48 protein-coding genes and 1 pseudogene are annotated in these 57,671 nt (G+C 46.0%); 29 read left to right on the forward strand and 20 right to left on the reverse strand.

The features are described 5' to 3' along the window. Both QT994_RS14770 and QT994_RS14775 read left to right on the forward strand, forming a co-directional pair. Positions 1 to 414: pseudogene (locus tag QT994_RS14770) on the forward strand (photosystem II q(b) protein); the annotation flags it as partial. Positions 415 to 852: 438 nt separating this feature from the next. Further along, entirely contained in the window at positions 853 to 1,623 is a 771-nt protein-coding gene (locus QT994_RS14775; protein WP_333048443.1) for a GerMN domain-containing protein, read from the forward strand. Between the two features lie 115 nt (positions 1,624 to 1,738). Here the strand turns inward: QT994_RS14775 and QT994_RS14780 are convergent, their stop codons facing one another. The 3 genes from QT994_RS14780 to efp all read right to left on the reverse strand — a co-directional run bounded on the left by QT994_RS14780 (position 1,739) and on the right by efp (position 3,476). Then, positions 1,739 to 2,131, reverse strand: coding sequence for an ArsR/SmtB family transcription factor (locus tag QT994_RS14780; protein ID WP_242718113.1), 393 nt, complete (start codon positions 2,129 to 2,131; stop codon positions 1,739 to 1,741). Positions 2,132 to 2,161: 30 nt separating this feature from the next. Next, a complete protein-coding gene (accB, locus tag QT994_RS14785; protein WP_333048444.1) occupies positions 2,162 to 2,719 on the reverse strand; it encodes an acetyl-CoA carboxylase biotin carboxyl carrier protein in 558 nt (185 codons plus the stop codon). A 199-nt stretch (positions 2,720 to 2,918) separates the two neighbouring features. After that, positions 2,919 to 3,476, reverse strand: a complete 558-nt coding sequence (gene efp / locus QT994_RS14790) for an elongation factor P (RefSeq protein WP_333048445.1) — start codon at positions 3,474 to 3,476, stop codon at positions 2,919 to 2,921. Between the two features lie 433 nt (positions 3,477 to 3,909). Here efp and QT994_RS14795 point away from each other — a divergent pair, with 433 nt between their 5' ends. The 3 genes from QT994_RS14795 to thiL all read left to right on the forward strand — a co-directional run bounded on the left by QT994_RS14795 (position 3,910) and on the right by thiL (position 6,615). Then, entirely contained in the window at positions 3,910 to 5,034 is a 1,125-nt protein-coding gene (locus tag QT994_RS14795; protein ID WP_333175731.1) for a peptidylprolyl isomerase, read from the forward strand. 238 nt (positions 5,035 to 5,272) lie between these two features. Next, positions 5,273 to 5,587, forward strand: a complete 315-nt coding sequence (locus QT994_RS14800) for a hypothetical protein (protein ID WP_333175733.1) — start codon at positions 5,273 to 5,275, stop codon at positions 5,585 to 5,587. A 32-nt stretch (positions 5,588 to 5,619) separates the two neighbouring features. Continuing rightward, positions 5,620 to 6,615 carry a thiamine-phosphate kinase gene (gene thiL / locus QT994_RS14805; RefSeq protein WP_333175735.1) on the forward strand — a complete coding sequence of 332 codons (996 nt, stop codon included), beginning with the start codon at positions 5,620 to 5,622 and terminating at the stop codon, positions 6,613 to 6,615. Between the two features lie 382 nt (positions 6,616 to 6,997). Here the strand turns inward: thiL and QT994_RS14810 are convergent, their stop codons facing one another. From QT994_RS14810 to QT994_RS14820, 3 genes are all read right to left on the reverse strand, one after another. Next, complete coding sequence (locus tag QT994_RS14810) at positions 6,998 to 8,020, reverse strand: tetratricopeptide repeat protein (protein WP_333175737.1); 1,023 nt, start codon at positions 8,018 to 8,020, stop codon at positions 6,998 to 7,000. A gap of 174 nt (positions 8,021 to 8,194) precedes the next feature. Further along, on the reverse strand, positions 8,195 to 9,367 hold the full coding sequence (locus tag QT994_RS14815; protein WP_333048450.1) for a cysteine desulfurase family protein: 1,173 nt from the start codon (positions 9,365 to 9,367) through the stop codon (positions 8,195 to 8,197). 106 nt (positions 9,368 to 9,473) lie between these two features. Next, the gene (locus QT994_RS14820; protein WP_006631653.1) at positions 9,474 to 9,875 is read right to left on the reverse strand and encodes a DUF7682 family zinc-binding protein; all 402 of its coding nucleotides are present in this window, start codon (positions 9,873 to 9,875) and stop codon (positions 9,474 to 9,476) included. A gap of 191 nt (positions 9,876 to 10,066) precedes the next feature. On the opposite strand from QT994_RS14820, the gene QT994_RS14825 reads away from it, so the two are divergent. Continuing rightward, a complete protein-coding gene (locus QT994_RS14825) occupies positions 10,067 to 11,731 on the forward strand; it encodes a DUF655 domain-containing protein (protein ID WP_333175739.1) in 1,665 nt (554 codons plus the stop codon). A 200-nt stretch (positions 11,732 to 11,931) separates the two neighbouring features. Next, entirely contained in the window at positions 11,932 to 12,582 is a 651-nt protein-coding gene (locus tag QT994_RS14830; protein ID WP_333175741.1) for a hypothetical protein, read from the forward strand. Between the two features lie 133 nt (positions 12,583 to 12,715). Here the strand turns inward: QT994_RS14830 and cax are convergent, their stop codons facing one another. Next, complete coding sequence (cax, locus tag QT994_RS14835; protein WP_333048479.1) at positions 12,716 to 13,816, reverse strand: calcium/proton exchanger; 1,101 nt, start codon at positions 13,814 to 13,816, stop codon at positions 12,716 to 12,718. Positions 13,817 to 14,010: 194 nt separating this feature from the next. Between cax and QT994_RS14840 the strand changes: the two genes are divergently transcribed. Then, positions 14,011 to 14,760: a Uma2 family endonuclease gene (locus QT994_RS14840; protein WP_333175743.1), complete on the forward strand. Its 750-nt coding sequence runs from the start codon at positions 14,011 to 14,013 to the stop codon at positions 14,758 to 14,760. A gap of 225 nt (positions 14,761 to 14,985) precedes the next feature. Here the strand turns inward: QT994_RS14840 and QT994_RS14845 are convergent, their stop codons facing one another. From QT994_RS14845 to QT994_RS14860, 4 genes are all read right to left on the reverse strand, one after another. Further along, the gene (locus QT994_RS14845; RefSeq protein ID WP_333175745.1) at positions 14,986 to 15,606 is read right to left on the reverse strand and encodes a DUF6391 domain-containing protein; all 621 of its coding nucleotides are present in this window, start codon (positions 15,604 to 15,606) and stop codon (positions 14,986 to 14,988) included. A 177-nt stretch (positions 15,607 to 15,783) separates the two neighbouring features. Further along, positions 15,784 to 16,497: an MORN motif-containing protein gene (locus tag QT994_RS14850; protein WP_333175747.1), complete on the reverse strand. Its 714-nt coding sequence runs from the start codon at positions 16,495 to 16,497 to the stop codon at positions 15,784 to 15,786. Positions 16,498 to 16,602: 105 nt separating this feature from the next. Continuing rightward, entirely contained in the window at positions 16,603 to 17,367 is a 765-nt protein-coding gene (locus tag QT994_RS14855) for an MORN motif-containing protein (RefSeq protein WP_333175749.1), read from the reverse strand. 183 nt (positions 17,368 to 17,550) lie between these two features. Beyond that, the gene (locus QT994_RS14860; RefSeq protein WP_333175751.1) at positions 17,551 to 18,993 is read right to left on the reverse strand and encodes a hypothetical protein; all 1,443 of its coding nucleotides are present in this window, start codon (positions 18,991 to 18,993) and stop codon (positions 17,551 to 17,553) included. Between the two features lie 164 nt (positions 18,994 to 19,157). On the opposite strand from QT994_RS14860, the gene QT994_RS14865 reads away from it, so the two are divergent. From QT994_RS14865 to QT994_RS14890, 6 genes are all read left to right on the forward strand, one after another. Then, positions 19,158 to 20,348 carry a transposase gene (locus QT994_RS14865; protein ID WP_333175753.1) on the forward strand — a complete coding sequence of 397 codons (1,191 nt, stop codon included), beginning with the start codon at positions 19,158 to 19,160 and terminating at the stop codon, positions 20,346 to 20,348. Between the two features lie 211 nt (positions 20,349 to 20,559). Next, entirely contained in the window at positions 20,560 to 21,231 is a 672-nt protein-coding gene (locus QT994_RS14870; protein WP_333175755.1) for a retropepsin-like aspartic protease, read from the forward strand. 429 nt (positions 21,232 to 21,660) lie between these two features. Then, a complete protein-coding gene (gene gpmI, locus QT994_RS14875) occupies positions 21,661 to 23,262 on the forward strand; it encodes a 2,3-bisphosphoglycerate-independent phosphoglycerate mutase (RefSeq protein WP_333175757.1) in 1,602 nt (533 codons plus the stop codon). 465 nt (positions 23,263 to 23,727) lie between these two features. Continuing rightward, positions 23,728 to 23,967, forward strand: coding sequence for a preprotein translocase subunit SecG (gene secG / locus QT994_RS14880; RefSeq protein WP_006631642.1), 240 nt, complete (start codon positions 23,728 to 23,730; stop codon positions 23,965 to 23,967). A 91-nt stretch (positions 23,968 to 24,058) separates the two neighbouring features. Then, a complete protein-coding gene (locus QT994_RS14885) occupies positions 24,059 to 24,790 on the forward strand; it encodes a peptidase (protein ID WP_333175759.1) in 732 nt (243 codons plus the stop codon). 89 nt (positions 24,791 to 24,879) lie between these two features. Next, positions 24,880 to 25,341, forward strand: coding sequence for an NUDIX domain-containing protein (locus QT994_RS14890; protein ID WP_333175761.1), 462 nt, complete (start codon positions 24,880 to 24,882; stop codon positions 25,339 to 25,341). A gap of 415 nt (positions 25,342 to 25,756) precedes the next feature. Here QT994_RS14890 and QT994_RS14895 read toward each other — a convergent pair whose 3' ends face one another. Continuing rightward, a complete protein-coding gene (locus tag QT994_RS14895) occupies positions 25,757 to 26,269 on the reverse strand; it encodes a rhodanese-like domain-containing protein (protein ID WP_333175763.1) in 513 nt (170 codons plus the stop codon). A gap of 378 nt (positions 26,270 to 26,647) precedes the next feature. Between QT994_RS14895 and QT994_RS14900 the strand changes: the two genes are divergently transcribed. From QT994_RS14900 to QT994_RS14910, 3 genes are read left to right on the forward strand one after another with little or no spacing between them, the layout of a single operon-like run. Further along, positions 26,648 to 27,367 carry a hypothetical protein gene (locus QT994_RS14900; RefSeq protein WP_333175765.1) on the forward strand — a complete coding sequence of 240 codons (720 nt, stop codon included), beginning with the start codon at positions 26,648 to 26,650 and terminating at the stop codon, positions 27,365 to 27,367. Between the two features lie 54 nt (positions 27,368 to 27,421). Continuing rightward, positions 27,422 to 29,329, forward strand: a complete 1,908-nt coding sequence (locus QT994_RS14905; protein WP_333175767.1) for a hypothetical protein — start codon at positions 27,422 to 27,424, stop codon at positions 29,327 to 29,329. 4 nt (positions 29,330 to 29,333) lie between these two features. Next, complete coding sequence (locus QT994_RS14910) at positions 29,334 to 30,794, forward strand: DUF1802 family protein (RefSeq protein ID WP_333175769.1); 1,461 nt, start codon at positions 29,334 to 29,336, stop codon at positions 30,792 to 30,794. A 59-nt stretch (positions 30,795 to 30,853) separates the two neighbouring features. On the opposite strand, the gene QT994_RS14915 is transcribed toward QT994_RS14910, so the two are convergent. The 3 genes from QT994_RS14915 to QT994_RS14925 all read right to left on the reverse strand — a co-directional run bounded on the left by QT994_RS14915 (position 30,854) and on the right by QT994_RS14925 (position 35,833). After that, positions 30,854 to 31,591 (reverse strand): Uma2 family endonuclease, encoded by a 738-nt coding sequence (locus tag QT994_RS14915; RefSeq protein ID WP_333175771.1) that lies wholly within the window; start codon positions 31,589 to 31,591, stop codon positions 30,854 to 30,856. Positions 31,592 to 31,724: 133 nt separating this feature from the next. After that, positions 31,725 to 34,736, reverse strand: a complete 3,012-nt coding sequence (locus QT994_RS14920; RefSeq protein WP_333175773.1) for an EAL domain-containing protein — start codon at positions 34,734 to 34,736, stop codon at positions 31,725 to 31,727. Positions 34,737 to 35,005: 269 nt separating this feature from the next. After that, positions 35,006 to 35,833 (reverse strand): prohibitin family protein, encoded by an 828-nt coding sequence (locus tag QT994_RS14925; RefSeq protein WP_333175775.1) that lies wholly within the window; start codon positions 35,831 to 35,833, stop codon positions 35,006 to 35,008. A gap of 660 nt (positions 35,834 to 36,493) precedes the next feature. Here QT994_RS14925 and nfi point away from each other — a divergent pair. The 12 genes from nfi (at position 36,494) to QT994_RS14985 (ending at position 51,057) form a co-directional block, all read left to right on the forward strand. Further along, positions 36,494 to 37,147 carry a deoxyribonuclease V gene (nfi, locus tag QT994_RS14930; protein ID WP_333175778.1) on the forward strand — a complete coding sequence of 218 codons (654 nt, stop codon included), beginning with the start codon at positions 36,494 to 36,496 and terminating at the stop codon, positions 37,145 to 37,147. 455 nt (positions 37,148 to 37,602) lie between these two features. After that, positions 37,603 to 37,833 carry a KGG domain-containing protein gene (locus QT994_RS14935; protein ID WP_006631632.1) on the forward strand — a complete coding sequence of 77 codons (231 nt, stop codon included), beginning with the start codon at positions 37,603 to 37,605 and terminating at the stop codon, positions 37,831 to 37,833. Between the two features lie 762 nt (positions 37,834 to 38,595). Continuing rightward, complete coding sequence (locus QT994_RS14940; protein ID WP_333175780.1) at positions 38,596 to 39,126, forward strand: FHA domain-containing protein; 531 nt, start codon at positions 38,596 to 38,598, stop codon at positions 39,124 to 39,126. A 106-nt stretch (positions 39,127 to 39,232) separates the two neighbouring features. Next, positions 39,233 to 41,236, forward strand: coding sequence for an FHA domain-containing protein (locus tag QT994_RS14945; RefSeq protein WP_333175782.1), 2,004 nt, complete (start codon positions 39,233 to 39,235; stop codon positions 41,234 to 41,236). Between the two features lie 275 nt (positions 41,237 to 41,511). Beyond that, complete coding sequence (locus QT994_RS14950; protein ID WP_333175784.1) at positions 41,512 to 41,940, forward strand: hypothetical protein; 429 nt, start codon at positions 41,512 to 41,514, stop codon at positions 41,938 to 41,940. Between the two features lie 187 nt (positions 41,941 to 42,127). Continuing rightward, entirely contained in the window at positions 42,128 to 43,267 is a 1,140-nt protein-coding gene (locus QT994_RS14955; protein WP_333175786.1) for a DNA cytosine methyltransferase, read from the forward strand. Positions 43,268 to 43,462: 195 nt separating this feature from the next. Beyond that, entirely contained in the window at positions 43,463 to 44,803 is a 1,341-nt protein-coding gene (miaB, locus tag QT994_RS14960) for a tRNA (N6-isopentenyl adenosine(37)-C2)-methylthiotransferase MiaB (protein WP_333175788.1), read from the forward strand. Between the two features lie 193 nt (positions 44,804 to 44,996). After that, on the forward strand, positions 44,997 to 46,067 hold the full coding sequence (locus QT994_RS14965) for a D-alanine--D-alanine ligase family protein (RefSeq protein WP_333175790.1): 1,071 nt from the start codon (positions 44,997 to 44,999) through the stop codon (positions 46,065 to 46,067). Positions 46,068 to 46,328: 261 nt separating this feature from the next. After that, positions 46,329 to 47,411, forward strand: coding sequence for an AI-2E family transporter (locus QT994_RS14970; protein ID WP_333048477.1), 1,083 nt, complete (start codon positions 46,329 to 46,331; stop codon positions 47,409 to 47,411). 578 nt (positions 47,412 to 47,989) lie between these two features. Next, a complete protein-coding gene (locus tag QT994_RS14975; RefSeq protein ID WP_333175791.1) occupies positions 47,990 to 49,231 on the forward strand; it encodes an HhoA/HhoB/HtrA family serine endopeptidase in 1,242 nt (413 codons plus the stop codon). Between the two features lie 361 nt (positions 49,232 to 49,592). Beyond that, a complete protein-coding gene (locus QT994_RS14980; protein ID WP_333050828.1) occupies positions 49,593 to 50,126 on the forward strand; it encodes a DUF1003 domain-containing protein in 534 nt (177 codons plus the stop codon). A 58-nt stretch (positions 50,127 to 50,184) separates the two neighbouring features. Next, entirely contained in the window at positions 50,185 to 51,057 is an 873-nt protein-coding gene (locus QT994_RS14985) for an MBL fold metallo-hydrolase (protein WP_333175793.1), read from the forward strand. 16 nt (positions 51,058 to 51,073) lie between these two features. Here the strand turns inward: QT994_RS14985 and QT994_RS14990 are convergent, their stop codons facing one another. The 5 genes from QT994_RS14990 to gcvH form a co-directional block, all read right to left on the reverse strand. After that, positions 51,074 to 51,454 (reverse strand): hypothetical protein, encoded by a 381-nt coding sequence (locus QT994_RS14990; protein ID WP_333175795.1) that lies wholly within the window; start codon positions 51,452 to 51,454, stop codon positions 51,074 to 51,076. 89 nt (positions 51,455 to 51,543) lie between these two features. Beyond that, positions 51,544 to 52,155, reverse strand: a complete 612-nt coding sequence (locus QT994_RS14995; protein WP_333175797.1) for an RloB family protein — start codon at positions 52,153 to 52,155, stop codon at positions 51,544 to 51,546. 5 nt (positions 52,156 to 52,160) lie between these two features. Beyond that, on the reverse strand, positions 52,161 to 53,558 hold the full coding sequence (locus QT994_RS15000; protein WP_333175799.1) for an ATP/GTP-binding protein: 1,398 nt from the start codon (positions 53,556 to 53,558) through the stop codon (positions 52,161 to 52,163). 192 nt (positions 53,559 to 53,750) lie between these two features. Further along, a complete protein-coding gene (gene gcvP / locus QT994_RS15005; protein WP_333175801.1) occupies positions 53,751 to 56,696 on the reverse strand; it encodes an aminomethyl-transferring glycine dehydrogenase in 2,946 nt (981 codons plus the stop codon). A gap of 406 nt (positions 56,697 to 57,102) precedes the next feature. Beyond that, positions 57,103 to 57,492 carry a glycine cleavage system protein GcvH gene (gene gcvH / locus QT994_RS15010; protein WP_333049603.1) on the reverse strand — a complete coding sequence of 130 codons (390 nt, stop codon included), beginning with the start codon at positions 57,490 to 57,492 and terminating at the stop codon, positions 57,103 to 57,105. Positions 57,493 to 57,671: the final 179 nt, after the last annotated feature.

The following is a 57,671-nucleotide window of genomic DNA, read 5'->3' on the forward strand; positions in this document are numbered from 1 at the left end:
GTTCGTGAAACAACCGAAACCGAATCGCAAAACTACGGTTACAAATTCGGTCAAGAAGAAGAAACCTACAACATCGTCGCAGCCCACGGCTACTTCGGTCGTTTGATTTTCCAATACGCTTCATTCAACAACAGCCGTTCCTTGCACTTCTTGTTAGGTGCATGGCCAGTAGTCGGCATCTGGTTTACCGCTTTGGGTATCTCCACGATGGCTTTCAACTTGAACGGTTTCAACTTCAACCAATCGATTATCGACTCTCAAGGTCGCGTGATCAATACTTGGGCTGATGTCATCAACCGCGCTAACTTGGGTATGGAAGTAATGCACGAGCGCAATGCTCACAACTTCCCGCTTGATTTGGCTGCAAGTGAAGTCACCCCAGTGGCAATGGTTGCTCCTTCTATCAATGGCTAAGTTTTAGTCTTTGATTGACAAAAAGCGCTCCTAGTAATAGGGGCGCTTTTTGTTTGGGGCAAAATATTTTTAGAGACCTGCTTCTATCCGCTAAATCCCTTAAATCCGTTACCCCCCTTACGGCCGTTACATCCATTCGTTGCTTTCCTTCTTCCTTTTTACTTATTTTTTCTTCCTTTATTCTTTAATTTTTTATGATTACTATAGAATATAGCCACTAGGCCGATCGAGATACTGTGACATACTCCAAGGGCGAAATCTTATATTATGGTCTAGGATTCCAATAGTCGGATTCAGAATATGTTGGGCTTGCTATAAAGTGTTCGCTAGCAGCAATGCAATTGTGTCAATTCCAGAATCTAACCATAGACAAATGTAGCTGATCAGGAGTCGCTCCTCACCGTCCCAAGCGCTCTATCTGTAAGGAGAATTTGTATTATGAAAGATGGACCAGAAGTACGCCGCGTCTCCACCGCAGTAATTGCCGGTGTTTGCGGGTTAGCTTTAGTGGCGGGAGGGGGCATTGCCTGGTGGACGGCGAATCATTCGCCAACTCCCGCAGAAACACAGTCTTCCGCTCCGACTAACGCTCCGGCGCTGTCCCCAAGTCCTGCGGAATCCCCTGTTGTAATTATCCCGGTGCCCCCTCCAACTCCTTTCCCTGCCCCTACTGCTCAGACGCCTAACGCTCAGACGCCTAACGCTCAGACGCCTAACGCTCAGACGCCTAACGCTCTGGTGCCAAAGTCGCCACAGCCAAAGCCTTTGCAGCAAACAGATGTCCAGACAGTGCAAGTTTACTGGGTTAAAGATGCCAGCGGCAAATTTGAGGGAGTTCCTACGAAAGTAGCTGTCAAACAAGCTGACAAGCCTGATGCAGCTTTACAAGCTGCTTTTAACAGTTTGTTGGCTGGGCCCAAGGATGGAACTGTTTCTAGCGAAATTCCTAATGGGACAAAACTCAGGGGTTTGAGTGTTAAGAATGACGGAGTTTATGTCGATTTGTCGGCCGAATTTACTTCGGGGGGAGGCAGCAATTCGATGACTGGTAGGTTAGGACAAGTTATCTATACGGCTACGAGTTTACAACCGAATACCAAGGTTTGGATTTCGGTGGAAGGGAAGCCTTTAGAACTTTTAGGCGGCGAAGGTTTGGAGGTGGCTCAGCCGAGTACCCGCCAAAGTTTTGACAAAAATTTTCCCCTTTAGTAATTATGAGTCATTAGTTACAAGTCATTAGCCATCGGTCTGAAGGCCGAGAATAGGAATTGATAACTGATGACTCATGACTGAGGATGGAGGATTGAGGACGGGCAACTAATTTTCAGTGCTTCGTAGTTAGGCTAAATGCCCGAAAGTGTAGGGCTTGCTGTTCGATCCTGCTGGCAAGCCGATCGCACACCATATTACACAGCTCAAAAATTAACTCGTCTTGCACCCTATAATAAGCTGAAGTCCCTTCACTCCGGCGAGTGAGGATACCAGCTTGGAGCATGAGTTTTAGGTGCTTAGAAACATTGGCTTGACTCGTTTGAGTAGCTTCCACCAATTCTTGCACGCATTTTTCGCCGTCGCGAAGCAAGTTCAAAATTCGTAAACGCATGGGTTCGCTCAAAATACTGAAATACTCAGCAACTTGTTGCACAACCTCTTGCGGGACAGGCTGGGATGACTTCATCAAACTCACCGGAGAGAAGTGATCGGGAAATATTAGCATTTATTCTGTCCATAACAATAAAGTAATCCTTCAATCCGGATTAATTCGCATCAACACTTGACCGTATTCGACAGGTTCGCCATTTTGAACTAAAATTTCCATCACTTGACCGGACACTTCATCAGCATCGATCTCGTTCATCAGCTTCATCGCTTCGATAATACAGACTGTCTGGCTGACCTTGATGCGATCGCCCACATTGACAAAAGGCGGCTCGTCAGGAGCAGCAGCGCGATAAAAGGTTCCTACCATCGGCGAGATAATTGGCACCCATTTCGTATCGACAGAAGCAGCTACGGCAGCAGGTACGGCGACAGGGGCGACGGGTACAGGGGCAGCCATATCCGCTGCTAAATTTTGGTCAACAGCCGGAGGTGACGCTAAGGTGGGGCTACTAACAGCGCCTAACGCGATCGGAGCCACAGTCGCCACGGCAGCAGGGATCGCAGCAGAGGTGCCTGGTGAACTTGCCAGACTGCCTTTGCGTACTGTCAGTTCAATATCCCCACTTTTTAACGTCAGTTCCGAAATGCCAGTTTTGTCTAATACAGTTAGCAGGTCACAAAGCTGGTTTAAGTCTAGTTGCACAGCAGATTCAAGGGTAATTGAGAATTGAAAATTGAAAATTGAAAATTGAAAATTCAGAATCAGGCGAAGCTAGGAGCATCAACGACTTTGAAGGCAAAAGGGATAGTTTTTAAGCTGTGAGCAATGAGTATTGAATTTGGAATTCTTTAACTCATAACTCAGAACTAAAAACTAAAAACTCCCTTTTTCTTCCTCGTTTCTACTCTCGGCCGAGGTACTTGTCTTCACGAGTATCAATCCGAATCCGTTCTCCAATGGAAATAAATAGAGGCACCATAACCTGAGCTCCGGTGGAGACGATCGCGGGTTTGCTGCCACCAGTGGCAGTATCTCCTTTGACTCCGGGATCGGTTTGCAACACTTCCAAGACGACAGAGTTGGGCAGTTCCACTTCCAGGATTTGGTCGTTCCAGCGAAGGATGTTGACTTCCATTCCTTCACTCAGGTACTTGACACGATCGCCTATTTGCTTAGCACTGAGGCGACCTTCCTCGTAAGTTTCCATATCCATAAAGACGAACTCGTCGCCTTCTTTATAGGTATGCTGCATCACACTCTTTTCCAGGTTGGCTTGAGGCATAGTCTCGCCTGCCCGGAAGGTTTGTTCTACTACGTTTCCGGTTTGGACGTTTTTTAATTTTGTCCGCACGAAAGCCGAGCCTTTTCCTGGCTTGACGTGGAGGAATTCGATAACCCGCCACACGCCGTTATTCCATTCAATTGAAACACCTGGTCGAAAGTCGTTACTAGAGATCATATAAATTTTTGCGGGCAATCCCGTCGCCTTGCGGGCACGGGGGAACTACAGTCAGTCGATTTTAGATTTTAGATTTTAGATTTTAGATTTACTCCACAGATGAATTTGGGAGATTGAACCTTGGTCTAAAATTTTGATCTCTCCACGACAGGAGTCTGGGGATTGTATCCGTTTTTGAGCGGGTCAGGTTAAAGTCGCAGTCTAGCTGACGGCATCAAAAAGCAATTGGCATTTTATTTTACCGTTCAAAGGGAGCAAGTGCTTTACTGAAATGTTAATGGCAGTGGGCCGTGGGCTGTTGTCAGTTGACTGTTGAGTGTTGTTAGTTGGCAACTGCCTCCCGGGCCGAACGAACAGCCACTTTAGATGGGTAGCAGCACAGGCGGGCGGGCAGCGCTGTGGGAAGATAAGAGAGGCAATAAAAGTTAAAGTTATGTTGCATTGGCCTAATTTCTCGATCGATACGTGCAAGCGCTGGGTCAAAACCGTCGCTTTAGCGCTCTTGCTGTTCACTCTCTCCTTGAGTTTCAGTGCAGTCTCCCATGCCAAACGCCCCAGCAGCAGTATGCCTGCGGGGAATGCGATTACGGACGGCCGGGCGCTGTTGCGCTTCGCTTTACCTATTGACAATCAGAGTGTGCGAGAGTTGCAAATTAGTCTCGAAGACATTGGCAACCACATACGCTCTAAACGTTGGGGGCCGATTAGCAGCGATGTCAGCAAGGCTTCCAGGATTCTCAACCTTCGGGAATCTGACCTTTTAGAGAGTATTCCCGACACCAAAAAGCCGGAAGCTGAAACTCTAGTGGCAGCAGTCAAGGACGGAATCGCTCAACTGGAAAAGGCTGTTGAGGCTAAAGACAGGGACAAAGTGATTGACTTGAAAGCCACAATCCTAGGTTCGGTAGGCGAAATCGAAGAGTTGATGGTGACAAAGTTTCCGTTTGAAGTGCCTGCCAAGTATGCTAATCTGCCTCAACTGAAAGGGCGCGCTACTGTGGCTGTACAAACTGAAAAAGGGGAAATTACTGTTGTGGTTGACGGCTACAGCGCCCCGGTTACGGCTGGTAATTTTGTGGATTTGGTCGATCGAGGTTTTTATGACGGTTTGCCGTTTATTCGATCGGAAGAATCCTACGTTTTGCAAACAGGAGACCCCGAAGGCAAGGAAGTCGGTTTTATTGACCCAGGTACTGGCAAATACCGGAATGTGCCACTAGAAGTGCTCGTCAGGGACGAAAAAGAACCTATTTACGGGATTACTCTAGAAGATGCGGGGCGTTATCGCGACGAACCTGTTTTGCCTTTTTCTGCTTTCGGTACTGTGGCCATGGCCCGTACAGAAACTGAGCCTGATAGCGCTTCTTCTCAGTTTTTCTTTTTCTTGTTTGAGCCTGAACTCACGCCCGCCGGTCTGAATTTGTTGGACGGCAGATATGCTGTTTTTGGTTACATGATTGAAGGAAAAGAAGTGTTGGAGCAACTGAAGCAGGGAGACAAGATTCTATCTGCTAAGGTAGTTAAAGGAATCGAAAATTTGGTGCGACCTCAAGTTTAATTAATGACGGCGATTGAAATCGCTGCTTGTCAAAAGTGACGGCGATTGAAATCGGTTTTACACAAACAAAGCCCGCCTGTGCGGGCTGAAAAAATCAAGAGTGACTGCGATTGAAATCGCTTCGAGATGATGAAGGAGATTGAAATCGCTTCTGCACAGACAAAGCCCGCCGGATCAGGCTGGAAGAATAGATAATTTTTATAGTTTCGTTATTGACATCAGGAATTTAATCGAAAATATGGCAATTTTAGAATTTTTATTGGTAATAGGTTTGGGCGGGTTCGCCGGGTTGTTGATTGTAAAAAATGTGAATGAAAGCAAGCAAAAGCAGCGGTTGGATGAGGCTTTTTATGAGTTGTTGGAAGCTCAAAACAGTCAAATTTCGTTGATTCAACTGGCGGCTAATGCTAGGGTTGAGGCTGAAGTGGCTCAGCAGTATTTAACTCGGCAAGTGAAGATTTTTTCGGCGATTTTAGAGGTAGATGATGAAGGGGATACTTTTTATAGGTTTCCTAGGTTGCGCTTGCCGCCGAGTTCGGGTAAGGAATGGTGAAGTGAGAAAGTGCGATCGACTAATTCAAAATTATGAAAGTTAAAGATATCGGTGAACAAGGTCTTTTAAGAATACTACAAAAATTCTGCCCCGCAGAGATAGTGGGTGATGATTGCGCTGTCATGGCTACAAATCCCCACAAATCTCTCGCTATCACTACAGATATGTTGGTGGAGGGAGTGCATTTTAGCGATCGCACTACGGGGCCCTATTACGCAGGATGGCGCGCCGCAGCAGCGAATTTGTCGGATCTCGCGGCTATGGGAGCAAAGCCTCTGGCGGTGACTGTAGCCCTCGCTGTGACGGCGGATACGGCTGTGGAGTGGGTTGAAGAGTTTTATCGGGGGATGACGGCTTGCTTGCAAGAATATCAGACGCCGATCGTCGGTGGCGATGTTGTGCGATCGCCCGTGGTGACTGTGGCGATTACTGCTTTTGGGGAGGTTGAGTGCGATCGTACCATTAGTCGGTCAAATGCGCGATCGGATTGGGCGATTGTGGCTACTGGGGTTCACGGAGCCTCCCGCGCGGGATTAGAATTGCTGTTAAATCCAGAATTCGGGCAAAATCTGGAAAAGGTCGATCGGGCTTCTTTAATTCTCGCTCACCAGCGCCCTAAACCGAGGCTGGATGTTTTGCCGATTGTTTGGGAAATTTTAGATTCTGCGGGTGAGTTTTCCATCGCAGGAATGGACAGCAGCGACGGTTTAGCAGATGCGATTATTCAAATTTGTCGGGCTAGCGGTATTGGCGCAAAGGTTGATCGCCCCAAAATACCAATTCCCGATATTTTCAGCGAAATAGTATCAACCGAAAAAGCTTTAGATTGGGCATTATACGGTGGGGAAGACTTCGAGTTAGTGCTGTTTTTGCCGATGGCGAATGCTCAGTTATTAGTGGAAAAAATAGGAAACGGAGCCGCAATCCTGGGAATGGCTACGGATAGCACCGATATCTGGTTGACTGATAGCAGCGGTATTTATCCTGATATTGTATTAAAGCTCGATCGAGGATTTCAACATTTTTGAATTATCTCTTAGTCCGGCTATGCGGACTTGGTTTGTGTAGACGCGGTTTCCACCGCCGGGTTTTTGCCCGTTACATATTTTCCGCCAGCGAACCCTTGACTCTGTTATTGTAGGCCGTTCTGAATAACACCGGATTTTATTTTATCATGGTTGGGTTGGGTTTGATGGGGGCGAGAAACCGGGTTTTTGCGAAGATATTTAATCGGAGGCTAAGATATCGGAAAAAACCCGGTTTCTGAGATGGTGCGTGGTGAGGAGAAACCGGGTTTTTGCGAAGATATTTAATCGGAGGCTAAGATAGCGGAAAAAACCCGGTTTCTGAGATGGTGCGCGAAGATGTCGGAAAAAACCCGGTTTCTTAGATTTTTAAAGCTGCATCACTTTAAGCATTAGCTAGCTTCTTTTGAATCATTGCCCAATATTCAGGGAAATCCTCACGGGTATATACTGTTAATGCTGCTTGATAAAAGGATCTCGCCTTTTCGAGATTTTCATCCCGCGAACCGTTGATTCTGTCATTATAGGCATTACCTAGATTATATTGAATCATGGCCCAATCTTCAGGAAAGTGTTCAGGGGTACGAACAGTTAAAGCAGCCTCAAAAAATGCGATCGCGCGATCAATATTTTCCGCCCGCGAACCGTTGATTCTGTTGGCGTAAGCAGCAGCTAGGTTATTTTGAGCCATTGCCCAATCTTCCGGGAAAGCCTCCAGGGTATATACTGTTAAAGCCGCGCCATAAAGGGCGATCGCCATTTCCACATTTTCGGCCCGCGAACCCTTTATTCTGGTAATGTAGGCAGCAGCTAAGTTGTTTTGAGTTTGAGCAAACTTCTCGCTTCCGGGTTGCCGATTATTTAAAACAAGTTGATAAGCGGCAATGGCAATTTCAATATTATCGGCTCTATTCCCACCGGAAAAATTACTAATATTAATGCTCAAGTCTTCAACGAGACTGACAAGTGAATCAATAGTTTGTGCATTTTCGCCACCAATTAATCTCTGCATTATTTGCTCTAAAATGTCCGAAAAGCGAGCATTTAGGAGATTTTGTCGTTCAGCTAGCATCTGGTAAATTACTGCTGTATTACTATTGCTACCATCTTCGGCTTGCAATAATTCTAGAATAAAGTTTGCATACTCTTGGGGATTTTCCTCGGCGGAGATATCACCATCGTTGATATCGATTAATTGTGCTAGCTGGCCGATCAGCTTCCGCAGGAAATTAGCGCCGTTTTGTCCTCCTTGCTGTGCCATTTTTTCTGCTACTAACTCGCAAGTTTCCAGAAATTCGACATCCAACAATTCTGAGTTATCTTGTAATATCTGCGGTTCTTCGCCGTTGGGGCAATTCAGCAGGGTGTGAATTAGTTCTAGGTAGGCTTGGGCGTGGCTTTCTTCCATTGTTGGGGAGTTGTGAATAATATCGGGTTTATTGTAGCATGGTTGTGGGTTTTGGGACTTGTTGTACGAGATGCAGACGGCGGTTGAAACCGCCTCTACAGAAACGATGTCCGCGGAGGCGGAATGAAGACAAGACGCGGTTTCCAACCGCCCAATCTTCAACCGCCCGGTTTTCTAATTCCGACACAATGCTACTTTGGGAATTAATCTATCTAAAATTTGCTCGATCGCAATTACTGTCCAATCAATATCAGCTTCTGTGGTTTCTCGTCCCAGACTCAAGCGAATTCCGCCAACTGCCATAGTTTTGCTATATCCCATTGCCAATAAAATCGGACTGGGAGTTATTTTGCCGCTGTTACAAGCAGAACCAGAACTAATCCCTATTCCTGCTAAATTGAGCTGTCGTACTAAAGTTTTGCCTGTCACTTTCCCTGTGTCACCGTCGGGAGAAACAATGCAGAAACTGACGTGGTGGGGGAGTCGAAAATAGCGATCGCCTGTTGGTACTAAACTGGGTACGTGGGATAATCGGTCAAAAAGTCGATCGCGCAATTCAATTAATCTCGCCGTTTCCCCATCTATTTCTTGCAAGGCCAATTCCGCCGCCACGCCAAAACCGACAATTATCGGTACTGCGGGCGTCCCAGAACGCAGTTTCAATTCTTGACCACCACCGGTCAATATTGGCGCTAATTCAATGCCCTGACGCACGTAAAGCGCCCCCGCACCTTGTGGCCCGTAAAGTTTGTGACTGGAAAGAGAAAGCAAGTCTACGGGCAGTTTCTGTATGTCTATCGGCAGTCTGCCGGCAACTTGAACTGCATCGGTATGAAACAGGATATTGCGATCGCGCGCAATCTTTCCCAAGGCCTCAATTGGTTGCAGTGTCCCAACTTCGCTTTGTCCGTAAATGATTGAAATTAAAACTGTATTCGATCGCAGCGACTCTTGCAAATCCAAAGGGTGAACGCGCCCAAATTTATCCACTGGTAGGCGCGTCACTTCCCATCCCCATTGTTCAAGTTGTCGCACGGTTTCTGCTACGGCAGAGTGCTCTACGCTGGAGATAATAATATGCTGCGGTTTTGTATAAAGACGGGCAATTCCGATTATGGCCAAATTATCCGCTTCAGTGCCGCCACTGGTAAAAATCATCGATTCCGGTAGCGCGTTAATCAAGCTAGCAACCTGCATTCTTGCTAATTCTAAAGCTGTCGCCGCCCTTTGTCCCCACTCGTGCAAGCTGGAAGGATTGCCCCACTGCTGAGTAAGGGCTTTTTGCATGGCTTGAATCGCTTCTGGGCGTGCGGGTGTTGTGGCACTATAGTCGAGGTAAATTTGCATGATAAATAACTAATTAATGAATGTTGACTGTTGACTGTTGACCGCTGACTGTTGACTGTTGACTGGTGTGAGTGGCTACCAATAGCCAATAATTAATAACTGATTACTAACTTCCTGGTTTGCAGACGTTGTAGTCTTCGTGCGACAATACTTTTTGGGGAATTAAGAAAGTGCCGCAATCTTCACAAAGCATTCTGTAGTTGCGAGTTACAGGAATACTGATTATCAAACGGTTGTGACGCAGGCGTTTGCCACCGAAATCTCTGTAATTCTTATTTTCGCCCAAAGCTGCTATAATTGCCCGGGCTTTAGTGACTACGTGATCGGGCAGACCTCTTAGATCGATGATATCTCTAGCAAATGATGCTTCCCTCTCTTGTTTTTTGGTTTGTTTTTCTGCGAGCACTTCAACGTAATGCTGCTGCGCCACCAACTCTTGCGTGCAGCGATGGCACGCTTTACCATATCCTTTGTGACCGCACGGAAAAATTGTTTTTCTTTTAGCCATAAAGCAGCGGTATAGGGTTTGACCCACGCCCCTGAATGCTGCTACCCTACCAGTGATGCTTCCGGCATCGAGGCAGTTCTACAAGACGCAAAATCTATTCCCTTGCATAAATTTAATAAGTTGTAACTTTACTTAATCCAATAGATTTGAACTGTGGGAAGGCTAATAACCTCTATATTTTTTAAAATTTTGTGACTGTATTATATTATCATTTACTCGGTTTCTGTTGTGCTGGTCTGGTAGCGCTCAATCTGGTGGGCTGCGGACAAACAAAGCAAGACGTGCAGAATTTACCTCTGAGTCTGGCTCCACTGCCTCAAGACCCCTTGTTGCAAGTATACTTCAATCAGTCGATCGCTTCGAGTTATACAGAGCCTTACCGCCAGCAAACTAGACCTGGAGATGATTTAGAAAACTTGATCGCTGTTGCGATCGCCAGTGCTGGATCGACGGTAGATGTAGCGGTTCAGGAGTTTCGCTTGCCCAGTATTGCGAGGGTTTTGGCCCATCGACAGCGCTCGGGAATTAAAGTTAGATTAATTGTCGAACATATCTATAGTCGCCCTTGGAGCGATTTTACAGCTCAGGAGTTAGCTAAATTACCGGAAAGAGAGCGCGATCATTATAGTGAATTTGTGCAACTTGCCGATCGCAATAAAGACGGTAAATTAACGCCCGATGAAATCAAGCAAAATGATGCTTTGGTAATTGTCAAGGATGCGGGGATTCCTGTAATTGATGATACTGCTGACGGCAGTAAAGGCAGCGGTTTGATGCACCACAAATTTGTGGTGATTGACGGCAAAACCGTAATCGTTACTTCTGCTAATTTTACCACAAGCGATATACACGGCGATTTCAAGACAGCAGCAACTCGCGGCAATGCGAACAATTTGCTAAAAATTCAAAATGCTCCAGTAGCGCAACTGTTTACTCAAGAATTTAACCTGATGTGGGGCGACGGGCCCGGAGGCAAACCGGACAGCAAATTTGGCATCAAAAAGCCGTTTCGTCAAGTGCAAAAAGTGAGAATAGGGAATGCGACAGTTGCAGTGCAATTTTCGCCGACAACTGCTACTTTGCCTTGGGAAAAAAGTGTCAACGGTTTGATAAATCGAACTTTGGGTAGTGCGAAAAAGTCGGTTAATTTGGCATTGTTTGTATTTTCGGCTCAGCGGTTGTCAAATACTTTGGAAATTGAAGCAGGACGAGGAGTTGCGGTGCGAGCTTTAATTGACTCTAATTTTATTTATCGCCCTTACAGTGAAGGTTTGGATATGATGGGTGCGACTTTGATGCAAGATTGTAACTTAGAAGCTGACAATCGCCCTTGGAGAAAGCCGATCGCTACGGTGGGAGTGCCGCTGTTACCAATGGGCGATCGCCTACATCACAAATTCGGCGTTGTAGACGGCAAAACGGTGCTTACAGGTTCTCACAACTGGAGTGAGGCTGCAAATCACGGCAATGACGAGACGCTACTGGCGATCGAGAGTCCGGTAGTTGCAGCCCATTTTGAGCGGGAGTTCGATCGGCTTTACAAAGGTGCAATCTTGGGAATTCCAGCCCGAATTAAACAGAAAATTGACGCTAAGAAAAAAGAGTGCGATTCACTACAAGCAGCATCAAAATCTGCGAGCACTAAACCTCAAATTGCTGCAGGTAAAAAGTTAGTTAATTTGAATGCAGCGAGTCAGGAAGAATTAGAAACTTTGCCTGGGGTTGGCCCGAAGTTAGCCGAGAGAATTATTGCAGCGCGGCAACAGCAACCTTTTACCTCTTTGGACGACGTGGCGCGGGTTCAGGGAGTCGGGGACAAGATTTTAGGGAGATGGCGCGATCGAGTAACTTGGTAATTAGGTTCGCAGCATCGGACTTCATTCCTTCCTCCCCCGGGTTCGCAGCATCGGACTTCAGTCCTTTCTTTATAAACTAAGCAGGAAGGACTAAAGTCCGAAGGATCAAACCTATTTTATCGATCTTGACAACAGATATGCTCTCTAGTTAAAATCACGATTAAAAAAATGCTATCTCTTCAGATGGAAGGTATAAAGAGATGAAAAGCACCAGATATTTTACGGGGCAGCAACCAATCAAATTCCTAGCTCTTTTGGTGGGAGCAATTTTTGTGACACTAGCAGCTTTCACAGTCAGCGCGCAACAGACTAACGAAGCACAATTTCGGGTAAAAAACGAAAACAGTTTTAATATTAACTTGATTCAATTTAAGCGTGCTGAATATGTAGGTCAGTGTCCCGGAAGTGGCATCTCCCCTGATTCGCAAAGCGCTCGATTTGTTTCCAGAAAGACTCCCCCCGCCCCTAACAGAAGAGTGCTGATTAAAAATGTGACCGATGGCATGGAAACTAACCCCTATCCTTACACGGATAGAAGTTATGACAAAGGTGAGTTTTCCGAGAGTTTTGGATTTAAGTTAGCAAACAGTCACAAAACAAGAACTTTTTCGGTTTTAGAGGGCGAAAATAAATTTGCTTATGAAATCAAAGAAAATAACCAAGTTATAGAACAGGGTGGGCTTACCGCTCAACTTTCTGTACAAAATTTAGGTACTTTTCCGCGTCAGCAAATTTGTGAGAACAAAGTCACCTCACAATGTCAGGATGATGCTGATTGTCGCGATAGGAGACGCAGAGGAAAAAGTTGCAAAATAGAGTGTGTTACTGTTCAAGAGTGTCGATGTCCGTAACTATTTCCTGCCCTAAAATTACTTTATTTAATTAGTCGCAGAAGACACAGCAGAAGAAAAAACAAGAGAAAAAATAGGCTATTTTCTTGGAAGGACAACCACGGGAGATTGCCCCTCCAAGAAAATCGTAGGTTTAAGTAATGGGGTGAAAGTAAAATGCAGCTCCTAACACGATGTATGTGGCTAAAAGCAGCACTCCTTCGAGCCAATTAGAGCGCCCGTCGAGACTAATTAGATTAGCAATTGTCACGGCGATGGCAACTGCAACTACTTCAAAGGGATTGAAGTTTAAATCCATCGGCTGATGAATCACTAATCCGATAATCACCAACACCGGCGCTACCAGCAAAGCAACTAGCAAACTCGAACCCATTGCGACAGAAACTGACAAATCCATATTGTTTTTCATCGCCACTCCCACCGCAGTTACATATTCCGCCGCGCCGCCAACAATCGGCAAAAGAATTACCCCTGTAAACAGCGGCGTCAATCCCAATCCTTTGGTAGTTTCTTCGACAACGCCAACGAAAATTTCTGATTCAAAGGCAACAGCAAGAGTTGAGGCTACTAGCACCCCTATCCACAGCCACAAATTTGGTTTGTGGGTAGTAGATTCCTCTTTTGTATTTTGAGGATTTTCTGACTCAAGTTCTAGTAACCCAACATCGTAAAGATAGCTGTGAGTTTTTAATGAAAATAAGAGAGTTAGAGCGTAAACTGCAATTAGGACGATCGCAGTTATTAAGGAAAGATTCTGAATGGCTGCGGGTTCGACTCCATTGGAGGTGTAAATTACCATTGTCGGCAGTAGAATTGCAATCACTGCTAGAGTCATTGTGGAACCGTTCACCCGCGCGATTATTGGCTTAAATTCCTGTTCTTTGTAGCGGATTCCTCCTAGCAGCATGGAAAATCCCATGACTAAGAGCAAGTTGCTGATAATTGTACCAGTTATGCTGGCTTTCACAATGTCAATTAAGCCCGCTTTCAGGGCAACTATGGCAATAATTAATTCTGTAGCATTGCCGAAGACTGCATTTAATAAGCCGCCTATGGAGGGGCCTGTAACGATCGCCACTTCTTCTGTTGCTGTACTCAACCAAATCGCCAGAGGTATAATGCCTAAAGCAGATGTGATGAAAACTGCCAGGGAACCCCAGTGCAAATACTCAGCGGCGATGGAAATGGGGATGAAAATTAACAGCGCTATGGAAAGAATCTTTTTTATTGACATAGGAACTCGGATGGTATAGTGAAGGGTGAGGTCGAGTTGTCTGGGCGATCGCAAAGTTGATTTTACACTATTCAACTATTCTCTGACAATTCTGGTGGCGAGTGCGATCGATAATTGGGAATTTTTAACCGCAAATGCACGCCGTTCGAGGCAGATTGAATATAATAGAATTATATCGACATCGGTGAAAAGATATGTCTCAATCTGTAGTGCCAGTTGTTGAATCAAAGCAAATTAATACTTCACCCACCTTGACTTTTGAAGAATACCGATTTTATCAAACTGATTCCGATCTAAAATATGAACTGTACAAAGGCAAATTAATTCCGATGCCAACCGCAACAGTTTTACATATCAAAATTTGCGAATATTTAGTTTACAAATTGCAGCGTTACCTAGCTGAACACAATCTTGACTTAGTAGCAAAAACAGGCCTGGGAGTAAGAACAGAAGAAGATACCTCTCGGATTCCCGATGTAGTTGTTTGTACTCAAAGTCTTTTGGAACAAGCTGCTGCTAGACCAGGTTCTGGCATCCTCGATTTTGAGGAAAAGCCGCTGTTAGTCATAGAGGTAGTGAGTCAAAATCGGCGCGCCGATTATGTGATTAAACGAGCTGAGTACGAACTAGCTAACGTGCCAGAATATGTAATTGTTGACCCTACACCTAACAAAGAACTGGTGCGAGTTTTAGCCTTTCCTGAAGGTGAAGACATCTATACCCAGACTGATTTTAGGGCGGGGCAACAAATAGTGTCTGTAGTATTTCCCAATCTGACATTTTTAGTAAATGAAATACTGTCTCCGCCATTAGTTGAAGGGTTGATTAAAGCGGAACAAGCTCGGTTCCAGGAACTTGAGCAGCAAGCTGCGGTGGAGCGTCAACGGGCTGAAAGATTGGCGATGAGGTTGCGAGAATTAGGAGTAGATCCCGATCGCATTTAGGAGCTTGGATGACCCAGAAGTCATGAGTTAATTGTTATTAGTTATATCAAATCCGCGCTGCATCGGAATTATTCAGATATCTATTCTCTGCATCTGCGTGAATCCGCGTCAATCCCTTGTCATCTGCGGTTCAGAAATTATCTTCTTTTGACCGCAGATACAGGCAGATTAACACAGATTAACGCAGATGAGTTAGATCTATGGATTGGGCTTGATACTGTGCAACTATTCAACCCAACGCACTCGCACAAAATGAGCTTCTCGTCCCCAGAAGTCGTGACTTACGGTAATATCAACAACACTCAAATTAAACGGAATAGCCGTTGTGACGTACCGCTGAGCCAGAGAGCCCACATCAGGAGCTAACTGAGCAGCAGCAGCAGCCGCTGCACCCAAACCTAACAGTTGTAAAATCGGCCCTCGCGGTAAGGCTAAATTAATGCCAACAGCAAGTCCAGCAGTCAGTAGCATTGCCACCGACAAATTCGTGCCACAGCGGGGATGTACAGCTAAATCCCACTCTCCGCTGGCAATCCGCTGCAAAGCCTCGCGCACTGCCTGACGCAACTGTGCAATGTTAACGTGGCCATAAAGAAAAAACCCTTGGTCTGTGGACATCCCGCCCAATAACTCATTATCGGTTCTTGCTGTCGTCGCACCAACCGATTGGCCCAGTACCCAAACAGTAGCGTGTTCCAAAGCATGAACTTGGCGCAAAGCCAAAACTTCCTTCAAACCGGGTACAAAATTGAGTTGTCGCAACAAATCAGCATCTTGAGTCGGCTGCGGGGCAAAGTCGAAGGGAAACTGGCCGGTGCGGCCGGAAGCAGAAGCAGTAGTTGTCATATCAAAACGCCTCCATTAACTCCATTAAGGGGATATTTAAGATTAGCAATTCGGTTGAAAAAAAGCGGGTCATAAATTATCAATAGTTTTGACTTTAAAACCTAGCAAGGGCAGGTCTTGTGCAAAAAATATTAGCGCTCAACCTGCCCTTACTAAAACATCGTACTTATTCCCAGTTTATCGTTCTAGCCGCTGGCCCTCACGGAATACTCCCGGAACTCGCCGGCCTCTGGTATCGATAATTGTGCCTTTGCCGTGAGGCAATCCCTTGCGTAACTCTCCCTCATAGCGGATACCGTTGGAGAACGAACAGTTACCCTTGCCATCAAGTTCTTGAGTATAGAACTGTCCCGAACATCGGCTGCCGTCAGCGCGGGTGAACGTTCCCGTACCTAAAGGCTTGCCTCCTAAAAATTGACCCACAAAGCGATCGCCATTGGCAAAAATGAATTGCCCTTGTCCCGTGGGCACGCCTACTTTTTGATCAAGAGAAAACGACCCTATATAGCGATCGCCATTAGTAAAAATAGCTGTCCCGGAACTAACTTTGCCATCTCGGAATATACCCTCGACGCGGGCGTCGTCCTTAAATATAAATTGTCCTCGACCATTTGGTTTGCCCAGACGGAACTGCCCCTCATAGCGATCGCCGCTGGAATATATGTATACCCCAGCGCCACTGGGCAAACCGTTAACGAACTGTCCGATGTAGCTATCACCGCTGTCATAATCGCATCTCACTCTACCTGTAGCGATAGCTGGCACGCAGCGACCGGTTTTAGCTTCTGTTCCTTGCGCCATTGAGGGCAAGGGATAAGTTGCGTAACTACCAATTCCCGACACTGATGCAACTAATAAAGCGATTCCACTGATCCAAGAACGGGAAATCATCAATCAACTTTCTCCTATGCGCTGTTAGATATTATCTTCTTCTGTCCTTTGTCTTTTGTCCCATTTGTTGTCAAAAGTTGGGTGAAAACCTCAATCATTTATCCTTTACGAAACTCCGGGCTTGCCGTTGCGATATACCCCCGGAAAGCGCCTACCACTAGCATCGATCATCGTCCCGACACCGTGAGGCACTCCCTTTCGCAATTCTCCTTCATAGCGCGTCCCGTTGGGGAAAGTGCAGGAGACACTAGCGTCAAGTTCTTGATTAAAAAATCGGCCGGAACAGCGAGTGCCGTCTACCCGCACCAATACCCCCGGGCCAAAGGGCGAGCCTGCAAAGAATTGTCCTTCATAGCGATCGCCATTCGAGTAAAAAAATTGACCCCGCCCTGCTGGTTGGCTGCTAATAGCATTAGTCTGAATGTTCCTGACGACTGCGAAGTCTCCGACATAGCGCTCGCCGTTGGCGAAAACAACCGTCCCAGACCTCATTGTGCCGTCTTGGAACACGCCTGTGTAGCGGGCATCATCTTTAAAAATGAATGTCCCTCTGCCATTGGGCACTCCCTTCCGAAAATTTCCTTCGTAGCGATCGCCATTAGCGTACACGTAGACGCCACTGCCGTCGGGCAGGCCGTTGACGAAATTTCCCTCGTAGTTATCGCCTCCCTCGTAATTGCATTTCACTCTTCCCGTAGGAGGGTTTCCTTGGCAGAAGGGAGGGCGTTTTCCTTCTTCAGGTTTTGGCTGTGGTGTTGGCTGTGGTGTTGGTTGAGCCATTGATGGCTGGGGATTCAATAGATTAGTGGCGCTGCCGATACAAGAAGCAACTAATATCACCATCCCTAATTTTTGAAATGAACCGAGCATGATCGATCTCCTTTAACTTCAATTACTCATAGGGATTTTCTAGAAGCTAATACTCACTGAAAAGTCCTCTATTTTTTAATCCCTGTACCAATTTTACCTTCAGGTTCGAGATCTGCTCTAAATGCAAAAAGGCAAAAATTAGAGTTTTTGCCTTTAGCATTTTTCCTGCTTTACTGTCAATTTTCAGCGTCGCGCTGAGCTATTTGGATTTGGGAGACGGCTAATAACTGCATTTGCTGGTTGTGGTTGGCGACTGGCGGGTTTTTCGCCAACACCTTTGGCTACCTCAACGCCGTTTTCCTCCAGAACCACGATCGGATCGGCTCCGGCCTTGATATCCACCCGCTTCACCAACACTTGCCCGTTAGACAACCGCTGCCCGACTTTGACATATCGGCTAGTTGGTTCATTGGGTACTTTCACAATCACTTGCGTCTCGTTCCCGACTTTTACCACGCCGCTGACTTCAGTGCCTGTAGCGAGGTCAGTAGAAGGCGGTGGTGGCGGTGGCTGAACTACTGGGATGACGGGAGGCGGCGGCGGATTTGGGTCTACCCACTGAGGTGGGCGCTTGTCTACTGGCAGTTCCGGCAGATCCGGCACTCCTATGGGTCTCGCTGCTATTGGCTGGGGCGGACGCGGGGGGCCCGAACGGCGAGTCTGCGGATTCCGCGCATCTTGGGGTCTACTTGCTATTGGCCCAGTAGTTCCTGGAGGACGGGTGCCAGTACCTCTTCTTATCCTGGCATTGGGGTCTCTCCATTGGGGGGGGCGTTTGTCTACTGGCAGTTCTGGCAGATCCGGTACTCCTATGGGTCTAGCGGCAATGGGTTCGAGTCCAGGTGGAGATGTACGAGTACGACCTAACTGAGGAGCAGTTAGCCCCGGAACTAGGGGCGGCGAGCCAATTTGCGCCCCGGTGCCTCCGGGTAAGGAACCATTTCTGCCCCCGCCACCTAACCGAGGAGTAGTTAGTCCTGGAACTTGGGGCGGCAAGCCAATTTGCCCCCCATTACCTCCGGGAGGAAAACGGTCGCCCGATCTACCTGGTACTTGCTGAGTGCCTCCTCGACCGCCCGTGGGTCCCCTGGTGATAACCGTTTGAGCGGGCCTGTTAACTGGGGGGGGAGCCAATAACTCGGGAAGCTCGGGTAGCACGGCAACTTGTCGCTGTGGCAGTTTGGGGAGTTCTGAGGAAATCCCACGTGCTCCGTTGGCTCCTGCAGGGATTTGTAATGCGATCGGCGGCAGCGGCCCAAAGGGGTCTAACTGAGAAGGATTGGCTGTCAAAGGGCCTTGTGGCACCGGCTGAAGCGGAAGCGTTGGATTCCTGTTTTTGTTGTCGCCGATTCCTGTTTGAGCCTGTCTTGCTCGTTCGTCTGGGTTGGTCGATCGAATTAACCCTGGAGGCTGAGCCGCTACTACTGGAGACTGGAATGTCTGAGTTCCTGGGGTGGGGCTGGCCGAGGCGGCCGGAGACGGAGAAGCTGCACTAGGGCTGGGGCTGGGGCTGGCTGTGTTGCTGCTCTCGCCACCGCAGCCTGCGATCGAGAAAGCTAGTAGTCCTATAGTCGCAAAATATAAAAGTTTGTGCATTGCCGATCGCCCCCAAATGCTTAATTTCAAGATATCCAACAAGGTTCTGCAATTACAGCCTGTTGCCGTTTTTAAGTTTATCAAAAATTTGGGTTTTAAACCCCGTCCTAAAAGGACGGCCTTAATTGTAACGTATTAATAACTTACTGAACATTTTATACTGGAGCCTATAGCATAAGATGGGAGGTAAGGCCATGTTAGTTTTTGAGTTTAAGGCATACGGAAAATCGGATCAGTTCAAAGCAGTAGACGAAGCAATTCGTACCGCTAAGTTTGTCCGCAATAGCTGTTTGCGTTATTGGATGGACAACAAGAAAGTGGGCAAAAACGACTTAAATAAATACTGCGCCGTACTAGCTCGCGATTTTCCCTTTGCCGACGAACTCAACTCAATGGCAAGACAAGCTAGTGCAGAACGGGCATGGTCTTCTATCTCCCGATTTTACGATAACTGCAAGAAAAATATTCCTGGTAAAAAAGGGTATCCACAATTTCAAACAGATGGCCGTTCGGTGGAATACAAAACCACTGGATGGAAACTTGCTGACGATCGGAAATCAATCAACTTTACCGATAAAAAAGGAATTGGACGATTAAAACTCAAAGGCACAGGCAATCTACATTTTTACCAAATTAGCCAAATAAAAAGGGTGAGATTAGTCAAACGTGCTGATGGCGTGTACGTCCAATTCTGTGTGGATGTCGATAGAAAAGAAAACACAGAACCCTCTGGTACTACGATCGGATTAGACGTGGGATTGAAGGAATATTACACCGATTCAAACGGAACTACGGTTGAAAACCCGAGGTTTTTAAGAAAAGGTGAGAAAGTCCTCAAACGCTATGGGCGTCGGGTATCCAGGAAAGTGAAAGGTTCAATAAACAGGGGCAAAGCTCGGCAGATTCTAGGTAAGCGCCATCTCAAAATAAGTAGACAACGTAAAGACCATGCTGTGAAATTAGCAAGGTGCGTAATCTCATCAAACGATGTAGTCGTTTACGAAGATTTGAGAATCAAAAAAATGGTAAAAAATCATTGTCTGGCTAAGTCCATTAATGACGCATCTTGGTATCAATTTCGTGTTTGGCTTGAATACTTTGGGAAAGTGTTTGAGAAAATCACGGTTGCGGTGAATCCCCAATACACCTGTCAAGAATGCTCTAGCTGCGGTCAAATTGTGAAAAAAACCCTATCTACAAGAACTCATGCTTGTCAATGTGGTTGTGTCTTGGATCGGGACGAAAACGCAGCTAGAAATATCCTTAGTCGAGGATTAGGTACGGTAGGGCATACCGGAACCTTTGGTCTTGAACCAAGCAACTCTTTGGGAGAATTAGTCTCTACTGTTGCTGGAGAAATCCTGCCTCAGCAAACTGGCTCGTAGATCAAAGAATCCCCACGCCTGAAGGCTGGGGAGTGTCAAGTGTGTTCGATGTTATACGATCGCTTGAAAATTGCCAAGTTTTCCTGATGAGCCGATCGGCCGATTCCCTTCGGGATAGCTCCGCTTCACGAGCGATCGGTTTTTGGGAGCGGGTTAGGATATCAGTGGCGGTTGTTGTTCGACATATTGAATCAATTAAGGTATTTAGATAATGGCAAAAGTGATTCTCAAGCGAATTTGGCGATCGGGCTTGGTTTGTGCGAGCGTTTTGGTGGCTGTGGGATCGGTGGGGGGGGCAGAGGTACATTCTCGTTCACATCAGCCCGAAACCCAGGTGATGACATTGGTGCCCGATGTGAGTTTCCAGTCGCTCGTGAAGCGGAGCTATCCCGAAGGGAATCGCACGATCGCAGGTTCGGGATTGACAACTGGGGAATTGTACTCTCAGTTTTGGAACCCGTCAAATGCTGGTGCCAAACCGCGAGCAAATCAACCGGCGAAGCCACCGGGGAATCCACAGGTATTTCAAGCTAAAATTAAGCGCCGGGCTGGCGGGACGCCGGTGATTGATGTGGTATTTAACGGCAACAAGACTTTTGAAATGATTCTCGATACCGGGGCGAGCGGCACTTTGATTTCTCAGCAGATGGCTACTGCACTGGGAGTGAGGCCTGTGCGTACTGTGAGAGCGGGGATCGCTGACGGTAGCGTTGTCGAGTTGCCGATCGGCGTAGTGCGATCTATTCGGGTTGGGGGTGCTGTGATCCAAAATGTCGAAGTGGCGATCGCCAAACAAATGCAAATTGGTCTGCTCGGTCACGATTTCTTTGGCAATTACGATATAAAAATTAAAAAAGATGTTGTAGAATTTTATGTCCGCTGAGAGTGAGCTGAGTCGGAAACCGATTTTTGCTCAACTCCTGTCCTGTAAAGTTATTCGCAGCCCCGTCAAGGCTGTTAAATTTATTTTTTGAGGCAGTAGCAAAACCCAACCAAGTATGGTATGGTTTCTAGTGTTTCAACAGCCACCGACGGTTAAACTATCCGTGAAATCTGGCCGCAAAAGCACGGCCGCTGTTGGTGATATCGGTAACAGTCTTCGACTGTGGATTCACAGTTCAAGCCCAGGCAACCCATTAAACAATTCGCAAAGCAGTCGCACTTAGTTCCCAAAATGCTGTGACTGAGGGAAATTTGGTTGGCTTTGTTCAGCGGGAGCTTAGAAAATATGTAAACTGATTAGCGGCAGATGTTCCGCAAAATCGGAAATCATGACGATCGAGAAATTAATTATTGTAAATAAGGTATTCACATGGCACAAGCGTCTGTATCTCCTGTAGTGCTGATTATTCTAGACGGCTGGGGTTATCGTGAAGAAAAAGACGGAAATGCGATCGCCGCGGCAAAAACACCCGTGATGGACAGTCTCTGGGCCGCTTATCCCAGAACTCTGATTAAAACATCGGGTCGGGCGGTAGGGCTGCCAGACGGGCAAATGGGTAACTCAGAGGTTGGTCACTTGAATCTGGGCGCAGGCCGCGTGGTTCCTCAAGAGTTGGTGCGGATCTCGGATGCAGTGGAAGATGGTTCTTTGCTCAACAACCGGGCGCTGGTTGGGCTTTGCGAGAAAGTGCGGCTTCGAGGTGGCAAGTTGCACCTGACTGGTCTTTGTTCCGAGGGCGGGGTTCATTCCCATCTCAGTCATATTAAGGGTTTGCTGGAATTAGCAAAGGCACAGGGAATTTCTGAGGTTTGCATTCACGCGATTACAGACGGCCGTGATACTACTCCGAAAGAAGGTGTCGAAGCTTTAGGCAAAATTGAAAGTTATATCGAAGAGGTAGGGGTAGGTCGGATTGCGACAATCAGCGGCCGCTACTACGCGATGGACAGGGACAAGCGCTGGGATCGGGTGCACCGCGCTTACGAGGTGATGACGACTGAGGGCGCGCCTGACGGTCGATCGGCAGTTGATGTGTTGCAGGCCTCCTATGCTGAAGGAGTGACCGACGAGTTTGCAGTTCCGACTCGGATTGCGCGGGGGGCGGTGGCATCCGGGGATGGGGTAATTTTCTTTAATTTTCGCCCGGACAGGGCTAGAGAATTGACTCAGGCTTTTGTATCTCCCGATTTTAAGGGATTTGAACGGCAGTTAATTGAGCCGCTGACGTTTGCGAGTTTTACTCAGTACGACCCGAAGTTGTCGTCGGTAATGGTAGCTTTTGAACCGCAGAATTTGAACAATATTCTGGGCGAGGTGATTTCTAAGCACGGTTTGCAGCAGTTGCGGACGGCGGAAACAGAAAAGTACGCTCATGTGACTTATTTTTTTAATGGGGGTCTGGAAGAGCCTTTTCCAGGGGAACACCGCGAGTTGGTGCAGAGTCCGATGGTGGGGACTTACGATGAGGCGCCGGAGATGTCGGCGGCCGTGGTGACGGATGGGGTGGTGACGGCTTTGGAAAAGGGGATTTATTCGTTTATGGTGATTAACTACGCTAACCCGGATATGGTTGGTCATACGGGGATGATGGATGCGACGATAATTGCGATCGAAACTGTGGATAAATGTTTGGGGCGGCTGTTGAGTAGCATTAGTAAAGTTGGGGGAACGGCAATTATTATTGCTGACCACGGAAATGCAGAGCAGATGTTTGACGAGGACGGGAATCCTTGGACGGCTCACACTACTAACCCGGTTCCGTTTATTCTGGTAGAAGGCGAAGGTCGGAAGATTCCCGGTCACGGAACGGATGTTCCTCTGAGGACGGATGGTTGTTTGGCGGATATTGCGCCGACGATTCTGGAGCTGTTGAGGTTGCCTCAGCCCCCGGAGATGACGGGACGCTCTATGATTGAACCCGCTAATTTTGAAGTTCGCGCCAATCGCACTCCGGTGCGAGTTCGATTGTAGTAGGGACGCAGCAATAGGGACAAAGGCTTTCGCCCTTATTCGTGTCAATTTAACGTCAAACCCAGTCACAGAATGCTGTTTGACTATTAAGCCTAGATCTCCCTGGCGCCCCCCTTCTTAAGGGGGGAACCGGAAATGGATCAAAGTCCCCCTTCTTAAGGGGGATTTAGGGGGATCGAAACTTGACTACAACAACAACGTAGTAGGGGTCTGCTGTTTGACGATAAGGATTCGATCCCCCCTAGCCCCCCTTAATAAGGGGGGAACCGGAAATGGATCAAAGTCCCCCTTCTTAAGGGGGATTTAGGGGGATCGGGACTCAGGTAAAAGCGATATTTATCAAGGGTTTTAGTCTTAAGTTGACACCAATGGGCTCTTGGAGTGTCCGTGCATAAATTGTGTGCGATCGACCGAATTTGATATGATGATTGATTACCGATTACTAATTACCAATTACCCCTGATTATGAATATTATTTCTGTGTTACAAGTTATCTGGTCTTTGTCTGCTTTAGGACTTGTGATTTTTGTATTGCTGCACAGTCCTAAAGGCGATGGCATTGGAGGGATAGGCGGACAAGCTCAATTGTTTACCAGCGCCAAGAGTGCGGAAACGAGTCTGAACCGGATTACTTGGGGTCTGTCTATTGTTTTTATGGGTTTGACTGTGATTTTGAGTGCTGGTTGGTTGGCGCCTAAGTTATAAGATTTGGATTTTTAACCGCAGATGAACGCAGATAGACGCAGATAATCTCAAGTTCATCTGCGTTTATTTGTGTCTATCTGCGGTTGCAAAAATGCGGTTGTGGAAAGTTACGCTAAAACCTCGATTTCTGGCTGGTTTCGGATTGGCTTTATGTTGTTTTAGCCTGATAATTTTTAGTCAGGCTAATACTCCGGCGGCGAGTCTTTCTCCTCTCCCGAATAGTTTGCCGAATCCACAGGTTCATCCTTTGCCGCCAACGCTAGCGAATTGGCAAGATTCCACGGATAGCGGTGATTATTTTGACCAGGTTAAGCCACCGAATTTCGGTCATTTGTTGTGGTCTAAGTTTCCGATTCAGGTTTATGTTGAGCGTCCCGTTGATTCTAGTAAGTCTGAAGAATGGGTGGCGGCTGTGTTGGATGTTGTCCGGGAATGGGGGGTTTATTTGCCTTTGGAAGTGGTGGATAGTTCGGAGGTGGCTGATATTAGGATTTTACGTCGGGCTCCGCCTTTGCGTCAAGGGGTTTTGCGATCGCGCTCTGGAGAGGCCACCTATGAATTGTACGCCCGTCGGGATGGGGATAAAACGGTGTTATCTCATCGGTTTTCGGTTTTTTTGAATCCGAATCAAGTGGGTAAGTATGTTCCGGCGACGGCGCGGCACGAGTTGGGTCACGCTTTGGGAATTTGGGGTCACAGTTTGATGGAAACTGATGTGCTTTATTTTTCTCAGGTGAGAAATCCTCCGCCTATTTCAGCGAGGGATGTTAATACTTTGAAGCGGGTTTATGAACAGCAGACTCGGTTGGGGTGGGAATTATAGTTACGGGCGAATGGAATTGGCTTCTACACAAACCAAGTCCCCCTTCGCGGACTCTAAAAACACGATAGTTAATAGGAAGGAGAAGAAAGATGAAAGATGAAGCTTTTGGGATTGTGCCAGTTTTTGCAACTGAAACTGATAGTTTGTTTTTGTTGATTCAACATCAAGCCGGACATTGGGCGTTTCCTAAAGGTCACGCGAATCCGGGGGAATCGGCGCTAGAAACGGCGAAGCGGGAGTTTGAGGAGGAAACTGGCATCCGCGATTGTGAAGTGCTTGCGGAGCCTAGTTTTGTGGAACGTTATTCCTTTGTTAAGGAAGGGAAGCCTAGTTCTGTGCAACATTATTCCTCTGCGAAGGAAGGAGAATCAATTGAAAAGACTGTTACTTACTTTGTGGCTTTTGTAAAGTCAATGGAAGTTCAGTTGCAAGTAGAGGAAGTTCAAAATTCTGCCTGGAGTTCCTTTGAGGATGCAGTTAAGCTGATTACTTTTGATGGGAATCGGCAAATTTTAAGGGAAGTCAAAGCATTTTTGGACGCGAGGAAGTAGTCTTAATCAGTGTTGGACGCACACAGTTGTTTATGTAGGGTGCGGAATGCGAACCTTACACTATAAGTCAATACGGTTCCGTTAAGCTCGATCTCCCTGGCGCCCCCTTAAAAAAGGGGGGGACAAGAACTTGATCAAAGTCCCCCAACAACCAGGGGGATTTAGGGGGATCTCCGAGGAATAAATAGTTTTAACCCAAGCGTATTGCGCTATAAGTAGCGTGTCAAAGCACTTTTTGCGTCCAGGACTGTTAATATTTAGTCTGGTTATACGATCGCAATTAAGTTTGTAGTAAGGACGTTAGTGCTTAGTGGCCACAAGCTTTAAGAGAGGGCTCCAGTCCTTACTACAAACAAATTGTTTTGTTAGATACCCCACTTCTTGAAAAAGTCGGGTATCTAGGTATTGTGTGAGATTATTTGTGGGTTTTCTGGGTATCGGCGTGGTGTTGCAAGCGAGAAAAAACGTTGTAGGCGTCGGGGCCGGGAGTATCGTGTTCGCCAGAGCCGTCCATGGGGCCCTTAATGGCTTTCCAAGCAGGAATTCCGCCTTTTAGTTCGGCAACTTTTTGAAAGCCTGCTGCGCGGAGAAGATTGGCTGCTTCGGCGGTTTGTTGGTCGTTTTCGCCGTAGATGTAGATGTCGCGGACGGGTTCTAGGCTGGATTTTGCTCGCTCTACTAAGTCTTCCATTGGCATCATTACGGCGCCAGTAATGTGGCTTTTGGCGAAGCTTTCAAAATCACGAGCGTCGATGATTGTGAGTCCGGGTTCGCCCCAATCTAAACGGGCTTTAAGGTCGTGGCTAGATGCTTGAGCTTTTAAACCGGGAGGGGTGGGAGTCAAATCGGGAAGTTTTTCTTTGATGTCGGAAATTTGGTCGGGAATAGTTTTCATGGGTAAAATGTTGTTCAATGTTTTGATTGCCATTGCAATGTAACAAGATGTTTAAGTTGAATTCGTCTTTCTAAAGGCTGAATCTGGCATTGAACTAAAGTCGCAGTTAAGCTGGGTTGCAGGTAGTTAATTAAGGTTGGGATCGCTAGATTTGTTGAGTTTGCTAGAGGAAAGCGGGCTGTGCTTCAGATGGTTTTATCGCATTTTCTGTGGAGAATTTGAAGTGCGATCGCTCGTTAGATTAGCTATTATATCAAACGATTTTCTTTTAGTCAATCACAATTATTTTAAAATAAAATTTGCCTAAGTTGTGTACAGCCTCGGGCGGGATTTTGCTGAAAAGTTGAGATATTTGGCAGCAAGATTTATGATAAAATTTGATACTAAGAACAAGTATTTAAAGGTATGAAGATGTCTGAGAAAGATGAAGTTGCGGTGCCTAAGACTTTGACAGCCGAAGAGCAAGCGGTATGGGATGCTAAGGCAAAAGTTCGGGTACTGCTGAATTTGTGGGATTTGGGCGGCGGCAAAATGATGGTAAAAAAGGGGGATTTGACTAAGCGGATTGTGCGGACTAATGAGACGAGTCAGAGATATCTGGAAGTGCTGGGCGAGTTGCAGGCGACTGGGGCGATCGAGTATTCGCTGGTAAATCGGGTGACGCTGGTGGAATTGACGGCGAAAGGGAAAGAAGTTTTAGCGCAGGGGCTGAAAAGTCGGGATTCTTTGTTTGAGTTTGATGGTTCTCAAATTGGTACTCGGCTGGGAAATTCTTTGTTGAAGTGGATTCGGCATCAGGATGGTGCGGCGAGTGTTCGGGTTGAGAAAGCGAAGGGGGATGTAGGGACGATCGCATCCTATGACGATTTTAAGGCTGTGGCATTGGATGTATATGACAGCTTGAACCGGGATTATAACTTAGACGATTTAGTGCCGATTTATCGGATGCGTCGGGCGATCGGGGAAATGGTAGGGCGATCGGAGTTCAACGAGTGGCTGTTGGAAATGCAGGCTCAAGATATTCTCCAACTTATAGGTGGCAGTGTAGAAGACAGCGCCCCTGACAAAATCGAAGATTCTATCACCACAAAAGTGAACGGTTTGCGCTGCTATGTCAAGCGTTTAACCTAATTAATTTGAGTTAGTAGTGCATTCGCTCCTTTATCTTCACACCCACACAAAACGATGAATGACTTTCACTCCTCAATCTCCGACCTGAACAAAGCTATTGCAAGTCAAAACCCTTTTGACAGATCGTTAATAGTCAGGAGCAATGATATTTGGAACCCAAGTTTTCCTGACGTTCCTTCTATCAATGCTCATGCCTCTGATGCTATCTTTCAGGCGATCGAGCAAATCCGCGCCCGGTATCGCACAGTTAGTGGCATCACGATCAAAGCTGAAAAAGGTCTAGGAAAAAGCCACCTAATCAGTCGGATTCGCAGCCGCCTCCTAGAGGAAGGTGGTTCTTTCTTTGTTTATATGAGCGACGTAGACTATGGAAATTTAAACCGAGTCCACGCTAACTTTCTAAACACTTTGTCTTTAAGCCTGAAACAGATTGGTAACGAAGGCGTAATGCAGTGGCAAGAACTAGCAACTGCTTTGATAAATGAGGCATTAGGAAAAACTCACATACCTCAAAATTTAGTCAAGCAATTTTCGGGGGCATTAGCTAAAAATCCTAAATTAGTTGATCGCTTAACTGAAAAAGTGCTTCAACTGAAGCCAAACATCGAAAATCCTTATTTAATCCAGGCTATTCTGTGGACACTTTCTTCAGATAAAGTGAGCTTTGCAACCAACTGGCTGTCTGGAAAAGCATTGGCACAGGGACAAGCTGATGCAATGGGTTTACCCAATTCTACAGAAGAGGATAAAGAAGGTGAAGCATTTCAGACTGTTTGTCAAATTTTAGACTTAATCGGTGATTACAGAACTCTAGTAATTGGCTTTGATGAATTAGAGAGTGTAGATCGGAATGAAGCTGGTTTCAGCAGGGCGCAGGTCCTCGCCCTCTTAGTAAAAGACCTGTACGGTAAAATTAAACGAGGTGTCTTAATGACAGCTATGTTTGATGAAACTTGGCAATTTCAAATTAGAGCATTACCCCAGGCCGAGTCAGTCACAGCTAGAATGGGTGAAAAGATTTTTGATTTACAGTATTTGAATGCTGATGATGTAGTGACTCTAGTTTCTCAATGGCTCAAAGAATTTTATGACAGTAAAGGTTTAACTCCACCTTATCCCGTTTATCCTTTTCAGGAAGGTGAATTAAGAGAACTGGGGAAAGAAAAATTAATTGTCAGAAAGGTTTTAGAGGAGTGTGCTAAGAATTGGAAAGTACCTAACGATCCCACTCCACCGCCAACAGCAGCAGATCCACTCCATCAAGTTGAACTTGCTTTTAACAACGAACTGAATGCACTTGAGGAAACAATCGAGAAATATTTTGACGATAGCAATATTTTAGCCGAGGCTCTATATTTGGCATTCCTTGCAGTCAAAGGGGAGACTGTAGAACGAATGCAAGTTGAGGAGATTGAAAAGGTACAAACTAAAGCTGTAGACAAAGGTTATCTCCACTTTAGAATTCGAGGCAAAGAAAATGGAAAGTCTGTCAAGATAGTAGTAGCAGTTGTTCAAGAATCTGGGGCAAAGTTTGTCAGTGCCGCATTAAAGCGATTAATTGAGTATCAAAAGTTTGATATGACTCGCGGTTGTTTAGTTCGTTCTAAAGATGTTAAACCGAAGACAGTAGGAAAACAGTGTTTGGATCAACTTCTTTCTCAAGAACTCGGTGGAGAGTTTGTCAAGCTTGCGAGTGAAGATATCAAGCCTCTCTTAGCCATTTATTTGGTCAACAAGGCTCGCACAGAGTACGATGTAACCGAAGACCAAATACTGGAGTTTATTGTTCACAAAAAACTCGCGACCGAAAATTATATAATTTGTGAAATTCTTAGCGATCCGTCGGGTCAGATTCCTGATGGGTTGGTTGATGAAAATGAGATAGCTGAAAGTACGTTCATACCTGATACAACGGAAATTAACAACCTCGACGAAGCACTTGATAAGTTATTAGGTCAATAAGTGGATGAGTTATTCTGTTTTTGTTGATACGGCTTTGCAGTTACCTGCGCCAGATGTGGAAGCCTTAATCGAAGGGCGAGTGATTGCAGCCATGCCTCGAATTTTCATCGAGCCTGGTAGGTCATTTGCCCTATATCCAGCCAATATCTCAATTAATTTGCTCCCCCATGAGCAATACTACCGAGCGAGTTTTTTACCAATTGCTAAAACCTCATTTTCTCAGTTAAGTTCTGAGACGGTTGTGATAAAAGCTTGGGCTAAATGCGAATTTTGCCAAATACTAAACGAGCCAGAATCATTAGAGGCTTTGTCGCAGTTAACAGTCTGGACAACAGAGGCATTACAGCAAATTATCCTGCAACGTCGTTATATTTTTCTAACTCATCTTCGCGTCTATCTGCTACCTCAGCCGCTGGAAATGCCAGCGCCTCCCAACGGCAATTTTGTATCTTTGCCAAAAGCCCTAACTGTTACTGACTCAACGCCTGTGTTGAGCGATAATATCTTTGTTAAACGTCGTCAAAAACTGGAAAAACTAGAGCCGCCAGAACATCCAGAATTAGAAGAGTTGCAAAGTGCATTAGTGCATTTATCCACCACCAACCCAAAAGCCAAACAACTACAAGCAGAAATCAAAATGTTTCTAGGTGGGAGTAGCGATAAGCCTGTAAAACCCATCAAACCGGATTTAGCTTGGATAAATACCATAACAGCTTTGGGAAATCGCACCAAAGAACTAGATACAAACAAAAGCAACTATCAAGCAGGAACAGACTTTGAAATTGTAGTGCGCGATAGCCTTGAGTTTTTGGGATTTACCATAGATTATGCTCACAAAGGTGGTGCTGGCGGCTTAGATTTATTATGCTCCAAACCTTACCCCTTAGTTGGCGAGTGCAAAGCCGGGAAAAAAATCCCTAACGATACAGCAGTTCAATTGCTGAATTTAGGAACGCTACGGCTCAAAGATAAAGAAACACTCGCAAAAGCAACTAAGTTGATTATTGGCCCTGGCGTTCCAACTACTCAACTTATGGAGGCAGCCAAAGTACACGGTATGGCAATTATGAACCCTGAAACGCTTGAGAAACTGGTTAAACTTCAAAGCAACTATCCTAACTCGGTGGATTTATTTAAACTGAAAGAATACTTAAAACCGGGACAATCTGATGATGAAGTTGCTAAATATATTGAGCAACTTGAACAAGAAATTAAAGTGCGATCGCACGTTCTTTCTATTCTGAAAAAGTATCACGAAAATTCTGGTTCTGAACGAGCAAGTGTCGATGCTCTTAGCGGTGCGTATTCAATGTCTAACCCACCCAAGAAGTTGTCCCGCGAAGAGTTGCACGAAATTTTAGTAGAACTTTCTTCTCCGCTGACAGGTTATGCAGGGCGAATTAAAGGCGAAGATTTAGGGCGCGATCGCTTTTATTTCCTGCGCGATTTGCCGCTAGATGATTGAAATACGTCAAGGGCGATTCCGCACGGGATAGCTTCGCTTCACGTACTTGATCCAATTTCCTACACAGCATCAGGATCTACCCCCAACTCCCGTAACCTCGCCGCCAATCTTTCAGCGCGTTGTTCGACTGTTTGTAGTTGCTGCAATTGAGCTTGTTCCGCCTTAATTAACCCTTCTACCAATGGCGGATCTAAAATTTCATTTACTGATAATCTCAGATTGGGGAATACTACAGATTCCATTTCCTCACCCGGCAAGTAATTTACCTCTGTATAAATGTCATCACCTTCGAGAAATGCCATAACTCGCACCCGCTGTCTGTTTTCTGCTGGGTCAACTATTACATATTCCGGCACGTTAGCTTGTTCGTACTCTCCTCGTTTAGTTATATAGTCTGCCCGCCGATCTTGACTAACTACTTCTATTACTAATAACGGCGTTTCATCAAAGTCAAGTATTCCCGAACCACGTCTAGCAAGAGCTTGCTGCCACAAGCTTTCTGTGCAAACAACTACATCGGGAATGCGAGATGTCGCCTCTTCGGTTCTCACTCCTACAGAAGTTTTGACGACTAAATCGAGATTGTGTTCAGCTAAGTAACGCTGCAATTTGTAAACCCAAAATTCGCAGATGCTTGTATGTAATGCACTAGCCGTTGCCATCGCTATTAATTTGCCTTTGTACAATTCATATTGTACATCGTCATTGCTTTGATAAACTCTGTATTCTTCAAAAGTTAATGTCGGCGAAGTATCGAGCTGTTTTTCTTCGACTGCTGGCACAATAGATTGAGACATATATTTTTACCTATCTCGATAGTTTGCTATTATATTCAATTTTAATTTTAACACTCAAGGCATTGAGTACAAAAAGCTCGATCGCCCTTATTGACAATCAAGCAATTTGATCCGGTTAAATATTTAGTTAAGTTCACCATTTGGGCGATCGCCTCAACAACGCTGTAGCTGCCTCACTGTCGAGAGGTTTAGAGAAAAAGAACCCCTGACCGTACTCACAGCCGATCGCCCGCATTTGAGCCAATTGGACGGCGGTTTCGACCCCTTCTGCCACTACCTCCATCCCCAAACTGCGGGCCAGCATGACGATCGCCCGCACGATTTCCAAATTTTCGCCCATTTCCCCGATGCGACTGACAAAAGAGCGATCGACCTTCAAAATATTAATCGGGAACTTGTGCAAATAACTCAGAGACGAATAACCAGTGCCGAAATCATCAATACACAGCCCGATACCCAAGTCTCTCAACTGCGAAAGCATCCCCGCCGCCGCTTCCCCATCCTCCATCACCACACTCTCAGTAATCTCCAACTTCAAACAGCGAGCGTCAACACCTGTTTCCAGCAAAACTTGCTTAATTTGCTCGATCGATTCCGGTTCCGCAAACTGCCTTCCGGAAAGATTTACTGCGACTGTCAGCGGCGAATTTCCCACAGGTAAATTCAAACTCTGCCACTTAATAATTTGGCGGCAGCTTTCGTTCAAAACCCACAAACCCAAAGGCGTAATTAACCCTGTTTCCTCCGCCATCGCAATAAATTCCATCGGGGAAACTAAACCCCGTTCCGGGTGCAGCCAGCGCACCAGCGCCTCAAATCCGATAACAGAGCCGCTTTTTAAACAAACGATCGGCTGATAATAAACAGTAAAAGGACATTCCAATTTAAAAGGAGCCAATGGCGACTTCGGACGCTCCAACTTGCGATCAATTTCGCTCATCGGCGAGTTGTCCTCCACCGCCACACATCCGAAATCCAATATGGAATATTTCAAATTTAGTTCTTCAACCGACTCCCGCAAATCGTGTTCCAAGTGCATCAAAGCCACAGCCTGAGTGTGCATCGCACTGGTAAAAACTTCGTAGCGAGCTTTACCGAGAGCTTTTGCCCGGTACATCGCAATATCAGCATCGCGCAAAATATCTCCCGGCCACTGATATTTGTCGGTACTTAAAGCAATGCCGATGCTAGCAGTAATTAAAACTTTATTACCTTCCAAAGAAAGCGGTTGTTCGATTGTTTTGAGAATTTCCTTTGCTTGGGCGATCGCCTCATCAACACCGTGAATTTCTTCTAGCAAAATCACAAATTCATCTCCCCCCAGACGAGCCACCGTATCGCCCGGCCGCAAACAAGTCAAGAGACGGCGAGCCACAGCCACCAACAGCCGATCGCCCGTGCGGTGTCCCTGACTGTCATTAATCACCTTAAACCTGTCCAAATCCAGAAACAGCACCGCAAACTGATAGCTCGGATGCCGTTGCGCGCGGGCAAAAGCTTGCCCCAACCTGTCAGTCAACAAACCGCGGTTCGGCAACTCCGTCAGCGCATCGTGTAAAGCATCGTGTAACAGTTGTTCTTCAGCCACCTTGCGCTCAGTCACGTCGTGACAGTTGACCACAATTCCCCGCACCGAAGGTTCGTCGAGCAAATTCGTCGCCACCGCTTCCAACACGCACCAGGAACCTTCCTTGTGCCGCACTCGGTATTCGGCCATTCCCAGGCTAACTTTCGGCGTTTGCATGACACCTTTGAACACTTGATCCACCATCGGCAATTCGTCAGGGTGAATCAAGTCAAATATAGACCGGCCGAGGACTTCCGCCGTCGGGTAGCCCAAAATCCTCTCTAGGGAAGGAGATACATAGCGGCAAAAGCCTTTCTCGTCGAGAATCACAATAATGTCTCTAGCATTTTCAATCAACGATCGAAAGCGCTTCTCGCTTTGTCGCAGCTCTTGTTCAGTGCGCTTGCGGTCGGTAATGTCGGTATTAATGTAAATCAGACCGATAATTTTCCCTGTGCGGTCTTTAATCGCATCTGCCCGCAGCAGCATTGGCAAAATTTGGCCACTTTTAGTGCGGTTAGCAACTTCACCTGACCAAGAATAACCCTGGGCGATCGTGTCGAGTACCTCCCTGGCGACTGTGGCGTCAGCAAAAACTGCCGATATACCTCCAGCCAGCTTAAATTCCTCTGCGGTGTCCCATTCAAATAGCTGAGAAAACGCTTGATTTTGATAGATGTGAGTGCCGTCCGCATCGCTGATGCCGATCGCGTCGCTCGAACTTTCCAGGGCCTTGCGAGTCAGCACCAGAGCTTGTTCGGCCCGCTTGCGCTCGGTAATGTCAATCCCTACCAGACAAGCTGCTTTGCCCCGATCGTACTTTTGAGCCACAATCAAATAGTATCCATCCGACTGTCCCCCGTCAGTTTGTAGCTTAACGTTGAGTTCTTTAACCGCTTCCGTAGCGTCGCCGGCAAAAAACTCCACCACAAAAGAGTTAAAATCCGAGCTAGCGCCCAGAAAACCAATATCTTGACCGACAAAAGCCGACGGCCGCAAACCATGCAGTTTGGCTAAATGCTGGTTAACCCCCAAATAGCGCAAATCCGAGCTGATCCAAGATACTGTTCCCGGAACTGCGTCCAAAATCGTTTGCAGTTTGTCGTTAGCTTGCTGCAATGCTTGCTGCACTTCACCGATGGGTTCCGACAAGTCAGACTGAACTCCTACGAAGTGAGTCAAATTAGCGCTGTCGTCTCGCACGGGAGATAGCGATAATTTGGTCCAAAAAGGAGTGCCGTCTTTGCGGTAATTTTTGATTGTTGTGTGGATTTCTCGACCTTGGCGCAAGGCGTCGCGGATCTTAGCTACAGTAGTTCGATCGGTATCCGGGCCTTGCAAAAATCGGCAATTGCGCCCCAAGATTTCATTGGCGCAGTAACCTGTCATCCGTTCAAAGGCCGGATTGCAATAAATTATGGGACAGTCGGGTGCATTGGCGTCAGCAATAACAATGCCGCTGCTAGTAGCGGCCAAAGCTCGATCGCTTAGCCACACGGCTTTTGACGCAGTATGGCGATCGCCGACACCCCCCACTTCACCTAAATTAGAAATTGACTGGTTCTCGCGATCTCCCATCAGCCGAAGTTTCAAGCTAACCTTTACAATTTCCGAGTTGCTTCTTACTTTAGCGTTTTTCAGGGTTCGCGCCACGTAAATTCTATAGTGATACTTAAGTAAGCGGAATTTAACCTTAGTTGTTAGTTGTATTTTCTACGCTTGCTGTTGGGCATTTAACAAAGCACATCTTCACTTCGGCAGTGAAAAACCCTCTATTCTTCTCCCCCTCAGACTCTCTCCCCCTCTCCCCTTCTCCCCGCGCTCCGTTAATCGGGATGTCGAGCAGCTTATTTAGCAGGAGTTGCAGCTTGAGAGCTCGGCGGCGCAATATTAATTAACGGCAAAGTTCCGCCTCCTCCCATTACTGTCGGAAACTGGCCGTTCCATTTTTCAATCGCTTGCTGCTGCAAAATTTCGGCTGTTAAAGTTTGTCGTTGCAAGCGTTGAGCTTCAGCTTTACCTTTAGCACGGTTAATTTCAGCTTGAGCATCTTGGGTGGCTTTTTGAACTGTAAATTCTGCTTGTTTAGCTTCTTGTTCTGCTATTTGTTTGGCTTCGATGGCTTTGCTAAATTCGGGAGAAAAGCCAAAATTTATTAACGAAACATCTCTGACGATGACGCCGTAAGGTTCCAAACGCTTTTTGAGGGTGTTGTCTATTTCTGTTTTTAGTTCCGTGCGCTTAGTGATAATTTCTTCTGCGGTCTTTTTAGAAGTTGCTGCTTTGAGGACTTCCGAAATTGCCGGACTAAGAATGCTGGTAACAATTTGTTCTTCGTCTCCTATTTGTTGGAAAACTTGATTGACGTGGGCGGGGTCAACATTCCAGTTGACTGCCAAATCTGTAGTAATTTTTTGCAAGTCTTTGGATGCTGCATCTGCTTGCAGGTCGGTTTTTTGTACCCGCACGCTGAGAGTTTTTACAGAAGTGACGATCATCGGTAAAATCGGGTGGATGCCTTCATCTAAAATCGCGTCTTGAATTTTGCCGAACCGCATCATGACGCCCCGTTCCCCTGCGCCGACGATCGCAAAAGGTCTTAAAATTAAGGCGGCGATGATGAAGACGATGCCACCGACGCTGTAGAGAGCTAGGTTGTACCGAACACTTTGCATGGTTTTCATATGTTAACTCAGCTATCTTGTGTTACTGGATGTTAGTTTTCTATTCGCTCTTATCTAAAATTATAACTTCATGTTCAGGGTATAACAACTCATAAATTCCTTTAGTTTTTTCATAAAAGCCATATATGTTTGATAGTCGGAGAGGCTCTTAAATAAAAAAATGTTAAATTGCCGTTACATTGAGGCTCTGGTATGAACAATGGCATTTGTACCTAGCTGAAATTATTGATGAATAAATGTTTCGATTATCTTGACAATGAGGAGTATTTTAGATAAAAAAGAAGTAAATAAATAGCTCGAACGCTCTCCGACAAGAAATAAAATGGCGATCGGAAAGAGAAAGCTTTCTCTAAAGCTAAAAAATCCGCATCAAAGAGGTATTTTTTGTAAATTTTGAGTAGAAAATTCGAGGTGCGTGCCGGTAAAACCTTTGGGGGTTGGTGCAAGCACAAGCGAAAGATAGAATTTCACTCCCACCTACAGACTCTATTTGTAGAATTGGCATCGCCCCCCCTTCCTCAACCCTCCTGAGTAGAAAAAAAGACTCCTTGGGCAAGTTAGGAATTTATAGTTACAAACGATAAAAATCTGAGTTTAAAAAAGCCGGAAAATAAGTTAAGCTTAGATGAGAACGGTTGAAGAAAAATCAAAATGTTACAGCGACACCCTTGGCCGCAGACAGTTGAAGAGGCGATCGTCATTCAAGAACAGCTTCGGTCAGAGGTTATTACCGAAAATCAACTGGAGACAGTTCGGTTCGTCGCAGGCGTAGATGTCGGCTACGACAGTGCAAACGACGTATCGCGGGCCGCTGTAACAGTTCTGAGCTTTCCCCACTTGCAGTTGCAGCAGCAAGCTGTAGTTCGTAGTCCTACAACTTTTCCTTATATTCCGGGTTTCCTGTCTTTTAGAGAAGTGCCGGCAGTTCTCGAAGCTTTGGAAAATATAAGTTTGATACCAGACTTGATATTGTGCGACGGTCAAGGACTAGCGCATCCCCGCAGATTCGGTCTTGCGTGCCATTTGGGGGTTTTGACAGGGATTCCCACGATCGGAGTTGCCAAAAATCGATTTATTGGAGAACATTCAGAAGTCGGGATCGACCGAGGCAGTTGGCAACCCTTGCTGCTGGAGGGATCAACCGTAGGGGCAGCGCTGAGGACGCAAACAGGGGTAAAGCCGATTTATGTTTCGATCGGTCATAAGGTAAACTTGATAAGCGCGATCGCCTACGTCCTGCGCTGCGCCCCAAAATATCGCTTACCAGAAACAACTCGATCGGCCGACCAACTAACATCGGGATAACTGGCAAGCGCGGAAGGCATCAAAAAAAAAGTAAAAAGACCAAAAAAGCATCCGTCTTTGGACTTTTAATTTTTTGAGGTGGCGCCACCCCAGTCAAAAAATCCTCTGAGTCTACCGCCGATCAGCTTTCGGTTCCATCCTTCCAGCGAACTAAAGAATTACTATACCTGAGAAAGAGGTATAAAAGTTGGGGCGGTTTATAGAATGATTGAAAGACAGTAACAATCTTAAAACATTGGCGGCTCTAACTATAGTGCCCGGGCGTGAACTATTTTTAGTTCACATTTGTAAATTATGAAAGAGTCATCCTGCGAGTTAAACCAAAAGCTTAGATTCGTGTGATGAGGTTTCATATTTTACCGTCGGATATCTCACCACTGACTGGGAGTAACCACGACAGTGGGAGGCGAAGGCGCGATCGAGCTAAAAAATCAGAAACAAACAAGGAGACAGTCATGGCTGAGAAAAGCAAACGCGGATTCGCTTCTATGGATGCAGAAAAACAGCGCGCAATTGCTAGCAAAGGCGGAAAAGCTGCACACGAGAAAGGCACTGCACACGAATTCACCCCTGAAGAAGCCAGACAAGCTGGCCAAAAAGGCGGTGAAGCTGTCAGCAGAAATCGCGAACACATGGCTCAAATTGGTCGCGAAGGCGGTCGGAAAAGCCGCAAGAGCGAAGCTTAAGTCTCTCAAGCCTGGCCTTGTAATGAAAGATTGCACAGTTGCAGCGTGAGAGATAGCACTAGGACAGTGAACGTTTGAGGAGGTAGGGCGATGGAAGTTACCGAGGTAGTTCGATCGTCCAACCTCCAAAATTCGTCCCTAGCGCACCAAAGCTTCGCAAATGTGAAAACCCCACAGGAATGAGTTTTTAATAATAGCTGGCCAATCTTGAACGGCAATTTTTTAACCAAGCTGCACTGCGGTCAATAATTTTGCGGGACAGAAAAGCTGGCAAGCGCGAGTCAGTATCTCAAAAAAAGCCAATACGAGCACTAAAAGCCCCGAACTCAGGGCTTTTTTGTTTAGCTGCACATAATATTTTTATATCAATTCCGGTTGCACTCCTCATGAGTGTTGACTGTTGACTGTTGACTGTTGACGGGCGGGTCGAAAAACTGAATAGTTGATACCAATTTTTTATGAGGCTGCATAGAATCCGATTCCCCCTAGCCCTCCTTAATAAGGGGGGGGACAAGATTCCGATCAAAGTCCCCCTTCTTAAGGGGGATTTAGGGGGATCGAGATATGTGCAACTTCGCATTAAATTGGTATGAGTGTTAACTGTTGACTCGATTTTATTATTCCGATGCAACCGGAAACGATATTAGAAGTTCGATCGAGTCTGCGTCAATAATTCTAATTAAGTTTTTTGGTGAGGAACTCCGTCCTGCAAATAAATCAGCTAATATTTTTTTATTATATTTTTGAGCTAACTATAAAATCATGACAAACCAGCTCACTTTAGCATGGACAGAAGCTGGGGTGCGTCAAACTCAGACAATTCAAAACGGACAGCCGAGCAAAAATCCGGGAACCGTGAGGCTCGGGCGCGATCCGGCGAAGTGCGATATAGTATTTTCGCATCCCAGCGTATCGGGTCTGCACGTTGAAATATTTTTTAATCAAGAATTGCAGGAGTATGCAGTGCGGAATTTGCGCGAAAGCAATCCGCCACTGGTAGACGGAAAAATTCTCACCCAAGGCGAAGCAACATTGAGATCCGACAGCCACCTCCATTTAGGTCAAGTGGAAATTGAGGTGCTGAAGGTGATGGAGGTAGAGGTAGCCACGCCGCTGACTGTTTTGCTGTCCGGGCCTCCGGTTCAAAGTTCTTCCCCGCCGACGAGGCCTTCAAGCTACGGTTTGGAGTGTCCCAAGTGCAGCCGAATTTCGCCTTACGCACAGTTGAATGCGGGGTGTCCGTGGTGCGGTACTTCTTTGGCTGCGGCGGCGAGTGTGATGCTGTCTCCGTGAAAGTGTTTGAAAAAGGGAAAATAGGGCTATCCGCTAAACACTCTCAAATTCAAAAATCTTTTTTGCAGAAAGCTCAAAGCCGACGGCTGATGTTTAAAAAATAATCATGAATTCTCCACCCTTGCGCCTGCGACTGACTTGGACAGATACAGCTACGGGGGATTGTCGATCCCCGATACTCGACTTACCCATCGCTTTGGGACGAATTTTTGAAGCTATGCCGGCCACTATCAATGGGAAACGAGTTTCTCGAATTGCGCTCAGCAGCAGTCAAGTTTCTCGCTTTCACGCAGTGATTGGCACCGAAGGTAACAGTATTTTACTCACTGACACGGGTAGTCGCAACGGTACTTTTGTTAACGGCGTTAGCCAAACCCGGTGCGCGCTGGCAAACGGGGATATGCTGCAAGTTGGGCCCTACGCGATCGGCATTTCTTTTGCTGTTAATTCCCCAGAAACGCCGTCGGTCAATTCTCACATTTTCTTTAACCCGCAGACGAATGGGCCAGACCCCGCACTGGGCCAGCAAATAATGTTGCAGCTTCCTCAAACAAGTAGTAGGGGAGAATTTCCGCCGATCGCATTTTTGCACGCTTCTCAAGTGTCAATGCGATCGCTCGAATCTATAGGACTCCCTGTGACCGAAGTTGATTGGGCTGCTGTTGGCGGTGGTTTGGGCAGCTTTATTTGGGTGGATTTGCTGAGAATTTGCGGCGTGAAAACCGATCGAATTGCGGTTTTGGGCATGGAAAACCAGCCTTACGCTCGCTATCTGCGTTTGTGCCTTAATTCCCAAATTCCGCTGCGGGAACGCCTACGATCGAATTCTGACTCTTGTCCAGACAACATTTGGGGCTGGCCTCCCTATGCTTTGCGGGAAGCTTGGCAGGAATTGCTCAAAGGGCGTTTGGGGATGTCGTTGAAGTTGATGTGGCAGGTGTTTGCTGAACCGACTTTTGCCGAAACTTATACCCCTCGCGCGGGGAATGTGTTTGATTCTATTGACAGGGAAGTCGATCGAATTGGGTGGAATCAGATGTTTCGCTACGGTAGAGTGCGGGGAATTCGCAAAACAGATGACGGCAGGTACGCGATCGCTTATTCTCGATCAAATGCGGATCACCGCGACCACGCTTTTTTAATCGCCAAATACGTACACTTAGCCACCGGCTATCCCGCCATTCAATTTCTGCCCGACTTGCAAGCTTATCGCGAAAAAACCCAAGATTTTGACTCGGTTGTCAACGCTTATGAAAAGCACGACGGCGTTTACGAAAAATTGGAGGCCAGCGGCGGCAGCGTGTTAATTAGAGGTCGGGGAATTGTGGCTTCCCGCGTGGTGCAGCGAATTTACGAAGCGCGACAGCGGAACCGCAACATTCAAGTATTGCATTTGATGCGATCGCCCAAACCTCAAGGTAACAAATTTAACCTCGCTCAGCGCAGCGTGGAAAATCACTACGAATTTCAACCTTTCAACTGGCCCAAAGCTTGCTGGGGCGGGGAACTCCGCGTACTTTTGGAAAAAGCCGCCCCTGAATTGCGGCCGCAGTTGCTCACCGACTGGGGCGGCACTACCACAGCCCAGCGCAGCGACTGGCGGCGGATTGTGAAAGAAGGTTTAAGTCAAGGATGGTATCAAATTACCTTCGGGGAAGTCGAGCGAGTCGAGCGCGACAGTCAAAACCGCACGGTGACGTACATTCAGGAGAAGGAACTCAAGGGGCAAATTAAGTTAGAAGCTGATTTTATTATTGATGCTACGGGTTTGGACGCTAAGGTAAAAACCAGTCCCCTGTTAAACGATTTGGTAGCTCAATATAATCTTCCCCTCAACGGTTTGGGCCGGCTGAGTGTTAACAACGATTTTGAAGTGCCCGAATTGCGGAATTCTTCTGGTAGCAACGGAGAAGGCGGGGTATACGCAGCAGGCGCGATTACTTTGGGAGGGCCTTACGCGCCGGTAGACAGTTTTTTGGGCTTGCAATACGCGGCCTTGCGTTCGGTTGAAAGTCTGGCCGCCAACCGAGCTCCGGGTGTGCGGAAATTGAGCGTTTGGCGATCGTTTGTGCAATGGTTGAAGTGGATTTTCAATAAATCTCCCGGCTAATTTGAAGGAGGAAGTTCGGCAACAAGCAATGTACAAGATTTAATGGATTTAACGGATATCTTGAACTATTTCAATAGGTTTTTTACGGGCGGGCAGGATGCCCACCTCACAATAAAACTCACTCTTTGTGGAACAGGCATCTTGCCTGTTCTTGAAAAGGGTAAAAAATGTCAGATTTAACTGATTGAAACGAACTTCGCCTTCAATCAGTTAAATCTAAAATCTAAAATCGAACAACCTTCCCATTCAATCTAAAATCTAAAATCTAAAATCGCATGACTCCCACCTTATTCGGCCGTTGGCAAACTCGGTCACTGTTATTTGCAACCGTAGGCGTTTTAGTAACGCTGCCCTTTTTTCTGGGTTTAATTACCTCTCAATCCGGCTCAATTTTTTTCTGGATCTTAGGGTATATAGCGATTTTTGGCCTCGGCTGGGATGCCTTATATATATACATCCAGCAGTTTCGCTGGGATCGAGATTGGCCCGGCGCATTTCAATTACTCGCTGGAATTTGGGAAGCACTTTTTGTGTTATTTTTAATCAAAGTTATCGGTTTGCCGGGGATACCTGCACAAGATTTTGACTTGGGAGCTTTCGCATTGCATTATAGTTTAGTGTGGCTGGCTATTTATCTGGCATCCCAAACACTAATGCGGATTTTGTTTCCCCACTGGCGTTTCCGAGGTGGCCAGTGGTTGTAATAATACCTGTAGCGGCGGTTTTTCCCCACCATAATCGCCTCAAACCAATAATCTAATAAACCCGCCCCGGCTATTCTACCAATTCCCAATTCCCAATTCCCAATAGAATTTATAGTCAAGTGTACCGCTCCCTGGGCATCCAACATAATTTATAGTAAGCTCAACTCAAAATTGCTGGCATCCTTCAATGCACCGTGATCCTTGTATTTTCTCATTTTTTTCAGGTTCAGGCTTCCTCGATTTGGGTTTTGAATTAAGTGGCTTTAATGTAGCGTATGTCAATGAAATTTTCCCACCTTTCATGCAAGCATACCGCTATTCTCGGCAATGCCTGAATTTGCCGCTACGAAAATATGGATATTGCGAAGGAGAGGAAGCAGATGTAACTCGACTTGTAGGGGGAGAACCAGCTTTTCGCCTGCGGGAATTGATGCAGGATGCCCGCAAGCATCACGATATTGTGGGATTTATCGCTGGGCCACCTTGTCCTGACTTTTCTATTGGTGGCAAAAACCGAGGTGGGGAAGGAGATAAAGGTCAACTTTCAGCTTCATACATTGAATTGATTTGTCAGCAGCAGCCAGATTTCTTTTTATTTGAAAATGTCAAAGGTTTGTGGAGAACTAAAAAACATAAAGCTTTTTATGACGAACTAAAACATCAGTTGGCTGATTCGGGATACGTTTTTGCCGAGCGTTTAATTAATGCGATAGAGTACGGTGTCCCGCAAGATAGAGATAGAATTATTCTGATTGGCTTTAGAAAAAACCTTGTCAAAAATCTGGGCATTTCCCTAGATGAAAAAAGCCCAATGTTATCCGAAAGTTTCTTTTCTTGGCAAAATCAGATATTATATCCCAAGTCAGAAATTTTTTCTCATCCTTGGCCTGATAGAACTGCTTTTGCAGGTGATGGTTTCTTGCCTTGTCCAGATGGCATTCCCCAAGAGTTAACAGTACAGTTTTGGTTCCAAAAAAATGATGTGGTAAATCATCCCAATGCCAAACATTATTTTCAACCCAAAGCGGGCATTAAGCGGTTTGCTTCGGTTGATGAAGGAGATGATTCAAAAAAATCTTACAAGCGCTTGCACCGCTGGCGTTATTCGCCGACAGCTTGTTACGGCAATAACGAAGTTCACTTGCATCCTTATAAACTTCGCAGGCTTTCTGTTGCAGAAGCCTTGGCTGTTCAGTCATTGCCAAAAGATTTTGCACTGCCAGCAAAGATGACGTTGACTAATATGTTTAAAACTGTTGGCAATGGGGTTCCTTATTTGGCGGCACAAGGTATTGCCAAAACAATTTTACAGTTTTTATATCACTAAAAAAACAGAATAGCCAGATACCCGACTTCGCAGATTTTGTCGGTATCTAAAACTATTTGTAGCGATAAGGAGCGCATTGCACACCCTATAATTATTAAAATTCCCAATTCCCAGACGTATGGCGTGTAACACAGAAGTGTTATAATAAAGTGTTAAGGTTGAAAACCTATATTTTTTATTTGCCTGCAATTCGCCATGACCGTTAAACCCCGCCGCTATCACATCACTACTTTCGGATGCCAGATGAATAAAGCCGACTCGGAACGGATGGCCGGCATTCTGGAAAATATGGGCTTTGAGTTCTCGGAAGACCCGAACGAAGCTAGCTTGATTCTCTACAATACTTGCACGATTCGGGACAATGCCGAACAAAGAGTTTATTCTAACCTCGGAAGGCAAGCTCATCGCAAGCGCCAAGAACCGGGTTTAACTTTAATTGTAGCTGGATGCGTGGCGCAGCAGGAAGGTGAAGCGCTGCTGAGGAGAGTGCCGGAATTAGACTTAGTAATGGGGCCGCAACACGCTAACCGACTTGAAGATTTGCTGGAACAAGTTTTTGAGGGCAATCAAGTGGTGGCGACTGAAGCTGTTGAGATTATGGAGGATATTACTAAGCCGCGCCGCGACAGCAAGGTGACTGCTTGGGTGAATGTAATTTACGGCTGCAATGAACGCTGCACTTATTGTGTTGTGCCGAATGTTCGTGGCGTTGAACAGTCGCGAATGCCGGAGGCTATTCGCGCGGAAATGGAGGATTTGGGCCGCCAAGGTTATAAGGAAGTAACTTTGTTGGGACAAAATATTGATGCTTACGGACGCGATTTACCGGGAACAAAACCGGACGGCAGCAACCAGCATACTTTGACGGATTTGCTTTATTTTGTGCAGGATGTGCCTGGTGTCGATCGCCTCAGATTTGCTACTAGCCACCCGCGCTATTTTACGGAAAGATTGATTAAGGCTTGTGCGGAATTGCCGCAAGTTTGCGAACATTTTCACATTCCTTTTCAGTCGGGAGATAATGATATTTTGAAAGCAATGTCGCGGGGTTATACTCAGGAAAAATATCGCCGCATTATGGATACAATTCGCCGTTATATGCCGGATGCTTCGATTACTGCGGATGCGATTGTCGGTTTTCCTGGGGAGACAGAAGCACAGTTTGAGAAGACTCTGAAGTTAATCGAAGATGTTGGTTTCGATTTGGTGAATACTGCGGCTTATTCCCCTCGCCCTGGGACGCCGGCCGCTTTGTGGGAAAATCAGTTGAGTGAGGAGGTGAAAGCCGATCGCCTGCAACGAATCAATCATGTAGTCACAACAACGGCGATGGAACGATCGCAGCGCTATTTCGGACGCACTGAAGAGGTTTTGGTGGAAGTGCAGAATCTTAAAGATTCAACTCAGGTGATGGGACGCACTCGCGGCAATCGTCTTACATTTTTTAAGGGCGATATTGCTGAATTGGCGGGTAAAATTGTGCGGGTTAAAATTACAGATATTCGCGCTTTTAGTTTGACGGGAGAAATGCTGTAAGCTGTTGGGGGATTTAAATTGTATGTCAAGAAATAATTAAACTATGACTGGGCAGTTTCTTCGAGGCAGCCCGCAATATACAATTTAAATTCGCAACAGCTTATGCTTAATTGTCAGTTTCTGTCGCATACTTCCTGTGATAGCTGCGCTAACTGCGTGTATATTTGTCAAAAAGTACCGGGAGTATTGAAAAATGACAAAGATGCGGATCGGGCTATTGTTCGGGGGGCGATCGGGGGAACACGAAGTCTCAATTAGTTCGGCGCGGGCGATCGCCCGTGCCCTCGCTGCTGACGAAAATGCCTCTAAATACGAAGTTCTGCCCTTTTACATCCAAAAAAACGGCTGCTGGCTGTCGGGAACATTACCTCAACAAGTCTTAGCCACCGGAAAACCTCTCGAAATAGAGCAAGAACCAGGACAAAACGACTCTCCCGCGGGACAGTTTCCTAATTTTAAGGCCGTAGATGTTTGGTTCCCAGTTTTGCACGGGCCAAATGGCGAAGACGGTACGGTGCAAGGGTTGCTCAAATTAATGCAAATTCCTTTTGTCGGTTCCGGGGTTTTAGGTTCGGCGCTGGGAATGGATAAAATTGCCATGAAAATGGCTTTTGCTCACGCTGGCTTGCCGCAGGTAAAATACATCGCTGTCAACCGTTCTGAAATCTGGTCTAATCCTTGCGTTTTCCCCAAACTGTGCGACAAAATTGAAGCTGAGTTGGGCTATCCTTGCTTTGTAAAACCCGCTAATTTGGGATCGTCTGTGGGAATTTCTAAAGCTCGATCGCGCGCTGAATTAGAAGCAGCTCTCGATAGCGCAGCCAGCTACGACAGGCGGATAATTGTCGAAGCCGGTGTGGTTGCTAGAGAATTAGAATGTGCAGTTTTGGGCAACGACAACCCCCAAGCTTCAACGGTGGGAGAAATTACTTTTCAAAGCGATTTTTACGACTACGAAACTAAATACACCCAGGGACAAGCCGACTGCTCAATCCCGGCAAAAGTCAGCGGTGCGATCGTCTCGAAAATCCAAGAAATGGCAGTACAAGCATTTTTGGCTATAGACGCGGCAGGTTTAGCGCGAGTAGACTTTTTCTACATTGAATCAACCGGAGAAGTTTTGATTAACGAAATCAACACTTTTCCCGGCTTTACAGCTACCAGTATGTATCCGCAAATGTGGGCAGCAGACGGCATTTCTTTCCCTGAATTAGTAGACCGTTTAATTCAATTAGCTCTTGAACGGCACGGGGAAAAAGGTTGAATCCTGAGCTGCAAACCGCTGCCGCGCCAACAGAAAAAAAATTATTTCCGCAGGTAATCTATCCATACCAGCGGAAACGATATAACATGGTTGTGGCAGGCAGTGCCTGCCCGCAGCCTTATTTCTGCTGCTGGTCGAGCAACTGGGAGTTTTTAGCAGGCTGATATAAATTAAATGCAGCATAAAATGTTTAAGGGAGAATGGCGAATAGCAACGTCAATCTCACATCTTGCATCTCAAAATTTAACTCGGTTAACTTAGATGAGACGTTTCACTCAACTGTCGCATTGGTGGACTTACGGACTGGTATTTCCCCTAGCGGTACTCAACTGCTGGTTAGCCCTCCTAGTCTTTGAATATTTTCGCGCTCTGATTACAGTTTTGATCATCGCTACAGTGTTCTCTTTTTTGCTAGATTATCCAGTGCGATTTCTGCGGAAATACGGCCTGAAGCGCGATCGAGCAGTTTTGTCGGTATTGTTTTTGACTTTACTGGTATTGGTGGTTTTAGGTGTCACTCTGGCCCCGATTCTGCTAAACCAAATTACTGAACTCGCCACCCGACTCCCAACTTGGATAGTTTCCGGGACAGAACAGATTGAAGCATTTCACAAATGGGCGGAAAATCGCAATCTCCGCATTGATGTCAGGGGTTTGACTATCCAATTGAGCGAGAGACTTTCAGCTCAATTGCAGTCTCTCACCGGCGAAATCCTCAAATTTGGCTTGGGTGCGGCAGACAGTCTGTTGAATTTCCTGCTGACAATAGTTCTGACATTCTACTTGCTCTTGCACGGCGATCGCCTGTGGGAAGGCTTGTTTAAATGGTTTCCATCCAAGCTGAGCTTTAAATTGCGAGAGTTACTGGCCCGAAGCTTCCACAACTACTTCGTCGGGCAAGCAACTTTGGCGGGTTTGATGGGACTGTCGATGACTGTTGCTTTTTTAATTTTGCGAGTTCCCTTCGGACTGCTGTTTGGTTTAGGCGTGGGTGTAATGACCATCATTCCCTTCGGGGCACCTTTCAGTATTTGCATTGTCAGTTTGCTGATCACATTAAACAACTTTTGGCTCGGCGTCACAGTTTTAGCTGTCGCTACAGTCATTGAGCAAGTAATTGAAAGCGGGGTTGCTCCTCGGTTATTAGGCGGTTTTATTGGTCTCAATCCCGTGTGGATTTTAGTCTCGCTATTGGTGGGGGTTAAGGTGGCGGGCGTAGCAGGTTTGATAGTTGCTGTGCCGATGGCAGGTTTTATTAAGAATACTGTTGATGTTTTGGAAATTTCGAGGAACAAGTCGAGGGAAATCGATTCGGTTAGTTCCATTGAAACTATGGAGCAATAAAATTCCTCCTTACGTTCAAATTTTAGAGTTGGAGAGAGTTTTGGCAGGCTATTTTGACTTAGGTTTAGTGGGTACTTTAGGTTGAGGCTTTAGAGGTTTTTTACTTCCTGCTTTAGGGTGAGCCTTTCCGGTGCTTTAGCTGCTATCCTTCCTGGATGCAGGCGGGATCAAAAACCTCGTTTCTAGGTTAACGTCGATCGCTCACAACGAAGATTTTGCGTAGAAACCTGGTTTTTTTGAGTGCAGGATTGTTGTTGACTTCGGATATCAATCCTGTGAAAAGTTTGCGGAAAATACGGAATATGCGAGCTGGCTAGCGTAGTTTGTATTATCCCACTCAGACAGCAATTCGCCAGTGCAGACCCAGTTCGCTCGCACTCAAAAGCTCGAATCCACACTAGACCTGCGAGTGTCGGGTTTCTCCCCCACCAGGTAGGGTAAACCCCACCAGTCAAGCAGATATCACAAATGCTTCAATTAAAATTAAAGAGCCTGTAGTTCTAACTTAATTCCAGTAAGTGCTAAAAATGCAAAACCCTAATTATAACTATCGCTCTAACTCCCCCGAAATCAATACTATGTCAACCAAAAATATGCCTGCTACAACTGTGGGTTATCGCCGTTTTTCGTTGCCGAAAAAACTGGCTTTTTTGTCCCTTGTTTTGCTCGGCTCCACCGCAACTGTTGGGTGCAACGCCCTAACTTCTAAAGTTCCTGGAAGTTCTAACGCCATTCAAGCTGAACCTTCAAGTACAGCGCCAATCTCAGCATTGCCTGCAAATATACTGCCCTCTCAAGACTCTAATTTTGTTACTAAAGTTGTGCAGGCAGTCGGCCCGGCAGTGGTGCGGATCAATTCTTCTCGCACGGTGAAGAACCAAGCTCCAGATGAAATCCCCGAGCAATTCCGCCGCTTCTTCGGTTCGGAATCTCCCATTCAACCGGGAGAGCGGGTAGAACGGGGTTCCGGTTCGGGTTTTGTTTTTGGTTCCGACGGCCGCATTTTGACTAACGCTCACGTTGTTGATGGCGCGGATACGGTGACGGTAAAACTGAAGGATGGCCGCGAATTTGTGGGCAAAGTTTTAGGCGTGGATACAGTTACTGATGTGGCTGTTGTTAAAATTGAAGCTACCAATTTGCCTGTGGTGAGTTTGGGCAAATCTGAAGAATTAGAGCCGGGAGAATGGGCGATCGCGATCGGTAATCCCCTCGGTTTGGACAATACTGTGACTGTGGGCATTATTAGCGCTACAGGCCGTTCTAGCGCCGATGTCGGTGTTCCTGACAAGCGCGTCAGCTTTATTCAAACCGACGCTGCGATCAATCCCGGCAATTCCGGTGGTCCGCTGCTGAACCAGCGCGGTCAAGTTATCGGCATGAATACAGCTATTATTCAAGGCGCTCAAGGATTGGGTTTTGCTATTCCGATCGATCGAGCACAACAAATTGCCGACCAATTAGTAACAACCGGAAAAGCCGAACATCCTTATCTCGGCGTTCGGATGTTGAGCATTACTCCCGAAGTCAAGGCAGAATTCAATAAAAATCCCAACCCCAAATTGAGGCTGACTGAAGATAAAGGCGTGTTAGTTTTGGGGATTGCCAAAGATTCTCCGGCGGCACAAGCTGGAGTTCGCGTTGCCGATGTGATCAAGAAAATCAACGGTGCAGAAGTTAGCGATGCTGGCAGCGTACAGCAAATTGTCGAGAAAAGTACAGTGGGCAGCGATCTGCAGCTTGAAGTGAGTCGCGGGGGACAACCTGTTACTGTGGCGGTGAAAGCGGGTGCTTTTCCAGCGGCCCAGAAGCAGCAGTAGAATTGTTAATATCGTGGGTTAAGTTAAGCCAGGGACTAAAGTCCCTGGCTTATTGTTTAAGTTGGTTTCAACTCACATCTTGCACCACTCTGTGTGGAACAGACCGTCCAGCCTGTTCCACACAGAGTGAATTTTTTGTGGGGTGGATCAGAGAACCCGCCCATAAAAAGCTTATTGAAAATGGTGCAAAATGTCAGTTTCAACCGACTTAAAAATATGGTAAAATGTGTTTTATTCCTCCTCGCTAGGGACTTGTACTGCGAGCCTAATTCTACATTTATAAGCGAGGGAAACGTGGGTAAGGGTATTTCCCTCGAAGCAAGATGTAAACTTAAAGAGACTTCGACATTTTTAGATGTTTATGACTCAAAAACCGTCCCCAACAGTGCAAGCGACCCTACTGCCTGAAGAATATGAAATGCTGCAAGAGTTGCGGCAAAAAAAACCAGCGCGAAACCCGCCTCCTAAGCGGATGTCATCCGGGGATCGCATTGCGGACAAAGTTGCGGCTACTGTCGGTTCCTGGAGATTTATCATTATTCAGAGCAGCCTTCTAGTAATGTGGATTATCCTGAACGTTATTGTGTGGATAAAACACTGGGACCCTTACCCTTTTATCCTGTTGAATTTGATGCTGTCGTTTCAGGCTGCTTACACTGCACCCATCATTATGATGAGTCAAAATCGCCAGTCCCTAGTTGACCGCCAAAGTGCCGAACACGACTATCAAATAAATGTCAAGGCAGAATTAGAAATTGAACTGCTGCACGATAAAATTGAACTGCTGCACAATACAATCAATACTTTGCGTAAAAAAGAAATTGTAGAAATTTCCAAAATGCTCGAACAGCAACAGCAATGCCTCCAGGGGATAGAAGAGATTTTTCGCAAATAGCGGGATTCCTCGGGAGGTGAAAAAACAGAATTTATTTACTTCATTAAAAGGTAGAAAAATGGCTAACATTAATCAGAGGCGTACTGAAAATATTAACGGTAACTTTTATGTAGACAGTACCTGCATTGACTGTGATACTTGTCGGTGGATGGCACCTGAAGTATTTGGTCAAGAGGGAGAACAGTCTGCGGTTTACCACCAGCCAACTAATGAAAGTGAAGAAATGCGATCGCTCGCGGCTCTTTTGTCTTGTCCCACAAGTTCGATCGGCACTGTAGAAAAACCCCAAAGGATCAAAGAAGCCCAGCAACTGTTGCCCGCACTCGTAGCAGAAAATGTCTATCACTGCGGCTACCACTCAGAGAAATCCTACGCCGCAGCCAGCTATTTAATTGTCCGCCCCGAAGGAAACATTTTAGTTGATTCTCCCCGTTTTGTGCCGCCGCTAGTCAAAAATATAGAAGCAATGGGCGGCATTCGCTATCTGTACTTGACTCACCGCGACGATGTGGCAGATCATCAACAATACCACGATCATTTTGGGTGCGATCGCATTCTCCATGCTGACGAAATTAACGCGGGGACTCGCAGTGTAGAAATTCAATTGTCGGGCTGCAAAGAGCATCAAATCGCAGATGATTTGTTGATTATACCTGTTCCCGGTCACACGAAAGGTCACACAGTTTTGCTTTACAATAACAAGTTTTTGTTCAGCGGCGATCATCTTGCTTGGTCGGAAAGTTTGCAGCAGCTAGTTGGCTTTCGCGAAGTCTGTTGGTATTCTTGGCCGGAACAAATCAAATCTATGCAAAATTTGGCTAATTACTCGTTTGAATGGGTGTTGCCGGGACACGGCCGCAGGTATAATGCCGATCGAGAAACAATGCGCGAGCAAATGCAACAGTGTATTGCTTGGATGGTCGATGCTTAATAATTTAAAACCCCTTTTATACTAGGCGGTTGAAACCAATCTTACACACACTTTCGCCGCCAACCACGAAAAAGAAGTCATCGCCGCTGTTGGAAGAATCGACAGGCCAGTTGTAGCGGCTGGTGTGATTAGCCCCCCAACGTTCTAGCCGAATTCGCAACTTTTTGGCGAGGGCGGGTTCTAGTGCATAATCATTCATAGCGTAGATGTCGGGACTTATCAAATGTCGATCGGCTGTAACGTCTACAGACAAGGTGGGATTGGCTGTTTGGGCGATGCCATTTTTGAGGTAAGCTGCTGTTGCTACCACCCCCAAAGCAGCCAAAACACCTAAAAATAATAGGATAATCCAACGCGGTTTATTTTCGGGCGATCGCCACACAAATCGTGCATTCATTTTGATAAAGTCTGAAAACTGCTTGTGCGATCGAAAAATGTTAATTAAATTATCCTAATCTCTTATTCACATTATAGAAGATGTTGAAGTCAGCAGTCACTACCCAAGCTTTTCAGCAGAATCTCAACAAGTCTATAGACATGGGTTCCTAATGTTGGTGGCCAATCTTGCTGAGAACTTGGATGTAGATTTTTCGCTCGATTTACTGCATCTTTAGTCTTTGGCTTGTAAGCAGAGATATCGAGATTGCTACCATTGTAACTTCCTAAAATTATTCGTAGTCTTGCCTTAAAATTATCGCACGTCCTATCCAGAGTATTAATATCTTCAAAGTGTAAAGTTAACCATACTTCAAAACAAGGATTGCTAACTGCTAAATTATAACCTCTTTGCCTAGCTTGAGTACAGACAGAACTCAATTTTTTGTCACCCCAACGATCCACATCAGAAACCAGCCAAAGCATATCATCCTCAGTTAGATCGTATCGTTCTTTGAATGTATCTAAACGTTCTAAAACATATTCAGGTGAAGATTTACCATCTTCTGTAGTTGCTAATATCTCCACTTTAATTCTGGTGCTATTAAACATCCTAAAATATTGCTTTTCAGTTTCCTTACCTTCCGTAGCAACTATAAATAGTTTTGTATCTCTCCGATCGTGTTCGCGATCTAATAATTTTGTTCGCTTAATTTTTCCCATTGCTATTAGTTAGTTATCACGGATAGAGCGGTTTCACAATTAAGCCAGCCTAAACTTTGTGGATTTCCAAAGAAGGGAATAGCTCCAAAACGTCCATTCAAGTAACCTTTCTCAATTTTCAGATCGGGTTTCATTTTGAATTCCGCTAAAGAATAAATATTGGACACACCTTGTTCGCTCTTTTCAACAAACCAAATTTCATCACGTCGGAGTAAATCTAAATCTAGCAAATTGGTATCATGGGTTGTAAAAATGAGTTGATTGTTTTTGTCTCTGCAATTGATTGCTACTTGTACAAAATTCCTAGAAAGCAGAGGATGCAAACGTCTATCAAGTTCATCAAGAAAAAATACTTTTTCTTCTTCTTGCTTTAAAATAAACAGAGCCGGAATCAGATTAATCAGACGTTGAGTTCCTTCTGATTCCTCTGCTATTGAAAAATCAATAAACCCTCCATCTTCACTGCGATGAAGAGTTCTGAGTTGAATCAAAATTACTTGATTCTCATCATTCTTAAACAGCATATCTCTTGTACCTCCTAAGTTTTCAATCATTACAATTGAATTTTTTTCTGCTTGATTCAGGGCCTGAATAAGATTCTCTCTTAAAACTTTAGGCATAGTTGGAAAGTGTCGCTCAAAATCCAACTCTACTTTTTCTGTGACTATGGAATCAATGCCTGTTCCTGCAAATTTAAGAAACTCACTGAGAAAGTCCGTGAATGATTCATCACTGAGTATATTAATTTCCAAGCCTGTATAATCTGCTTCGGCAGGAATAATAGTTAATACTTTTCTGAACCAGTCAAAAATTGGTTGTAAAATAACAACATTTCGCTCAAGAGATTCTGTTAAAAAAAGTTGATTAGGGCGCGTTCCCTCTGCAATAAAATCGAGAAACTGTTGACGCTTCTTGCTTCGACCTTTAAGTTTTGCACCATATTCTACTGTAGTTTCTTTTTTTGATGACGTGATTCGCTCAAAGTACATCACTTCCTGCTTCTTGCCCTCAGGGATTCCATGAAGCCATTCTTCAAAAATTTGCTCTCTATTTAATTTAAACCCGTAGGAGTATTGATCGCCTTGGTGCGTAAAAATAAACTCAAACTTGCTAGGCTGCTTACTATAATCACCAAGTTTGAATGGAGAAACAGGGATAGTTTGACTGCTGCGAGTTCCCTGTACAACTAAATTTTTGGCAAAACTTATAGCCTCGATCAGATTTGACTTGCCTGCTGCGTTCGCTCCGTAGATTGCTCCAATTGGCAATATCGATCGCCCTTTTCCTGCTGCATCTTCAGCAAGGTGATCTATATGTTGTTGGTCGCTATTAACTCCCACCATACTAAAAGTGACTTCATCCCTGAAGGATAAGAAATTTTGTATAGTAAGTTGAATTAACATTGTTTTTACCCATTAGGAGCCATTGGATTGCACTACTTTCACTTATTATGGTAGCCTAAAACAGGTATTTAGGAGAAAAAATCTCCTAAATTACCGAGTTTTATGCAAAGTTTATCTTTCTAGACGGAGATGTGGGGGATGCCAAGGGGCTCTAAACTCAGAGCCAAACGAGATTTAGCATAAATTTCCGTCTTAAGTGTAAGCTTCCATTGGTAAACAAGAACAGACAAAATTGCGATCGCCAAACGCATTATCTATTCGGCCCACCGCCGGCCAAAACTTATATTCGCGAGTCCAAGGTGCCGGATAAGCCGCTTGCGCGCGAGTATAAGGACGATTCCACTCATCAACCATCAGAGATTCTGCGGTATGTGGCGCATTTTTCAATACGTTATTTTGTGCATCAACATTACCGTTTTCAATCTCCGCAATTTCAGCTCGAATTGCAATCATCGCATCGCAAAAACGGTCTAATTCCTGCTTCGATTCGCTTTCCGTCGGTTCCACCATTACCGTACCAGGGACAGGCCAAGAAACCGTCGGCGCGTGATAGCCGTAATCCATCAAACGTTTAGCGATATCTTCAACTTCAATAGCCGCAGATTTTTTGAGCGATCGCAAATCTAGAATACACTCATGCGCCACCAAACCAGCTTTCCCTTTGTACAAAACCGGATAGTAAGATTCTAAGCGTTTTGCCATGTAATTAGCATTAAGAATTGCTACTTTTGTTGCCTCAGTTAAACCCACTCCTCCCATCATCCGAATGTACATCCAAGAAATAGGCAAAATGCTAGCACTTCCCCAAGGCGCGGCGGAAACAGCACCCACTGATATTTGTTGACTGTTGACTGTTGACTGTTGACTGTTAAGAATAGAATGACTGGGCAAAAATTCCACTAAATGAGACATTACCCCAATCGGTCCCATTCCCGGGCCGCCGCCGCCGTGGGGAATACAAAAAGTTTTGTGCAGATTCAAGTGACAAACATCAGCACCAAAATCACCAGGGCGGCACAAACCAACTTGAGCATTCATATTTGCGCCGTCCATATAAACTTGTCCACCGCAGTTGTGGACAATATCGCAAATATCTTTAATCTCTTCCTCAAAAACGCCGTGCGTAGATGGATATGTCACCATCAACGCTGCCAGTTCATTTTTGTGTTTTTCTGCTTTTTTATGTAAGTCAGCAACATCAATATTGCCCTGAGAATCGCACTCTACTGGAACTACTTTCATCCCCGCCATCACCGCGCTAGCCGGATTTGTACCGTGGGCTGACTGGGGAATCAAACAGATATTTCGGTGAGATTCGCCTCGGTGTTCGTGGTATTGGTGAATAACTAACAAGCCCGCGTATTCGCCTTGGGAACCGGCGTTGGGCTGCAAAGAAATTCCCGCAAAACCGGTGATTTCGGCCAGCCACTGTTCTAGTTGCACGAACATCATTTGATAGCCGCGAGTTTGATCGGGGGGTGCAAAGGGATGTATCTTGCCAAATTCCGCCCAAGTCACTGGCATCATCTCTGCTGTTGCATTCAATTTCATTGTGCAAGAACCCAAGGGAATCATCGATGTATTTAGCGATAAATCCTTGGCTTCTAAACGGTGCAAATAGCGCAAAAGTTCGGTTTCTGAATGGTAGCTGTTGAAAACAGGATGGGCGAGATAGCTGCTGGTGCGATCGCAAAAATCTGGTAAGGTCAGATATAAACTCAATGCGTCTGCATCCAGCGGAATGTTGAGAGCATTCTGCCCGTCAGCCCTGATATAATCTTTATCCTGTGCAAAAATCTTCCACAACTCTTGCACATCTTCAACGCTGACAGTTTCATCTAACGTGATTCCCACTGTCGAATTATCGAATATTCGGAGATTAATTTTGCGAACTTTAGCAGCTTCAAGAATTTCTGACAGCGGTTTATCTCCCAATTCTACGCGCAAAGTATCGAAGAAATGTTGAGAACCAATTTTGTATCCGAAACTTTTTAAACCGGATGCCAAAAGTGCCGTTAAACTCCATACTTTCTCAGCAATATCTTTGAGTCCAGACGGGCCGTGATAAACAGCATACATACTCGCCATCACTGCCAGCAAAACTTGAGCAGTACAAATATTGCTGGTTGCTTTTTCGCGGCGGATGTGCTGTTCGCGAGTTTGCAATGCCAAACGCAAAGCAGATTTGCCGTTGGCATCTTTAGAAACGCCGACAATTCGCCCCGGAACTTGCCGTTTAAACTCTTCTCGCGTGGCGAAATAGGCTGCGTGGGGCCCTCCGAATCCCATCGGCACTCCGAAGCGCTGAGTGCTTCCTACGGCTATATCCGCGCCGAATTCGCCGGGGGGCGTGAGCAAGCAAAGGCTCAAAATGTCGGCGGCTACTGTGACTAATGCGCCGGCTTCGTGTGCCGATCGAATAAAATCGGTATAGTCGTAAATTGCGCCGTCTGTGGCGGGGTATTGCAGGAGAGCGCCGAAGATTGTACGATCGAACTCAAAGCTTTGATGGTCGCCGACAATTACCTCAATTCCCAACGGCTTAGCGCGAGTTTGCACCACTTCAATAGTTTGAGGGTGGCAATCTTGGGAAACAAAAAACACTTTTGCCCCCTTTTTGCTGGCGCCGTAACTCACCGCCATCGCTTCCGCCGCCGCAGTCCCTTCATCCAGCAAAGAAGCGTTGGCAATTTCCAAACCCGTGAGGTCAATTATCATGGTTTGGAAGTTCAGTAAAGCTTCCAATCGCCCTTGAGCAATTTCGGCTTGGTAGGGAGTGTAAGCTGTATACCAGCCGGGATTTTCTAGGATATTCCGCTGAATGACTGGGGGTGTGATGCAATCGTGATATCCTGTGCCGATGTACGATCGAAATACCTGATTTTTTGCAGCAATTTCTTTCAATTCTGCCAAAGCGCTGTACTCGCTTTGCGCTGCGGGAAGTTGTAAGGGTTGAGAAATGCGAATCGCCGCTGGAACCGTTTTGTCAATCAACTCATCGAGGCTGGAAATGCCCAAAACATTGAGCATTTGCTGGATTTCGCTGGGTGTCGGGCCAATGTGCCGACCCGCAAAACCATTGATGGAGGAAAGGTTTTGCTGCTGACTGGGTTCAAGTTGAGGGCTGTAGAGTACCAAGGCGGATTCTCCTGAATAGACTTTTGCTTCTTTGTTTGTAACATTTTGCTAAGACAACCAGGAAGATTTTCTGCGTCTATGAAAGTCCGACAGGGGTTGAAATTCCTGTCTCACAGCTACACTCGTCTGAAGACGACTAAGCAAGATTTTTGGCGTGTATCAAAGTCCGACAGGGGTTTCAACCCCTGTCTTATAGCTAAAGTCGTCTTTAGACGACCTTAGATTAAGGTCAGCGGTTGAAACCCCTGTCGAGAGTCAAACGAAGTCTGCTTCGGCAGACTAAGAGATAAAGGGGTATTTAAGCCGGATTGGCTATCAGTCGTCTAAAGACGACTTGTGCTAAAAGCCCCGTGGGTTTCAACCCTGGGGGATGGTGGAATTATCAACGAGCCCCATGCCCTATGCCCTATTCCCCTTCGACCATTTGGCGATACTTCTGGGCGGATAAAGCGTCATCGACTTCGCTGGGATTCTCAACGCGCACTTTCAGCAGCCACCCGTCCCTATAGGGGTCTTCTGCCAAATTTTCGGGAGACTCTATAATCTCATCATTGCGTTCTACGACAGTACCCGTAACAGGTGCTTTCAAGTCTTCAACCGCTTTCACTGACTCGACTGTACCGAAAGCTTCGCCCTTTTCCAACCCTGCACCCACTTCTGGCAAATCTAGAAACACGATATCGCCGAGTTGGTCAACTGCAAAGGCACTAATGCCGATGGTGGCAATTTCGCCTTCGAGTCGGATATATTCGTGAGTGTCTAGGTATTTCAGGTCATCGGGGTATGTTAGTGCCATGTCAATTCCTTGCAATAAAAAAGTCTCAGTTAAATCTTATTAAACTATGGGTGTTTAATATCTGAAACTCCTAGAGTACCTCAGCCAGGGATTTTCTTGATTTGCAGCAGACTTTTAGCATTAAGTCGCAAACTATCTGTGTTTATCGGCCTTGCATCGGCGGTTGTTCTATCAATCAA

The organism is Microcoleus sp. S13_B4 (assembly GCF_036700885.1).
GTDB lineage: Bacteria > Cyanobacteriota > Cyanobacteriia > Cyanobacteriales > Microcoleaceae > Microcoleus.

Coding starts and splice junctions, on each gene's coding strand:
- QT994_RS14775 (WP_333048443.1), top strand. CDS start 853: ATGAAAGATGGACCAGAAGTACGCCGCGTCTCCACCGCAGTAATTGCC.
- QT994_RS14780 (WP_242718113.1), bottom strand. CDS start 2,131: ATGCTAATATTTCCCGATCACTTCTCTCCGGTGAGTTTGATGAAGTCA.
- efp (WP_333048445.1), bottom strand. CDS start 3,476: ATGATCTCTAGTAACGACTTTCGACCAGGTGTTTCAATTGAATGGAAT.
- QT994_RS14795 (WP_333175731.1), top strand. CDS start 3,910: ATGTTGCATTGGCCTAATTTCTCGATCGATACGTGCAAGCGCTGGGTC.
- QT994_RS14800 (WP_333175733.1), top strand. CDS start 5,273: ATGGCAATTTTAGAATTTTTATTGGTAATAGGTTTGGGCGGGTTCGCC.
- thiL (WP_333175735.1), top strand. CDS start 5,620: ATGAAAGTTAAAGATATCGGTGAACAAGGTCTTTTAAGAATACTACAA.
- QT994_RS14810 (WP_333175737.1), bottom strand. CDS start 8,020: ATGGAAGAAAGCCACGCCCAAGCCTACCTAGAACTAATTCACACCCTG.
- QT994_RS14815 (WP_333048450.1), bottom strand. CDS start 9,367: ATGCAAATTTACCTCGACTATAGTGCCACAACACCCGCACGCCCAGAA.
- QT994_RS14820 (WP_006631653.1), bottom strand. CDS start 9,875: ATGGCTAAAAGAAAAACAATTTTTCCGTGCGGTCACAAAGGATATGGT.
- QT994_RS14830 (WP_333175741.1), top strand. CDS start 11,932: ATGAAAAGCACCAGATATTTTACGGGGCAGCAACCAATCAAATTCCTA.
- cax (WP_333048479.1), bottom strand. CDS start 13,816: ATGTCAATAAAAAAGATTCTTTCCATAGCGCTGTTAATTTTCATCCCC.
- QT994_RS14840 (WP_333175743.1), top strand. CDS start 14,011: ATGTCTCAATCTGTAGTGCCAGTTGTTGAATCAAAGCAAATTAATACT.
- QT994_RS14845 (WP_333175745.1), bottom strand. CDS start 15,606: ATGACAACTACTGCTTCTGCTTCCGGCCGCACCGGCCAGTTTCCCTTC.
- QT994_RS14850 (WP_333175747.1), bottom strand. CDS start 16,497: ATGATTTCCCGTTCTTGGATCAGTGGAATCGCTTTATTAGTTGCATCA.
- QT994_RS14855 (WP_333175749.1), bottom strand. CDS start 17,367: ATGCTCGGTTCATTTCAAAAATTAGGGATGGTGATATTAGTTGCTTCT.
- QT994_RS14865 (WP_333175753.1), top strand. CDS start 19,158: ATGTTAGTTTTTGAGTTTAAGGCATACGGAAAATCGGATCAGTTCAAA.
- QT994_RS14870 (WP_333175755.1), top strand. CDS start 20,560: ATGGCAAAAGTGATTCTCAAGCGAATTTGGCGATCGGGCTTGGTTTGT.
- gpmI (WP_333175757.1), top strand. CDS start 21,661: ATGGCACAAGCGTCTGTATCTCCTGTAGTGCTGATTATTCTAGACGGC.
- secG (WP_006631642.1), top strand. CDS start 23,728: ATGAATATTATTTCTGTGTTACAAGTTATCTGGTCTTTGTCTGCTTTA.
- QT994_RS14885 (WP_333175759.1), top strand. CDS start 24,059: ATGCGGTTGTGGAAAGTTACGCTAAAACCTCGATTTCTGGCTGGTTTC.
- QT994_RS14890 (WP_333175761.1), top strand. CDS start 24,880: ATGAAAGATGAAGCTTTTGGGATTGTGCCAGTTTTTGCAACTGAAACT.
- QT994_RS14895 (WP_333175763.1), bottom strand. CDS start 26,269: ATGGCAATCAAAACATTGAACAACATTTTACCCATGAAAACTATTCCC.
- QT994_RS14900 (WP_333175765.1), top strand. CDS start 26,648: ATGTCTGAGAAAGATGAAGTTGCGGTGCCTAAGACTTTGACAGCCGAA.
- QT994_RS14905 (WP_333175767.1), top strand. CDS start 27,422: ATGAATGACTTTCACTCCTCAATCTCCGACCTGAACAAAGCTATTGCA.
- QT994_RS14910 (WP_333175769.1), top strand. CDS start 29,334: ATGAGTTATTCTGTTTTTGTTGATACGGCTTTGCAGTTACCTGCGCCA.
- QT994_RS14915 (WP_333175771.1), bottom strand. CDS start 31,591: ATGTCTCAATCTATTGTGCCAGCAGTCGAAGAAAAACAGCTCGATACT.
- QT994_RS14920 (WP_333175773.1), bottom strand. CDS start 34,736: ATGGGAGATCGCGAGAACCAGTCAATTTCTAATTTAGGTGAAGTGGGG.
- QT994_RS14925 (WP_333175775.1), bottom strand. CDS start 35,833: ATGCAAAGTGTTCGGTACAACCTAGCTCTCTACAGCGTCGGTGGCATC.
- nfi (WP_333175778.1), top strand. CDS start 36,494: ATGTTACAGCGACACCCTTGGCCGCAGACAGTTGAAGAGGCGATCGTC.
- QT994_RS14935 (WP_006631632.1), top strand. CDS start 37,603: ATGGCTGAGAAAAGCAAACGCGGATTCGCTTCTATGGATGCAGAAAAA.
- QT994_RS14940 (WP_333175780.1), top strand. CDS start 38,596: ATGACAAACCAGCTCACTTTAGCATGGACAGAAGCTGGGGTGCGTCAA.
- QT994_RS14945 (WP_333175782.1), top strand. CDS start 39,233: ATGAATTCTCCACCCTTGCGCCTGCGACTGACTTGGACAGATACAGCT.
- QT994_RS14950 (WP_333175784.1), top strand. CDS start 41,512: ATGACTCCCACCTTATTCGGCCGTTGGCAAACTCGGTCACTGTTATTT.
- QT994_RS14955 (WP_333175786.1), top strand. CDS start 42,128: ATGCACCGTGATCCTTGTATTTTCTCATTTTTTTCAGGTTCAGGCTTC.
- miaB (WP_333175788.1), top strand. CDS start 43,463: ATGACCGTTAAACCCCGCCGCTATCACATCACTACTTTCGGATGCCAG.
- QT994_RS14965 (WP_333175790.1), top strand. CDS start 44,997: ATGACAAAGATGCGGATCGGGCTATTGTTCGGGGGGCGATCGGGGGAA.
- QT994_RS14970 (WP_333048477.1), top strand. CDS start 46,329: ATGAGACGTTTCACTCAACTGTCGCATTGGTGGACTTACGGACTGGTA.
- QT994_RS14975 (WP_333175791.1), top strand. CDS start 47,990: ATGTCAACCAAAAATATGCCTGCTACAACTGTGGGTTATCGCCGTTTT.
- QT994_RS14980 (WP_333050828.1), top strand. CDS start 49,593: ATGACTCAAAAACCGTCCCCAACAGTGCAAGCGACCCTACTGCCTGAA.
- QT994_RS14985 (WP_333175793.1), top strand. CDS start 50,185: ATGGCTAACATTAATCAGAGGCGTACTGAAAATATTAACGGTAACTTT.
- QT994_RS14990 (WP_333175795.1), bottom strand. CDS start 51,454: ATGAATGCACGATTTGTGTGGCGATCGCCCGAAAATAAACCGCGTTGG.
- QT994_RS14995 (WP_333175797.1), bottom strand. CDS start 52,155: ATGGGAAAAATTAAGCGAACAAAATTATTAGATCGCGAACACGATCGG.
- QT994_RS15000 (WP_333175799.1), bottom strand. CDS start 53,558: ATGTTAATTCAACTTACTATACAAAATTTCTTATCCTTCAGGGATGAA.
- gcvH (WP_333049603.1), bottom strand. CDS start 57,492: ATGGCACTAACATACCCCGATGACCTGAAATACCTAGACACTCACGAA.